Source organism: Acinetobacter tjernbergiae DSM 14971 = CIP 107465 (assembly GCF_000374425.1).
GTDB lineage: Bacteria > Pseudomonadota > Gammaproteobacteria > Pseudomonadales > Moraxellaceae > Acinetobacter > Acinetobacter tjernbergiae.
The window spans coordinates 1-57,671 of the sequence record NZ_KB894361.1 but is presented as its reverse complement, the minus strand read 5'-3'; the positions used below and the strand labels follow the sequence as shown (position 1 = coordinate 57,671).

Annotated in this window: 53 protein-coding genes and 1 pseudogene (1 of these 54 running past the window's edge); 26 read left to right on the top strand and 28 right to left on the bottom strand. The window is 38.6% G+C overall.

What is annotated here, in order from left to right:
• The 15 genes from C502_RS0108280 to wecB form a co-directional block, all read right to left on the bottom strand.
• Positions 1-671, bottom strand: the 5' portion of a protein-coding gene (locus C502_RS0108280) for a nucleotide sugar dehydrogenase (RefSeq protein WP_023274519.1). Its footprint begins 586 nt before the window's first position; 671 of the gene's 1,257 nt are visible here — the first part of the coding sequence; the start codon lies at positions 669-671; its stop codon lies beyond the left edge, outside the window.
• Between the two features lie 16 nt (positions 672-687).
• Positions 688-1,563 (bottom strand): UTP--glucose-1-phosphate uridylyltransferase GalU, encoded by an 876-nt coding sequence (galU, locus tag C502_RS0108275; protein WP_018678370.1) that lies wholly within the window; start codon positions 1,561-1,563, stop codon positions 688-690.
• Between the two features lie 12 nt (positions 1,564-1,575).
• Positions 1,576-3,450 (bottom strand): polysaccharide biosynthesis protein, encoded by a 1,875-nt coding sequence (locus C502_RS0108270; protein ID WP_018678369.1) that lies wholly within the window; start codon positions 3,448-3,450, stop codon positions 1,576-1,578.
• 111 nt (positions 3,451-3,561) lie between these two features.
• Positions 3,562-4,746, bottom strand: a complete 1,185-nt coding sequence (locus C502_RS0108265) for a DegT/DnrJ/EryC1/StrS family aminotransferase (RefSeq protein WP_018678368.1) — start codon at positions 4,744-4,746, stop codon at positions 3,562-3,564.
• A 34-nt stretch (positions 4,747-4,780) separates the two neighbouring features.
• Positions 4,781-5,431: an acetyltransferase gene (locus tag C502_RS0108260; RefSeq protein WP_018678367.1), complete on the bottom strand. Its 651-nt coding sequence runs from the start codon at positions 5,429-5,431 to the stop codon at positions 4,781-4,783.
• Positions 5,431-6,039 (bottom strand): sugar transferase, encoded by a 609-nt coding sequence (locus tag C502_RS0108255; protein ID WP_018678366.1) that lies wholly within the window; start codon positions 6,037-6,039, stop codon positions 5,431-5,433. Before C502_RS0108255 ends, C502_RS0108260 begins: the two co-directional genes overlap by 1 nt.
• A 2-nt stretch (positions 6,040-6,041) precedes the next feature.
• Positions 6,042-7,253: a glycosyltransferase family 4 protein gene (locus tag C502_RS0108250; protein WP_018678365.1), complete on the bottom strand. Its 1,212-nt coding sequence runs from the start codon at positions 7,251-7,253 to the stop codon at positions 6,042-6,044.
• Positions 7,250-9,061: a heparinase II/III domain-containing protein gene (locus C502_RS0108245; protein WP_018678364.1), complete on the bottom strand. Its 1,812-nt coding sequence runs from the start codon at positions 9,059-9,061 to the stop codon at positions 7,250-7,252. The genes C502_RS0108250 and C502_RS0108245 overlap by 4 nt, the downstream gene beginning before the upstream one ends.
• The gene (locus C502_RS0108240; protein ID WP_018678363.1) at positions 9,058-11,196 is read right to left on the bottom strand and encodes a bi-domain-containing oxidoreductase; all 2,139 of its coding nucleotides are present in this window, start codon (positions 11,194-11,196) and stop codon (positions 9,058-9,060) included. Before C502_RS0108240 ends, C502_RS0108245 begins: the two co-directional genes overlap by 4 nt.
• 1 nt (position 11,197) lies before the next feature.
• Positions 11,198-12,424 carry an O-antigen ligase family protein gene (locus tag C502_RS0108235; protein WP_023274520.1) on the bottom strand — a complete coding sequence of 409 codons (1,227 nt, stop codon included), beginning with the start codon at positions 12,422-12,424 and terminating at the stop codon, positions 11,198-11,200.
• Positions 12,425-12,434: 10 nt separating this feature from the next.
• Positions 12,435-13,526, bottom strand: a complete 1,092-nt coding sequence (locus C502_RS0108230; protein ID WP_228129326.1) for a glycosyltransferase — start codon at positions 13,524-13,526, stop codon at positions 12,435-12,437.
• Positions 13,527-13,537: 11 nt separating this feature from the next.
• Positions 13,538-14,737, bottom strand: a complete 1,200-nt coding sequence (locus tag C502_RS0108225; RefSeq protein ID WP_018678360.1) for a hypothetical protein — start codon at positions 14,735-14,737, stop codon at positions 13,538-13,540.
• A complete protein-coding gene (locus tag C502_RS0108220; RefSeq protein ID WP_018678359.1) occupies positions 14,727-15,290 on the bottom strand; it encodes an acyltransferase in 564 nt (187 codons plus the stop codon). Before C502_RS0108220 ends, C502_RS0108225 begins: the two co-directional genes overlap by 11 nt.
• Before the next feature lie 18 nt (positions 15,291-15,308).
• Entirely contained in the window at positions 15,309-16,562 is a 1,254-nt protein-coding gene (gene wecC, locus C502_RS0108215; protein WP_018678358.1) for a UDP-N-acetyl-D-mannosamine dehydrogenase, read from the bottom strand.
• Between the two features lie 40 nt (positions 16,563-16,602).
• Positions 16,603-17,727 carry a non-hydrolyzing UDP-N-acetylglucosamine 2-epimerase gene (wecB, locus tag C502_RS0108210; RefSeq protein WP_023274521.1) on the bottom strand — a complete coding sequence of 375 codons (1,125 nt, stop codon included), beginning with the start codon at positions 17,725-17,727 and terminating at the stop codon, positions 16,603-16,605.
• A 627-nt stretch (positions 17,728-18,354) separates the two neighbouring features.
• Between wecB and C502_RS0108205 the strand changes: the two genes are divergently transcribed.
• The 5 genes from C502_RS0108205 to C502_RS0108185 all read left to right on the top strand — a co-directional run bounded on the left by C502_RS0108205 (position 18,355) and on the right by C502_RS0108185 (position 23,715).
• Positions 18,355-19,455: a polysaccharide biosynthesis/export family protein gene (locus C502_RS0108205; RefSeq protein ID WP_018678356.1), complete on the top strand. Its 1,101-nt coding sequence runs from the start codon at positions 18,355-18,357 to the stop codon at positions 19,453-19,455.
• A gap of 5 nt (positions 19,456-19,460) precedes the next feature.
• Positions 19,461-19,889, top strand: coding sequence for a low molecular weight protein-tyrosine-phosphatase (locus tag C502_RS0108200; protein WP_023274522.1), 429 nt, complete (start codon positions 19,461-19,463; stop codon positions 19,887-19,889).
• 17 nt (positions 19,890-19,906) lie between these two features.
• Positions 19,907-22,099 carry a polysaccharide biosynthesis tyrosine autokinase gene (locus C502_RS0108195; RefSeq protein WP_018678354.1) on the top strand — a complete coding sequence of 731 codons (2,193 nt, stop codon included), beginning with the start codon at positions 19,907-19,909 and terminating at the stop codon, positions 22,097-22,099.
• 179 nt (positions 22,100-22,278) lie between these two features.
• Entirely contained in the window at positions 22,279-22,986 is a 708-nt protein-coding gene (locus tag C502_RS0108190) for an FKBP-type peptidyl-prolyl cis-trans isomerase (protein WP_018678353.1), read from the top strand.
• 45 nt (positions 22,987-23,031) lie between these two features.
• The gene (locus C502_RS0108185; protein ID WP_018678352.1) at positions 23,032-23,715 is read left to right on the top strand and encodes an FKBP-type peptidyl-prolyl cis-trans isomerase; all 684 of its coding nucleotides are present in this window, start codon (positions 23,032-23,034) and stop codon (positions 23,713-23,715) included.
• 45 nt (positions 23,716-23,760) lie between these two features.
• Here C502_RS0108185 and murJ read toward each other — a convergent pair whose 3' ends face one another.
• Both murJ and ampD read right to left on the bottom strand, forming a co-directional pair.
• Positions 23,761-25,311, bottom strand: a complete 1,551-nt coding sequence (gene murJ, locus C502_RS0108180; protein WP_171067622.1) for a murein biosynthesis integral membrane protein MurJ — start codon at positions 25,309-25,311, stop codon at positions 23,761-23,763.
• A gap of 61 nt (positions 25,312-25,372) precedes the next feature.
• Complete coding sequence (gene ampD, locus C502_RS0108175; RefSeq protein ID WP_018678350.1) at positions 25,373-25,951, bottom strand: 1,6-anhydro-N-acetylmuramyl-L-alanine amidase AmpD; 579 nt, start codon at positions 25,949-25,951, stop codon at positions 25,373-25,375.
• 145 nt (positions 25,952-26,096) lie between these two features.
• On the opposite strand from ampD, the gene nadC reads away from it, so the two are divergent.
• Positions 26,097-26,942: a carboxylating nicotinate-nucleotide diphosphorylase gene (gene nadC / locus C502_RS0108170; RefSeq protein ID WP_018678349.1), complete on the top strand. Its 846-nt coding sequence runs from the start codon at positions 26,097-26,099 to the stop codon at positions 26,940-26,942.
• Positions 26,943-26,947: 5 nt separating this feature from the next.
• Here nadC and C502_RS19270 read toward each other — a convergent pair whose 3' ends face one another.
• The 5 genes from C502_RS19270 to C502_RS0108145 form a co-directional block, all read right to left on the bottom strand.
• Positions 26,948-27,121 carry an ABZJ_00068 family colistin stress protein gene (locus tag C502_RS19270; RefSeq protein ID WP_018678348.1) on the bottom strand — a complete coding sequence of 58 codons (174 nt, stop codon included), beginning with the start codon at positions 27,119-27,121 and terminating at the stop codon, positions 26,948-26,950.
• A gap of 486 nt (positions 27,122-27,607) precedes the next feature.
• Positions 27,608-29,788: a phosphocholine-specific phospholipase C gene (locus C502_RS0108160; protein ID WP_018678347.1), complete on the bottom strand. Its 2,181-nt coding sequence runs from the start codon at positions 29,786-29,788 to the stop codon at positions 27,608-27,610.
• A 313-nt stretch (positions 29,789-30,101) separates the two neighbouring features.
• Positions 30,102-30,818, bottom strand: a complete 717-nt coding sequence (gene rph / locus C502_RS0108155; protein WP_018678346.1) for a ribonuclease PH — start codon at positions 30,816-30,818, stop codon at positions 30,102-30,104.
• Between the two features lie 124 nt (positions 30,819-30,942).
• Complete coding sequence (locus C502_RS0108150; protein WP_018678345.1) at positions 30,943-32,133, bottom strand: fatty acid desaturase family protein; 1,191 nt, start codon at positions 32,131-32,133, stop codon at positions 30,943-30,945.
• A 29-nt stretch (positions 32,134-32,162) separates the two neighbouring features.
• On the bottom strand, positions 32,163-33,203 hold the full coding sequence (locus C502_RS0108145; RefSeq protein WP_018678344.1) for a ferredoxin reductase: 1,041 nt from the start codon (positions 33,201-33,203) through the stop codon (positions 32,163-32,165).
• Between the two features lie 312 nt (positions 33,204-33,515).
• On the opposite strand from C502_RS0108145, the gene C502_RS0108140 reads away from it, so the two are divergent.
• From C502_RS0108140 to C502_RS0108130, 3 genes are all read left to right on the top strand, one after another.
• Positions 33,516-34,166 carry a TetR family transcriptional regulator gene (locus C502_RS0108140; RefSeq protein ID WP_018678343.1) on the top strand — a complete coding sequence of 217 codons (651 nt, stop codon included), beginning with the start codon at positions 33,516-33,518 and terminating at the stop codon, positions 34,164-34,166.
• A 107-nt stretch (positions 34,167-34,273) separates the two neighbouring features.
• Positions 34,274-34,900 carry a TetR/AcrR family transcriptional regulator gene (locus C502_RS0108135; RefSeq protein ID WP_018678342.1) on the top strand — a complete coding sequence of 209 codons (627 nt, stop codon included), beginning with the start codon at positions 34,274-34,276 and terminating at the stop codon, positions 34,898-34,900.
• 30 nt (positions 34,901-34,930) lie between these two features.
• Positions 34,931-35,911 carry a BtrH N-terminal domain-containing protein gene (locus tag C502_RS0108130; RefSeq protein ID WP_018678341.1) on the top strand — a complete coding sequence of 327 codons (981 nt, stop codon included), beginning with the start codon at positions 34,931-34,933 and terminating at the stop codon, positions 35,909-35,911.
• Positions 35,912-35,972: 61 nt separating this feature from the next.
• Here C502_RS0108130 and C502_RS0108125 read toward each other — a convergent pair whose 3' ends face one another.
• Entirely contained in the window at positions 35,973-36,593 is a 621-nt protein-coding gene (locus tag C502_RS0108125) for a thiol:disulfide interchange protein DsbA/DsbL (protein WP_018678340.1), read from the bottom strand.
• 177 nt (positions 36,594-36,770) lie between these two features.
• Between C502_RS0108125 and ubiG the strand changes: the two genes are divergently transcribed.
• The 12 genes from ubiG (at position 36,771) to C502_RS0108065 (ending at position 47,666) form a co-directional block, all read left to right on the top strand.
• Positions 36,771-37,484: a bifunctional 2-polyprenyl-6-hydroxyphenol methylase/3-demethylubiquinol 3-O-methyltransferase UbiG gene (gene ubiG / locus C502_RS0108120; RefSeq protein WP_018678339.1), complete on the top strand. Its 714-nt coding sequence runs from the start codon at positions 36,771-36,773 to the stop codon at positions 37,482-37,484.
• Positions 37,484-38,182 (top strand): HAD family hydrolase, encoded by a 699-nt coding sequence (locus C502_RS0108115; RefSeq protein WP_018678338.1) that lies wholly within the window; start codon positions 37,484-37,486, stop codon positions 38,180-38,182. The genes ubiG and C502_RS0108115 overlap by 1 nt, the downstream gene beginning before the upstream one ends.
• Positions 38,183-38,213: 31 nt before the next feature.
• Positions 38,214-38,960: a YciK family oxidoreductase gene (locus C502_RS0108110; RefSeq protein ID WP_018678337.1), complete on the top strand. Its 747-nt coding sequence runs from the start codon at positions 38,214-38,216 to the stop codon at positions 38,958-38,960.
• Between the two features lie 169 nt (positions 38,961-39,129).
• Positions 39,130-39,513, top strand: a complete 384-nt coding sequence (locus tag C502_RS0108105) for an RcnB family protein (protein WP_018678336.1) — start codon at positions 39,130-39,132, stop codon at positions 39,511-39,513.
• A 111-nt stretch (positions 39,514-39,624) separates the two neighbouring features.
• Positions 39,625-40,980, top strand: coding sequence for an amino-acid N-acetyltransferase (gene argA / locus C502_RS0108100; RefSeq protein WP_018678335.1), 1,356 nt, complete (start codon positions 39,625-39,627; stop codon positions 40,978-40,980).
• 311 nt (positions 40,981-41,291) lie between these two features.
• Entirely contained in the window at positions 41,292-42,284 is a 993-nt protein-coding gene (locus C502_RS0108095) for a sulfonate ABC transporter substrate-binding protein (protein ID WP_018678334.1), read from the top strand.
• 13 nt (positions 42,285-42,297) lie between these two features.
• A complete protein-coding gene (locus C502_RS0108090; RefSeq protein ID WP_018678333.1) occupies positions 42,298-43,284 on the top strand; it encodes an aliphatic sulfonate ABC transporter substrate-binding protein in 987 nt (328 codons plus the stop codon).
• A gap of 29 nt (positions 43,285-43,313) precedes the next feature.
• Positions 43,314-44,489: an FMNH2-dependent alkanesulfonate monooxygenase gene (gene ssuD / locus C502_RS0108085; RefSeq protein ID WP_018678332.1), complete on the top strand. Its 1,176-nt coding sequence runs from the start codon at positions 43,314-43,316 to the stop codon at positions 44,487-44,489.
• Positions 44,486-45,289, top strand: coding sequence for an aliphatic sulfonate ABC transporter permease SsuC (gene ssuC / locus C502_RS0108080; RefSeq protein WP_018678331.1), 804 nt, complete (start codon positions 44,486-44,488; stop codon positions 45,287-45,289). The genes ssuD and ssuC overlap by 4 nt, the downstream gene beginning before the upstream one ends.
• A gap of 12 nt (positions 45,290-45,301) precedes the next feature.
• Positions 45,302-46,102, top strand: a complete 801-nt coding sequence (locus C502_RS0108075; RefSeq protein ID WP_018678330.1) for an ATP-binding cassette domain-containing protein — start codon at positions 45,302-45,304, stop codon at positions 46,100-46,102.
• Positions 46,103-46,342: 240 nt separating this feature from the next.
• A complete protein-coding gene (locus C502_RS0108070) occupies positions 46,343-46,954 on the top strand; it encodes a TetR/AcrR family transcriptional regulator (protein ID WP_018678329.1) in 612 nt (203 codons plus the stop codon).
• 244 nt (positions 46,955-47,198) lie between these two features.
• A complete protein-coding gene (locus C502_RS0108065) occupies positions 47,199-47,666 on the top strand; it encodes an Imm30 family immunity protein (RefSeq protein ID WP_018678328.1) in 468 nt (155 codons plus the stop codon).
• Between the two features lie 105 nt (positions 47,667-47,771).
• On the opposite strand, the gene C502_RS0108060 is transcribed toward C502_RS0108065, so the two are convergent.
• Both C502_RS0108060 and C502_RS0108055 read right to left on the bottom strand, forming a co-directional pair.
• Positions 47,772-48,338, bottom strand: a complete 567-nt coding sequence (locus C502_RS0108060; protein WP_018678327.1) for a phosphorylase family protein — start codon at positions 48,336-48,338, stop codon at positions 47,772-47,774.
• A 364-nt stretch (positions 48,339-48,702) separates the two neighbouring features.
• A complete protein-coding gene (locus C502_RS0108055) occupies positions 48,703-49,836 on the bottom strand; it encodes a TDT family transporter (RefSeq protein ID WP_018678326.1) in 1,134 nt (377 codons plus the stop codon).
• Between the two features lie 205 nt (positions 49,837-50,041).
• On the opposite strand from C502_RS0108055, the gene ribF reads away from it, so the two are divergent.
• The 5 genes from ribF (at position 50,042) to C502_RS0108030 (ending at position 55,626) form a co-directional block, all read left to right on the top strand.
• The gene (gene ribF, locus C502_RS0108050; protein ID WP_018678325.1) at positions 50,042-51,043 is read left to right on the top strand and encodes a riboflavin biosynthesis protein RibF; all 1,002 of its coding nucleotides are present in this window, start codon (positions 50,042-50,044) and stop codon (positions 51,041-51,043) included.
• 60 nt (positions 51,044-51,103) lie between these two features.
• Positions 51,104-53,968, top strand: a complete 2,865-nt coding sequence (gene ileS, locus C502_RS0108045) for an isoleucine--tRNA ligase (protein WP_018678324.1) — start codon at positions 51,104-51,106, stop codon at positions 53,966-53,968.
• Positions 53,961-54,491 carry a signal peptidase II gene (gene lspA, locus C502_RS0108040; RefSeq protein ID WP_018678323.1) on the top strand — a complete coding sequence of 177 codons (531 nt, stop codon included), beginning with the start codon at positions 53,961-53,963 and terminating at the stop codon, positions 54,489-54,491. The genes ileS and lspA overlap by 8 nt, the downstream gene beginning before the upstream one ends.
• A 1-nt stretch (position 54,492) precedes the next feature.
• Positions 54,493-54,975, top strand: coding sequence for an FKBP-type peptidyl-prolyl cis-trans isomerase (locus C502_RS0108035; protein ID WP_018678322.1), 483 nt, complete (start codon positions 54,493-54,495; stop codon positions 54,973-54,975).
• 108 nt (positions 54,976-55,083) lie between these two features.
• Entirely contained in the window at positions 55,084-55,626 is a 543-nt protein-coding gene (locus C502_RS0108030; protein ID WP_018678321.1) for an NADPH-dependent FMN reductase, read from the top strand.
• A 212-nt stretch (positions 55,627-55,838) separates the two neighbouring features.
• Here the strand turns inward: C502_RS0108030 and C502_RS18195 are convergent.
• From C502_RS18195 to C502_RS0108010, 3 genes and pseudogenes are all read right to left on the bottom strand, one after another.
• A pseudogene (locus C502_RS18195) lies at positions 55,839-56,102 on the bottom strand (ankyrin repeat domain-containing protein).
• Between the two features lie 61 nt (positions 56,103-56,163).
• Positions 56,164-56,856 (bottom strand): tetratricopeptide repeat protein, encoded by a 693-nt coding sequence (locus C502_RS0108015; protein WP_018678318.1) that lies wholly within the window; start codon positions 56,854-56,856, stop codon positions 56,164-56,166.
• Positions 56,857-57,131: 275 nt separating this feature from the next.
• Positions 57,132-57,524 (bottom strand): putative signal transducing protein, encoded by a 393-nt coding sequence (locus tag C502_RS0108010; RefSeq protein WP_018678317.1) that lies wholly within the window; start codon positions 57,522-57,524, stop codon positions 57,132-57,134.
• Between the last annotated feature and the right edge of the window lie 147 nt (positions 57,525-57,671).

Here is a 57,671-nt window from a genome sequence, read left to right as displayed (position 1 = left end):
ATCCCCTGACGGACTGAAGCGATATCAATGCCTAACTTTTCAGCAACAACCGCCAGATCATTAATATAACTAATTCGTGTTGCCAACATGCCTGAAATACTGAGTTTGGTAAATTCAGCATCCAAAATAGGCATAAACAAGTATTGTTGTTCGAGCGGAAAGAAAGGTCTTAACAGTTCTTTTAGTTTGATCTGTGCTTCACGATGTGTACATCCAACAATCAACTGTTTCGCTTGGGTGAGGCTGTGTAACGCATTCCCTTCCTGAATGGTATCTGGTAAATAGACCCAATCATCTTCAGATAAAATCTGCTGTAATTTTTCGGTGCCGTGTAAACCAAAAGTAGAGGCATTGATCATCAATTTCGGATGAATAATTGGTTGTTGTTTTAAATCAAGTAAGAGCTGAAAAACTTGTGATTCTTGTGTTTGATTAAAACTAAAGAAATAAGCATCTGTATCTAGTGGAACACTTTGACTGTCACAATAATTAAGAAAACCACTTTTCAGTTGTTTACTTAATAAATGACTCACGTTTTCATCGTGGAAAGAATGATGTGATCCACTATCATCTGCAATATTCGAACACCAAAAAACAAAATGTCCTGATTCAGACAACAATGCAGACATCACGCCTGCATATAAAGTATTGCCGAATATTGCAACTTTCATAACCATTTACCCTAAATTATAGGGCCAATCCTTGAATCAGACCCTTAAAATCTTCACCCAATTTTGGATGTTCAATACCATAGTGTAAGACTGCTTTTAGATAGCCAAGCTTACTACCACAATCAAAAGTTTGCCCTTTCATCCGATAGGCTTCAACATTTTGTGATTGCTGCAATGTTGCAATCGCATCCGTCAGTTGAATTTCATTGCCAGCACCACGCGGGGTATTTTCTAATAACGTCATAATCTGAGCAGGTAAAATATAACGTCCTACCACAGATAAATTGGATGGCGCAGTACCTATTGCAGGTTTCTCAACAATTCCCTGCATGATAGCACTTTCCCCTTCATTCGGAGAAACAGCAACATCTACAATACCATATTGATCAACCAAATGATCAGGAACAGCCTCTACCATAATCTGAGCAGCTTGAGATTGCTCGAAACGTTGGATCATGAGAGCTAAATCATTTTGAGATGCACTATCTTTGACTAATACATCAGGTAATAACACCGCAAACGCTTCATCCCCCACAATATCTTTCGCACAAAGTACGGCGTGACCCAATCCTAACGGTTGTGGTTGGCGTACACTTACAACACTAATATGCTTAGGCAATATCTCTGTAATTTCTTTGAGTAAATCAAATTTCTTCTTTTGTTCTAAAGTGGTTTCAAGTTCGAAATTACGATCAAAATAATTTTCAATTGATGCTTTAGAGGAATGTGTTACTAAAATAATTTGTTCAATACCCGCCGCAACTGCTTCACGTACCACATATTCAATTGCAGGGCGATCCACAACAATGACCATTTCTTTAGGAATAGATTTACTTGCAGGTAGAAAACGTGTTCCTAAACCTGCAACAGGTAAAATTGCCTTTTTAATCATGTTACTCTCAACTTAGTTGACTCTAACTTCTGCACTACGTTTATAACCATCGACATAATGCTCTAACTGAGTTAAGGCCCAGTCCACATCATGGTCAACTGCTGTCATTTGATTAATTTTACTGAATACGACTTGCACTTCTTGTAGTGGGTAATGTTTCTCAAAAGATCGTAAAATACGTGTATGTTCAGTATATTCCGTATTATCTTGATCAATCAGTAGTTCTTCATAAAGTTTTTCGCCTGGGCGTAAACCACTGTAGGCAATCTCAATATCACCTTCTGATGATCCTGATTCTCGTACCTTTAAGCCACTTAACTTAATCATCTGGCGAGCTAAATCTTGAATACGTACCGGTTCACCCATATCCAATAAGAAAACATCACCACCAGAGCCCAATGCCCCAGCTTGAATCACCAACTGAGATGCCTCCGGAATTGTCATAAAATAACGGGTCACCTCAGGATGTGTAACGGTAATTGGACCACCAAGTGCAATTTGCTGTTTGAATAATGGAACGACTGAACCAGAAGAACCCAATACATTACCAAAACGTACGATACTAATTTGAGTATTTGGTTTTGTTTCAGCAACAGCTTGGCAATACAGTTCAGCCATACGCTTTGAAGCACCCATGACATTAGTTGGTCTAACCGCTTTATCTGTAGAAATCAAAACAAATGTTTCAACACCTTTCTTAACTGCCGCATTAAGACTATTCGCAGTTCCAATTGCATTATTTTTTAATCCTGCAATCGGATTGCATTCAACCAAAGGCACATGCTTATAAGCAGCGGCATGATACACAGTTTGTATATGGTATTGCTCAATAATACGCTCAAGCTTTTGCTGATCTTGTACCGTTCCTAAAATAGGCAAAATTTCACAGCTTGTAGTTTTTCTTAATTCCTTATCAATATCATAGAGCGCAAACTCTGTTAATTCATACAATACCAACATTTTTGGCTGATTTTTTATGATTTGTCGACATAATTCGGAGCCAATAGAACCTCCTGCTCCAGTCACCATCACAATTTTATCTTTTATATTTTTAGACAATAAATGTAAAACAGGTGGCACAGGATCACGTCCTAACAAATCCACAATATCAACATCACGAATATCTGAAATCTGTATTTCACCATCAACCAACTGAGTTAAGCCAGGTAATTCCGTAATCTTTAAATGAGCAGATTCAAACTGCTGAATAATCTCAGTTTTTCGAACGCGTCCTACTGAAGGAAGAGCTAACAAAATTTCATCAACTCGATCTTTTTTAAAGCGTTGCAGTGCTTTATCTACAGAATAAACTCGAAAACCACCAATCCTTTGTCCTTGTAATGAATTAAGATCATCAATAAAGAAAATGGGAACATGATCATCAGAACGATTCAATACCTCTACAATTTGCTGCCCAGCATCACCAGCACCATAAACAGCAATTCTCTTTCGACCAATTTCTGAATAATATGAAGCTTTAATCAAAAAGCGGATGCTTGCTCGGCTGACCCAGACCCAAGCAAACATCATAAACCCAAACATAAATGGGATAGACATTGGAATATATGCTTGTGTACTTACATTCAGAACATATAAAGCAATCATGGTCAGAAAAACGGCCAGCGCTAACTTAACAATGAAAACTTCATTAAATGTTCTAACAATAAAGTGATAAACCCCCGTCAATCCTAGGCTAAGGATCGCAATAAGGCTTACTAATGGAATACCATGATTGATTCCTGGTATCACTTGTGCGCCCAAATCGAACAAGCGAATGACATAACATAGCCACAAAATAATAGGAAAAACTAAAGCATCCAAAAAAACAAGGAAAAATTGTTTAAATAGTCTAGGCGCTGAGGCAAATTGATGAATAATCTTTTTCACAATGATCTTCTAATCATTCCACTTTGATGTTTATACTCATTTCTCATGCAGCTAGAAATGACCTTTAAATAATAGCAAGAGATGAAATATATCAATCTCTTGCTTTTGAATTTAATTTACAGAGTGACTTATTGCCTCTTTCACTTTTTGAATAGCATTAATCGTTTTTGTAATACTTTCTGAACTTAACGTTGGATGTACCAAGAACATAAGACTTGTCTCACCCAATTTTTGGGCATTTTTTAGTCTCTGTTTCGGACGCCAAGCTGTATTATCAAATGCATGCTCTAAATAAACTTCAGAACAAGAGCCACTATAACATGGTATTTCTTCAAGATTGATTTCTTGCATAATACGATCACGTGACCAATCTGAAGGTAAAGCATCTAATTTAACCTGCACATAACATTTATAATGTGCATGAACATAATCATCTGTCGTACGGTGAATGGTGAAATAAGGTGAATCTTCAAATGCTTTCAAGATTTTTTCTGCATTTTTAGTTCTTTTTTCTATCCAATCAGTCATTCGCGTTAATTGAATACGACCAATGACAGCTTGCATCTCCATCATCCGCCAATTCGTACCAAACGAGTCATGTAACCAACGAAAGCCTGCCGGATGTTGTTTATTATAAACACTATCAAAACTTTTACCGTGATCTTTATATGACCACATTTTTTTCCACAAATTCTCATCATTTGTGGTGACCATCCCACCTTCACCACCAGTGGTCATAATCTTATCTTGGCAGAATGACCAAGCTGCGATATGTCCAATTGAACCAGCTGATTTTCCTTTGTATTTTGCTCCATGTGCTTGTGCACAGTCTTCAATCACATACAATCCTTTTTCAGCAGCCAATTGCATAATTGGATCCATATCACACATCCAACCAGCCAAATGTACACAAATAATTGCTTTCGTATTTGGGGTAAGTACTGCTTCGATTGTATTTCTAGAAATATTTTGAGAATCCAACTCAACATCAGCAAAGATAGGGTTTGCTCCAGCCGTTACAATTGAGCTTGCTGAAGCTAAGAAAGTACGTGATGTTACAATCACATCATCTCCGATACCAATATCTAATGCTTTTAACGCAACATCAAGTGCAACCGTCCCATTGGTTAAAGCAACAGCATATTTTGTATCAGAAAAAGTGGCAAATTCTTTCTCAAATTCACGACATTCTTGCCCAGTCCAATAATTTACTTTATTTGAAAGCAATACTTTACTAATTGCATCTGCTTCTTGCTGTGTAAAGCTTGGCCATGGTTCAAACGCTGTATTTAACATAATTGGATTCTCTAATATCTAATTTAACTAAAATTTATTTCTTCTCTAAAATTCGTGCAGGATTTCCAATCACGGTTACTCCTGGAGGGACACTCTTTGTAACAACAGCTCCCATACCAACCACTGCACCTTTTCCAATAATCAGTGGTTTATCTGGTGTACCTTGTTTGATAATCGCACCAGTGCCAATATAAGCGTGATCTTCAATATGGATATTACCATTGCATTTTACACCAGGTGCAAAAGTTACGTAGTCGCCAATCACACAATCGTGTGCAACATAACTATAAATATTGGCATGGAAAAATTTCCCAATCTTAATATTTGAAGTCAAACAGGTAAATGGACAAAATAAGCTTCCCTCTCCAACTTCGACTTCATCCAAAATCGTTGTATTGCTTGCCTGAATGGCCAAATGTTGCACACCATCTTGATCTAAACGAATCGCTAGTTTTTCACGGACAATACTATTCGCAATAGCAATAGTAACTGCCTTATGTGAAGCTGAATTTTCGATAAAATCAGTGTAACTTAAAACAGAATAATCATTTAAAGTGGTTCCCGCTTGACCATCATCAATAAAAACAAATTGTTCTTTTTTTAACGTTGAAAATTGTTGACGTACCAAAGGCATAACTTCTTTGCCAAAACCACTTGCACCATAAACACCAATAAAGTTTGTCATTAATCTAGTTCCTTCTTATCCGTACCTGTAAATTTACTCATGGTCGCTTCGCCAGATTCATTAATATCATCTTTCGCAAGCACTTTTTTAACCGTCTTTAACATGATTTGGAAATCCAACCAAATCGATTGATTCTCAACATACCAAGTATCAAGCTTAAATTTTTCTTCCCAGCTAATCGCATTACGACCATTCACCTGTGCATGTCCTGTCATACCGGGACGTACATTCTGTCGTTTCGCTTGCTCAATATTGTATAAAGGAAGATATTCCATCAATAGTGGACGAGGACCAACAACACTCATATCACCTTTAATAACATTCCAAAGCTCAGGCATTTCATCCAAACTAGTCGAGCGCAACATTTTACCAAAAGTCGTTAAACGTTCACTATCTGGTAATAAGTTACCCTGCCCATCTACAGCATCTTTCATTGTCCTAAATTTAACCATCTCAAAAGGCTGACCATGTATGCCTGGTCTTACTTGACGAAAAAGAACAGGAGACCCTAAATTCTTTTTCACTTTGTAGGCAACAAAAATATAGAGAGGAGACAAAATTACTAATGCAATCGATGCGATCACAACATCAAGCAAACGTTTAAGCATATCTAAGCACCTGTTACCCAATCAGAAAATTTTTGAGATAGATCAAAACGATTAAATTGTTCTTGTGCAACTCGCTGACCATTTATACCCATCTGTTTAAGTTGCTCACGATTATCTGCAGCTTGTTCCAATGCATCTGCAAAAGCTTTTGCATCTTCTGGTGGAACTGCAAAGCCACATTGTTCTTTTATAATTAGCTCAGCTAACCAACCCGGATAATTGTTTAAAACTGGTAAACCAGCAGCAATATAATCAAAAAATTTATTCGGTGATGTTCCATAATAAAATGCTGGAATATTAGCTAAAATCTGCAAACCAATATCAGCACTTGCCATTAAACCAGCTAATTTATTTTTATTTACAGGCCCATGAAAAATAATATTATTTAATTTTAGCTCACTCGCTCGCTCTAGCAGTATCTTTTTTTGCATGCCATCACCGACCAGAACCAGTTTAATATCTATTCTTTGACGGTTTTTTAATTCAACTGCTGCATCTAACACAGCATTAAGACCATTAGCCAAACCATGTGTCCCAGTAAAAATTGCCATGAGGTCAGTTGGTTGTACTCCCTCAGGTCGCCATGGCTGATGTTCAGATGCAAAAATGTCTAAATCACAACCATTTGGAATAGAAGCTACTTTTTCAGGAGAAATCCCTCTTTTAATAATGCCGTCTACAATACCTGGAGACAAACCCACTAAACGATCAGCTGAGTGATAAGAAGTCCATTCAAGTACAGACATCATCCATAAAACAATTGGGTTTTTGATCACCCCCATTGCTTTGGGCAGTTCTGGCCATAGATCCCTGACTTCGAAAACAAATGGTTTACGTCGAAACCACTTGGCAAAAATACCTGGAATACCGGCTGTTAATGGTGTCGTTGTCGCAAATACAAGATCGTATTGTTCAGTGAATGCAACTTTGATCGATTTAAAAGCAAAACTTAAAAAAATTAAAATACGCTTGAGAAAAGAGAGCGCATTTGAATAAGGCAATTCAAATTCAATGATATCGATACCATCGACCATGCCACGGCGCATTCCTTTACTAAAAGGCTGGGTTAAACCCGTTTGACCTGCACCAAAAGATCCACACACCATCGTCACCTGATGGCCATTACGGATGAGTGATTGAGCCATAGCATAGGAACGGATTCCTGCTGACCCTTTAGGTGTCGAAAAATGCTGATGGAAATATAGAATTTTCATGTTAAATCTTTAATTACAGTAAAAATTGTAGTCGCTTGTGTAGCAATCACTTCTAAAACAGGCACTTTGCTCTTTTGATAATAGTACCTAGACTGCTCTCCTTCACACCAACGAAGCGTAATCGGCTGTTCAGACTCTAAAATAATCTCTACTTGGCCGTTGCTTATAACATTTTTCTCTAATATCCAGTGATCAGGCTGTAAACGCCAACGTAGGACTGCCTGTTGCTGAAAACCAAAGATATTATCTGCCACTTTGATTGCTTTATCTGTTAATGAAATTTTACGGTGGTGTGTACACCCCCAATGATCTTGATAACCACAACCAAATTCATCAGCGCTATATTTTAATTCTTTTGGCATTAGCCATGCGCCAAACAAAAAACGACTTAAACGTGGCATTTGTTGGTGTTGGTCAAACTCAACAGTATTGTGACTTGCAACGCCAGAAAAGTAATTTAGGTCTTCTACTGTGGAATTATAACTATAAGTTCCACCATCACATAGAAGATTTTGTCCTTTAAACCAAACATCCAGATGCAACGCATCACATTGGCTTGGACGAAATTTGAATTTCGGCAATTTGAGTGCAATAAAGAAATTATTATTTTGAGAACTAATCAAGCCGCTTTCATTAAAAAATTGATTTCGCGATGGCAGTTCGAAGTTTTCTTGCTTCAATTTTTGTATTTGAAAGAAAGCTAAACTCTCATCATATGAACCTGATTCTGGATAATAACTATGTTGATGGAATAAGGTACTCGCCAACTGAACTGTTGGTCTAAAATCGCGATAATCAGTGTGGCTTACAGGAATCAGTCGTGCACCATCATTGGCGCCTAAATTAGGGACATCCCCATCGGCTTGGGTGAATACATATAACCAGTCTGTCGCTTTCTGTAATTGACAATATAACTGCTCTGAAAAAGGCTTTAATACTAATTTTTGGCGGACGATTTCAGCTAAACAATAAGAATCCAGCATCACTCGATGGTAATTAATCGAATATTGGCTAAAACCACCATCTTGCATAATGAGCTTGTTTGCACGGTCCATCAACCATTTTTCACCCAATGCCTGCCATTGTTGATATTGAGGCTTAGGTTTCCAAAGATTTAGAACAGCTCCACCGATATATAATGCAGCTGCCTCAGATGTCCCATGATTATTATCCTGAGCAATTGCATAATCAATTGTCGGTTCAATACGCTTTAAATGCGCCTCGATAAATGAACAGACATTGTCATGAGGATGTTGCTGCTCTAAACCGATCAGCGCAGTAATGATATGCATGACACGGATGGATGCTTCCTGCCCACATTTCCAATTCGGCCCCAAATAAGCAGGGTTTTTCTGACACCAATCGTTCAACCATAAATCAAGTTGAAGCAATGCTTGCCCATCTCTCACTTGGCGCTCATGTAGCGCAAGGTCGATTAGCCAGTCAAAACGAGAAGCCTCCCATACTCCTTTAATATCACCCACATTCGCATCAAAATCAGGGATTTGATACCATGCTTTTTCTGTATTCTGAAACGTATGCTGAGTTAGAGGACTATAAAACCAATTGGGGAGCTGTCCAGCCACTGGATACTTGAGGTATCCAAAGGCTGTTAAAGTTGCGTTTACGGGTACATTCATTGGTTGATTGGCAACGCTCTGACTAAAGAAATGACCCGTTGGTAATTGTGCAGATAGCTTTTGTACAGGATTTAAACCTGTTTTTACGCCTACACGGTATTTAAACACCCTGAACAAATTAAACAGCCCTAATGCAAGCGCTGTTTGACTTTTTATGACTAAATTCATGTTTGTGCTCTTAAAATTGCAGCAACCTGAATAGTCACTCTAGCAACTTCAAAAATTTCATCGGCAGGAATTGGTGCTTCTTTTCCATCTCGAATACTATCGACAAAGACCGCAGCACAAGCATCTTGACCTTTATCTTGACGCCAGAGATTCATCTTGTTAAACCCAGGCCAGCCAAATGCTTTTAGCTTTCTGAAATTATCTAATTGTAATACTCGACCTGCTGTAAAGACTTCTACACGCTCTTTAGGGAAGCTTGAAGCGCCATTTGCCAAGTAGAAAATGGTGCCAAATGACCCATCTTCAAAACCAAGTGTAATTGAAGCCTTATCCTCTAAAATCTGTACCGCATCAGTTTCGCCCATACGTCGAGCCTGAATAGAGACAATTTTTGAACCTGCAAGGAAGCGCATCAAGTCGATAAAGTGGCATGCTTCACCAATAATACGTCCACCACCGACTGAGTTATCCTGAGTCCAATGATCTGCAGGAATTGCCCCTGCATTCATAGTCATAATAAAACTTTTCGGTTCTTTCACAGTATCCAGCAAAGTTTTCATTTTTTGCACTTGTGGTGAGAAACGACGGTTAAAACCCACCATTACACGTGCATATTGATTCTTCTGAATATTTTGATTATAGATAGTCTCAATTTTTTCAATTTCTTCTACAGTCAATGCCAATGGCTTCTCAACGAAAACATTCTTCCCTGCCGATAAAACTTTTTCAACAAAGTAAGCATGGCTATTATGGCGCGTTGCAATCGCGACTGTATTGATATCCTTATTATTCAACAAACTTTCAATGTCTGTAGACGCCTCAGCAAATCCTGTTTTTTCTCCATGAATGACACCATTAATTCCACCCGATGTTACGATGGTATGTAATTGGGAAGAAGCTTTTTTAAATGCAGGAATCAGTACACGTGATGCATAGTTACCAGCACCAATAAAACCAACAACAGCATTCTTTGGCTCAATAGAAATTGGGCGTAATACCACTTTTTTTTCTAACCGAGTTTCGACTGGAGAGTTATATTTAAGTAATAAACCCAAACCTGATTTGTCTTCTGTCAATGCATCATATGCTTTTGGTGCATCTTCAAATTCAAAACGTTGTGTAATTAATGGTTCTACATTTAAGGTGCCTGCAGCCATCATATCCAAAACAGCAACAAAGTTACGTTGTTCAGTCCAACGCACAAAACCAAGTGGATAGTCAGTACCTTTGTCTTCATATTCAGTATCGTAGCGACCTGGACCATATGAACAAGAAACTTGGAAACTTAATTCTTTTTCATAAAAATCAGCGCGGTTTAACTCTAAACCCGTTACACCAACTAGAATAATACGACCACGTTTTCGGCTCATACGTGCTGCTTGAATAACGGGATCACTGACCTTAGTTGAAGCGGTAATAATGACCCCATCCACACCAGTACCACGACTGAATGCCAGACCAACAGCAACAGGATCTTCACCTTTACCAGGATTACAGATCTCTGCACCAAATTGTTTTGCCAAATCTAATTTACTTTGATCAAAGTCAATAGCTAGAACACGGCAGCCATTTGCTCTTAACATCTGAATGGTAAGTAGACCAATGAGACCCGCACCTGTTACAACAAAGCTTTCACCCAAAGTCGGTTGAGCAAGACGAATACCTTGTAAGCCAATACTCGCGACGACAGCAAAAGAAGCAGATTCATCACTGACATTATTTGGAATTTTTGCACATAAGTTTTTAGGTACCTTCACCATATCAGCATGTGGCCCGTTTGACACCACCCGATCACCGACCTGAAAACCATCTACATTAACACCAACTTCATGCACCAGACCTACATTACAATACCCAAGTGCCAAAGGCTGCGCTAACTTAGACTTAACTGCATCGTAAGTTGTTAATAAACCATCTGTTTGTACTTTTTCAAGCACCATTTTTACTTTTTCTGGTTGTTGGCGTGCTTTGTCAATCAGTGATGCTTTACCAAAGCCAACCAGCATTCGCTCTGTACCTGCAGAAATCAGCGATACTGTCGTTGAAATCAATAAATGACCTTTTGAGCATTGAGGAACCGGTGCATCAGTAACGGTCGTACCACCATTTGCCATATCTTGAAGGATTTGTTTCATACTAATTTAGCTCACCCAAAAACACGAAATAATATAGAGATAAGAAAAATATATAAGCATTACCAAGTAATGAAAAACTGAAGTTAGGTTGACCAAAGTTTGTAATCATTATTCCTAGAGTTAACAAACTCACCGATATAACAACTACTTTTCTAAGTAAATTACCATTCCATCCAGATTTTGCAAAAACTAAGTAAAGATAAAATAAATACAGAAAATAACATGAGAAACCGACTAGACCCATCTTGTATAATATTTCAAGATACTGCTGATGTGGGGTGTCATAGCCACTTACATAATTAGAAAAAGGAAAAAATAAGTACCCAAATATCGGCTGATCATAAATCAACTTGATTGCTTCATTCCAAATCAAATCACGTCCAGAAACAGTAATATCTTTACCTGTAATCGTATCAACCTTATACATCCAAGGTTCGATAATTGGAAATAACATGTCGAAGAAAAAGGAAATACAAATTACCAAGAAAATCAGTAAACAAATATTTATAAAAATAAGTCGCTTTGATTTTAATGAGCTATAAATCATCACTGGTAACAAAACAATTAATGCAGTCACCCAACCAGACCTAGAAAAGGTAAAAAATATAATCCCTACAATTAACAACAATATAGGTATAACTAGCATTCTTTTTTTGGCAAATAACAGAATTAGAATAAAACAGATATAGAAAGAATAAAAAACGGCAATAGAATTTGGAAAACCGTATGTTTCAAATCCTAAAAACACACCACCCCAACGAGAGCTTGGAAACTGTGGATTAAAAAAAACATCAGATAAAAATAAAACAATAACCATCCACAGACTTACATAACCGGTATAAGTAATCAATGTATCAAGTGATGGGCGATATAATTTATATATTAAAAAAGCAGAAAAAACGAATAAAATATGTTTAGCAAAACGAATACTTGAAAGAAATGGTAATATATCACCTTCTTTTAAAATCGAACCAATTCCTCCTAAAAAAATAATAAAAGAAAATGCAAAGAAGCTGATTGATAACAATTTCCTTTCATTTCTTGATGCTAGAAATTTACCAACAAATAAAAAATAGATAAAACTAATAGCCAATAAAAGATCAGAGTAAGTTAAATCAATTGGCTTATCTCCGATATTACCTACAGGTAAAGAAAGCGGTAATAAAACCAAAATCATTGAAATGAGTACAACAAAGTTCCTACCAGAACTTACAGAAACTTTGTACATATTATCACCCTTACTGTGCATAAACTTGATTTAACAAGGCTATAACTGTTTCTCTACTCCATGGAGTAGCCTTATATTGTTCAAGCAATTGAGAACGTAATTGAGAGTTTTGCTCTAAAACTTGATTAGCACTCTGTTCAAAGCCTCTAACTAGATTACTTCTATCAATCGATAAACATGTAACGTACTCTAAGATTTCATCATATGCGGGTAAATTTGCTAAAATAGGATAACAGCCACATGCTATAGCTTCTAAAATAGATGAAGATAATTGATCCGAATTTGGAACAGAAATAGAGATGTCACTTGCTGAAAGATAGGCAGACATATCTTTGGGATCTAAAAAGCCTTCAACAAGAAAAATATTTGAACTATTTTCTAATTCATTTTTAACTAGTTGAGTATAAGAAGCCTGGTGATCACCAGCCATAAGTATTAAATACGTATTTGGTCGATCTTTAGAATATTTTTTAAAAGCTTGAACAACTTCAATCGTATTATATAAAGGCATGATTCTTCGATTATATATCCAAACAAGCGCATCGCTTGGTATATCAAGTTTAGCTCTAACCTTCTCTCTCTTATCATTTGAAAAACTAAAGTGCTGAGACACCCCCATGCCAAATGTTAAAATATTTTTAGAGTTGATATGAAATTTACTTACTAAAACTTGCTCCATTTGCTGTGAAGTTGTTGTTATTTTTTTTGCCTTACTCAATACTTTATTAATAAGTAATCTATATAAACTTGAACGCTTATCAGCACCAAATATTTCTGTACCGTAGGTCGTTACAATATAAGGCTTCCCACTTAATAGAGCACTTAAACCATAACCTGAAGTATTATGTGCATGCAATATAGATTTTCGCGTAAAAAATCTTAACCACAATCCCAAAAAGAAGTAGGCTAAAATCGCCCCCCCTCCTCCAAACCTTGTGAGAAAATTATATTTGACTGTCACTTTATCATCAGAGAAAAAAGTGTTTTTATGAATGCTATATATATGATACGGCATATTCATTTCATCTAAGAATTCAATCCAATGACGAACATGTGGACTACTAGCATTGGCGAGATAAATAACTGATGTCATTTTTTGCATAGTAACTTCCATTATTTTTCTCTACTTACATAGAAGAATAAAGTATTGCTAACAACATAAGCAATTAACAAAGAAAGTGATGAGCAAAGCACATTCATTGGTAATAAATTTTGAAATATTAATAGTGAGCCACCCCAAACTGAAGAAATGATCGCTAATAAAAAGAAATTACCTACAACTACACAATTTTGTATATAAAAAGCTTGTATTGATGAAAAGAAGACACATATTTGCATAATTAAAAACGTTAATATCAATTCAATATTAAAATTAAAATTATACAATTTAAATACAGGATAAAAAGCAAGCGAGCAAACAAACAACCACCCAAGAGCAATCAGCATATATACTTGCTTCATCTTCTTTTGATCTTGTAAATTATTGTCTTTTACCAATTTTGGTATAAAAACAGCACCCAGAACACTAGGTAAAAATGCACCAATTTGGAAAAACTGAAATGAAACTGAATATATTGCTGTACTTTCACTATTAAAATTCAAATTTACATACTTAACAGCAAAATACAGACTAAGCATGGTTACAAAGCCAAATGTTGCAACTCTAAGAAAATCAACTACTTTTCTTAATATTGAATACTCAGAAAATACAGTACTGAGACTTGAAACAATATTAATATGACCTTTTAGTGTTACAAAAAAAATCAACAAACTACTAAATAAAAAAGACAAACAATAATTAATAATTATTATTTTAGGACTATCAATAATCAGACTTAAAACAACAGATGAAATGAATGGAAAAAGATATATAAATATTGAAAAAAATCCTAATGCAAAATACTTTTGTTTATAAGACAAATAAGACTGTATAACAGAGTATAAAACAAAAGAAATAGTCACCGCGACAGTACAGATTAGATAATCTATTTTATCAAAACCTAATGTCAAAAATACATGGTCACCTAGCAAAATATAACTTGTTAGAACTATTAATGAAAACAACAATACTAGGCATGCTGTTCCCAAAGTACTTTGAATATGATTTATAGGATCAATATATGCTCCCGCTCTAACAATTTGAGGAGAGCTTCCCAACGATGCAATTGAACTCATAGCCGCAGCAAGCGTAATAATTAAGACAAAAGTTGCGAGAACACCATGATCAAACTGATATGAAAGATAGAAACTAAAAAATAGTTGCATAAGTTTGGATGATCCAACTCCCACAACCATCAATAACTTATCTTTCATTCTGTTGTTCCCAATTCATTATATTCGTAAGATATATTTGTTTATCTTCTGCATTAAATCTTTGAGTCAAAACTTTTGCAGGAACCCCCCCCACAATTTCGAATGCTTCAACATCTTTATTGACTAAACTTCCTGCTGCAACGATAGCACCCCGCTTAATTCGAACCCCTTTTAGAATGGTTACATTTGCCCCGACCCAAACATCATCTTCGATATGAACTGCGGAACTCCTACCCGCATTATCTTTAACAAAGAACATGGGTTTTTCTAGGTTTTTATACTCATGATCACCACCCAAAATTGTAACGCCAGGACCAAACATCACATAATTACCTATATTTATTTCTCCTGAAAACCATGCTTTGCCTCCGATAAAAATATGATTTCCCAGTTGAATATTCGCATATGTGAATATTGAATTTACAGGATTAAAAATCACATTCTTGCCAATTTTCTGAAACATCGCACCATAACAAAAGATAAGTAACTTTACCCACGCTTTTGATGAATAGAAATGCAGTGTAGCGATCATTTTCTTTAATAGCGTTATCATTGGCTTCTCTTTTAGTTTTTATTGTAAACCTTTCGTATCAATTACCAATCTTGCATCATAGTTCAGTTCCTTGAACTGTTTATGATCGACTAAAATCAAGTGAATATCAGCACTGTCTCTTTCATCTACAGAAATAAGGCGAATATTTTGTGGTATGTTGTGGGGAAGATTTTCAATATTAGGCTCAATCGCTAAAACATTAAGTCCTTGTTCTGCTAACCTTTTTGTAATTTCCAAAGCTGGGCTTTCACGCAAATCATCAATATCTGGTTTAAATGCAAGTCCATAGCAAGCAATTGTTACATCTCTGATTGTTTTATCTGGATGGGCTTGTAAAAAATCAGCAATTTTGATTTTAACTTGATCAATCACCCACTCAGGTTTTGCATCATTCACTTCACGTGCTGTTCGAATTAAACGTGCTTGCTCAGGCGTTTTAGCGACAATAAACCATGGATCAACAGCAATACAGTGGCCACCAACACCTGGCCCTGGCTGTAATATATTTACTCGAGGATGTCGATTCGCAAGTGAGACTAATTCCCAAACATTAATATCTAACTTATCACAAATCATTGAAAGCTCGTTTGCAAAAGCAATATTTACGTCTCTAAATGAGTTCTCCGTTAATTTACACATTTCTGCTGTACGGGCGTTTGTCTCAATGCAAGCACCTTTAACAAAAATACGATATAACGTGCTTGCCGCTTTTGAACAGCGAGGCGTCATTCCTCCAATAATACGGTCATTGCTGATAAGCTCTTGCAAGACTTTTCCAGGTAAAACTCGCTCAGGGCAGTGAGCAACCAAAATATCAGCTTGCTCGCCCATAGTTTGAGGGAACGTTAGATCTGGACGCGCTTCACTTAACCAAGCAGACATTTGCTCCGTTGCTTCGACGGGTGAGGTTGACTCTAAAATAACCAAATTCCCTTGTTTTAAAAAAGGTGCCAACGCTTTTGCCGCAGCTTCGATATACTTTAAGTCTGGTTGATAATCATCTTTGAATGGTGTGGGAACTGCCACAATATATGCATCGGCTTCAATTGGTGTTAGTTGAGCAGACAATTTATCTTGGGCGACAACATCTCTAACTAATGCATCCAAGTCAGGTTCAACAATATGTACTTTCCCCTGATTAATCATATCTACTGCATGTTGATTGACATCAACACCAGTAACTTTCACACCATGTGCAGCAAATGTTGCTGCCGTTGGTAGCCCAATATAACCTAACCCTATGACACATATATGCTTAAATGAATTGCTCATACTCTATACTTTTTAAATCAAAATAACGGAAATTCTTAAATCAATTTTCTTTCAAAAAATTAATAATCTGCTGACAAGCTGTCCCATCACCATACGGATTATGAGCCTCTGCCATCGTTGCATACACTGTTATATCCTCTAACAGTTCACTTACTGCATCTTCAATTGTATTTACATCAGTACCGACCAATCGGACAGTCCCCGCACTAACAGCTTCAGGTCGCTCAGTTGTATCTCGCATCACTAGAACTGGCTTGCCTAAAGAAGGAGCTTCTTCTTGAATTCCACCAGAATCCGTTAAAATAAGATAACTACGATTCATTAAATATACGAAAGGCAAATAGTCTTGTGGTGCAATAAGAAAAATATTCTCGATACCAGCCAATAATTCATTGACAGGCTGCTGTACATTTGGATTTAAATGGACTGGATAAACAATTTGAATATCTGGATATTTTTTTGCAAGATTTGCCAACGCCATGCAAATATTCAGAAAACCTTGCCCAAAATTTTCACGACGATGCCCTGTGACTAAAACAAGCTTCTTATTTAGGTCAAGAAATTTAAAATCGTCCTCAAAACCCAAAGCAAGATCATGATCGTGTTCAACTTTCAACTTCACCTGAAGCAAAGCATCAATCACTGTATTCCCTGTCACAATAATCTTGTTAGGATCTACATTTTCTTTAATTAGGTTTTCATAGGAAGACTGTGTCGGAGCAAAGTGGTAATCAGCTAGGACTCCAGTTAATTGGCGATTTGCCTCTTCGGGCCATGGAGAATACAAATCTCCAGTGCGTAATCCCGCTTCAACATGACCAATTTTAATTTTATGATAATAAGCAGCTAATGAAGCTGCAAAAGTTGTCGCTGTATCACCATGCACTAAAATTAAGTCAGGCAACCAAGCCGAAAAAACTTGGTCAAGTCCCTTAAGAACGCCTGAGGTTATATCAGATAGAGTTTGACCTGGTTTCATAAGATTCAGATCAAAATCTGGTTTTAAATCAAATAGCTCTAAAACCTGATCTAACATTTGACGATGTTGACCTGTCACACAAACTCTAGTTTCAAAGTCTTGGCTAAACTGTTGTAATTTTAAAGCCAAAGGTGCCATTTTTATCGCTTCTGGTCGTGTACCAAACACTAATAAAACCTTTTTCACCCAACCCACCCTTTTATTAATAACTTCTTGAATTGATTTAAACCCTAGAGTGCTTAATTTTCAAATTATGAAATGCTAGTGTACTGAATGACACTAAAATCATAATTTTTACTACCAGTGTTATCCTCAAGAAGACAAAAATTAATGATGTAAAAAGTAGAATATAGATACGTTCTCGCCATATTCATCTTTTTCCATCTCATTTTATCTGACGTATAGATAAATAACCCAACAGTATTGTTTAATAAAACTAAATAATATCAACATAGATAGTATACGTTATCTATCAATTTTTAGTCGAATTATTACAAACAACCCCTATAAAAACAATCAATTAAGCAAATATCAAAACACTATATGGTGCTTTATAGTAACGTACGAAATTGGGCGTACTATAGCAGATTTTTATTTTAACTCGCATCTCAATTGTATGATTGTTTTTAACAAACTTTATTTCTTGCTTACTCTTAGTTTTATGTAGCCCAGATAAACTAAACATACAAAGCATCAAGATTCAGCGATGCTTTTTTACAAATTTTCAGCTAGAATTAGCGAAATTCTAAGTCTAAAGACATGTTGTTTAATAACAGCAGATATTAATTAGATATAAATATTCAAGGGTCGAGTGTGAAGCATTATCAACTTTTTTCTATTCTTGCTATTAGTATTGGCGCTGCAAGTTGCGCTGTTACTTCTGGTCTGCAAACTTATGATATTCCAAGCGAAGGTGTATATACAACTGATCTCGGGACACAAGTTAATGTTATAAAAATTACAAGTGAAAATATAACTGCGCTACAACCTGCACAAATCAATTATCAACGAAATTACACATCTTTGTTTCAAAAAAAGCAATCCTCGTATCATTTGAGTTCAGGTGATGTGCTATCGATTCAACTATGGGCATACCCAGAAATCACCCCTCCTATAAATAGCGTGACCAACGATCAATCCGTGCAAGCAAATGGTTATCCAATTGATCAAAGTGGTTTTATTCACTTTCCATTAATTGGACGATACAAAGTCGCTGGAAAAACTTTACAACAAATTAATAGTGAGTTACGTAATCAATTATCTCATTATTTGAAAAATCCAGATGTAATTGTAAGGGTTCTTTCATATCAGGGGAATCGTTATTCGGTACAAGGAAGCGTTCTTAAAAGTGGGCAGTTCTTTCTATCTGATCAACCAATTAGTATTTATGCAGCATTAGGCATGGCGGGTGGAGTGAGTGATAAAGGAGACAGTACTTACATTCAACTAATCCGTAAGGGCATAACCTACGACCTCAATACGCTCGAGCTCGAAAAGTCTGGGTTCTCTTTACATAATTTATTAGTTCAACCTAATGATACGATTTATGTAAGCACCAAAGAAAATCAGAAAATTTACGTAATGGGAGAATCTGGTAAAAATCAGGCGTTACCAATGCGTGATCAAGGTATGACCTTAAGTGATGCATTAGGTGAAAGTTTGGGCATAAATCCTCTATCTGCCAGTGCTAGCCGTATATACGTTTTAAGAACAAATGCGGATAGTCACAGTACAGAACTTTATCATATGAACTTGATGAGTTTGGGTGATTTTGGTTTATCTAATAAGTTTAGATTACGAAGTAATGATATCGTGTATGTTGACTCTACTGGGCTTACTCGTTGGCAACGTGTCATCAATCAAGTTATACCTTTCTCAAATGCTTTATATAATGTTGATCGTTTAGGGCAATAAACTAGATGGATATAAAAAACATTTTAGTTGTCTGTGTTGGAAATATTTGCCGTAGTCCTATGGCTGAATACCTACTCAAACAACAATCATCTACTGTCCATATTGAATCTGCTGGCATTTCAGGTCTGATTGGTCATCCTGCTGATAAAAAAGCGCAATTGTGTATGCAACGCTTAGATATTGATATGAGCGCACACATTGCAAAGAAATTAAATGCAGAACTCCTTAAAAAAGCCGATATCGTTTTGGTCATGAGTAATAATCAGCAAAAACATATCGAACAAACTTGGCCTTTTGTAAAAGGCAAAGTCTTCCGTTTAGGGCATTGGCAAAATAAAAATGTTCCTGACCCATATCAACATGACCAAGCTTTTTTTGATGATACATGTCAGCTGATTCAACAGTGTGTTGTTGATTGGAAAACCTATATTTAACTTTTAGATTTAAGATTATGAGCCATAATACCAATACTGAAGATACAATTGACCTAAAAGAGCTATTTTTTGCTTTGATTGCTCAATGGAAATTAATTGCATTATTTAGCATTCTAAGTCTAGGTTGCGCATTTCTGTACCTTCGTACAACACCTGATACATATTCCGTTGATGCATTAGTTCAGGTAGAAGATAGTAAAGGTGCATCTGCTGCATTATTGGGTGATCTATCGCAAATGATGATAGATCAAAAATCACCTGCACAATCTGAAATTGAAATTTTAAAATCTCGTTTAGTTTTAGGTTCAGTTATTCAAGCACTGCACCTCAATTTGAACATAGTGAGTACGGAAGACACCTTCAGCCATCGTTTAGTCAACAAACAGAACTATGCAACAGAATACACACCAAAGGCAGTTATCTTTAAAGATGAAAGTAAAACTTTTGAAGTTCAAGCTTTTGAAGTTCCAAATAATTATCTTGATAAATCAATTTTATTGAGCTTCCATAATAATAAATTACGTTTAACCGATACCAGAACAGATGAAATCATTTTAACAGCCCCTTTAAATCAATTCAGTCAATTTACGAACCAACACGGCGTTTGGAAAATAGGAATTTTTTCTAAAGACCTGTTACAAACGAGTTATTTTATACAAAAAAAATCTCTCCCTGCTGCCGTTGAAGCTATTAGTTCAAATTACTCAGTGGCTGAAAGAGGTAAATTAACTGGAATTTTAGGTCTCAACTATCAAGGTCAAGATAAAGAACATATTACTAAAGTTCTGAATGCAATCTTGTCAGCATACAGTGCTCAGAACGTTGCTCGTCGTTCTGCCGAGACAGCCCAAACACTTAAATTCCTAGACGAACAATTACCTGAATTAAAGAAACAGTTGGATGATGCTGAACGAGAATTTAATAAATTTCGTCAGCAATATAATACCGTTGACGTGACGAAAGAATCAGAGTTGTACCTTACACAAAGTATTGCTTTAGAAACTAAGAAAATCGAGTTACAGCAGCAGCAAGCGGATATGGCAGCTAAATACACCGCTGAACACCCAACAATGCGCGAAATTAATGCTCAAATCACTACTATTAATAAGCAAATAGCTGAATTAAATAGCACGTTGAAACAATTGCCTGATTTACAAAGACAATATTTACAGCTTTATCGTGAAGTTGAAGTGAAGACTCAGCTATATACTGCTTTGTTGAACTCCTATCAGCAACTACGAATTGCTAAAGCTGGAGAAATTGGTAATGTCCGTATTGTTGATACAGCTGTAGAACCGATTAAACCAATCAAACCAAAGAAATTGCAGATACTTATGCTTGCACTTATCCTTGGTGGATTCTTGGGAACATTAATTGCTTTGCTTCGTAACTTATTGCGTACAGGTGTTAAAGATTCAACCCAAATTGAGGGTGAATTTGATTTGCCAGTTTATGCAACTGTTCCTCGTTCACCTATTCAAGAAACACGTATTAGTATCTTGAAGAAGAAGAAAACTATTCCTATTCTTGCGGTTAAGCATAGTGATGATATTGCTGTCGAAAGTTTAAGAAGTATTCGTACAGCTATTCATTTTGCGCTTGTCAATGCAAAGAATAATATTGTCATGATCGCAGGCCCATCGCCTGAAGTCGGTAAATCATTTATCTCAACGAATTTAGCAACAATTTTTGCTCAAAGTGATAAAAAGGTTCTGTTAATCGATGCAGATATGCGCCGTGGCTATATGCATAAATATTTTAATATAGATGTCAAGCCGGGTTTATCTGAATTACTCAGTAACCAAGCGGATATAAATCAAGTAATTCATCAAACTGAAGTATCTGGTTTAAGTGTTATTACTCGTGGTAAAAGTCCTGCTAATCCATCAGAAATGCTTAGCTCTGAACAGTTTAAATTGCTATTGGAACAATTAGAGCAGCAATATGATCATATCATTATTGATACACCACCGATCCTTGCGGTAACAGACGGGATTATTATTTCCCAATATGCAGGGGTAAATCTAATTGTTGCTCGATATGCTAAATCACAAATGAAAGAGCTTGAGCTCAGTTTGAATCGCTTTGAACAAGCTGGTGTAAAAGTGAATGGCTTTATCTTAAATGATATTCAACGTGCTGGTACTGGTTATGGCTATGGCTATGGCTACAATTATTCATATGCCTATAAAGCACATAAAGATGATTAATTTATAAACCAATTTTATCCAGTATTAAAAAACCAGATCTAATGATCTGGTTTTTTAATAGAAAACATAACTCATATAAAAAATACACGGATTTTTTAATTGGGTTATTCAATGCTTAAGCATAGACATGCTAAGATCATGGCCATATTTTTTATTAAAATCTCAATTTTGGACATCTCATGAGTAAAGCTTTACCTGTTATTGCAGCCGTTGTTTTAGGTGGTGCTGCACTTGTTCCGATCTATTATGCGACTCAACATCCAAATACTGAACTCGGGGCAAAAGCTGATAAGAATGCGGCACCTGTTGCAAAAATCAGTTATGCTTTAGGTTATGAAGTCGCAAAGCAGACACCACCTGAATTAGAAACCGCGGCATTCATTACAGGTTTTCGTGATGGACATGCTCAAAAACCTGCAGCATATACAGAAGAAGAATTACAAGCAGCTTATGTAGAATTCCAAAAAGAATTACAGCAGAAGCAACTAAATGCAACAAAGAAAGCTGAAACAACAAGTAACTCTTTCTTATCAGAAAATGCAAAAAAAGAAGGCGTTAAGACTACAGCTTCTGGATTACAGTATAAAATCATCAAAGAAGGTACTGGAAAGCAACCTACAGCAACTTCTGTTGTCAAAGTTCATTATAAAGGTCAATTAACGGATGGCAAAGTTTTTGACAGTTCTTATGATCGTGGTGAGCCAATTGAATTTCCACTTAATCAAGTCATTCCAGGTTGGACCGAAGGTTTACAATTAGTGAAAGAAGGTGGAAAAGCTATTCTATACATTCCAGCGAACTTAGCTTATGGCGAACAAGGTGTTCCAAACTCTATCCCACCCAATAGCACATTAATTTTTGATGTAGAATTAATCGCTGTAAAATAAATGATATAAGGAGAGCATATGCTCTCCTTTATTTTGGAAGAAATAATGAAAAAATTAAGCCTTATTTTAATTACCTCCGTGATTGGGACAGTGCATGCATCGCCCATTACCTTAAAAAGCCCAGAAAAAGACCAATTGGGCTATAGCTACGGTTATTTAATTGGCAAAAGCTATGCTGAAACTTTAAAAGATCTCAATATTGAAACTATTGCTCAAGGTCTACAAGAAGCTGTTGAAGGTAAAACACCCTCTTTAAAAGATGAGGAAATGATCAATTTATTGGGACAATATAAAAAACGCCTCGAAGCAAAACAACTCATAGAATTTCAAGAACTTGCTCAAAAAAATGAGCAAATTGGAAAAAATTTTTTAAGCGACAATGCAAAAAAAGCAGAGATCGTAACCACTAAATCAGGTTTACAATATCAGGTCATACAAGAAGGTCAGGGGAAATCTCCCAAAGCAACGTCAACAGTTAAAGTCAACTATGAGGGGCGCTTGTTAGACGACACTGTATTTGATAGTTCTATTGCTCGTAACCACCCTATTGAATTTAAACTGAATCAAGTAATTGCAGGTTGGACTGAAGGTGTTCAAACCATGAAGGTCGGTGGTAAGAGCCGCTTCTTTATTCCATCAGATTTAGCATATGGTAAGGTGGGTTCAGGTGATGTAATTGGTCCAAACAGTACGCTCATTTTTGATATTGAATTACTTGAAGTAAAATAAAAGAAACCCTCCATCAGGAGGGTTTCTTTTATTCAAGTTCTTATTTTAAGCTTTTAAATGTCGAGGACGGAAACCCATTACAAATAGCCCAACGACATAAGCAATAACACCGATTACACACAATCCCGTCACTTCTGCAATACGTAACCATTGTGAAATATCGCCTTGATACCAGGTTAAACCATACCAAAGCGCGGCAATCATGGTGATATTAGCAACTGTATATTGCAATCCCAGTTTTTTCCAATGTGCGCCAAAACGATAAATATTGCGTTTATGCAAATAGAAATACAGCATCCCCGCATTCACCAGTGCTGAACCTGATGATGCCATGGCCAAAGCCATATGCTCTGCATGCCAATCAATTAACTTAAACAAGCCAATAAAAACGACGTTTAAAATAGCATTGGCAGCGACAGCCATTAAACCTACACGAACAGGAGTTTTGGTATCTTGCTGGGCATAAAAACCAGGCGCAAACACTTTAATCAGCATAAATGAGATCACCCCTGCACTCATACATTGCAAGGCTAATGCGGTCATTCGTGTATCTTCTAAAGTAAACTCGCCACGTTGAAACAGAGCTTGAATAATCGGTGTCGACAGCATAAATAATGCAATACTCGAAGGAATACCAACAAGCATGATTATTTTAGCAGCCCAGTCAATCATGCCCTTAAACTTAGCTTGATCTTGTTCCGCATGACGCGCTGAAAGTGAAGGTAGAATCACAGTGCCAATCGCCACCCCGATTAAACCGAGTGGAAGTTCTGTCATACGTTCAGCACTATATAACCAAGATACCGAACCATCTTGCATGAATGATGCCCAAATCGTATTCAGCAATAAGTTGATCTGCGTGACTGATACACCAAATAAAGCAGGCAGCATCAGTTTTAAGATGCGATCAACACCTTCGTGCTTAAAATCAACTTTTGGGGGAATCAGTAAGTTCTTATTCCATAACTCAGGAATCTGAATCGCGAGCTGTAAAACACCTGCAACCACAACAGCCCATCCTAATGCCATAATCGGTTCAGCCATATACGGCGTTAGCCACCACGCCCCTGCAATCATTGCCACATTCAGCAATACAGGTGAAAAGGCTGGCGAAGCAAATGAACCATAACTATTTAAGATACTACTCGCAAAAGCCGTTAATGACATGAACATCAGATAAGGAATTGTGAGACGAAACATATCAACAGCGAGTTCAAATTTCTCTGAATCGTTATGGAAACCAGGTGCATAAATATAAATAATCGCGGGTGCTGCCACCATTGCCACAAAGGTGAGCAATGACATTGCTGTTAATAAGCAACCAAAGACCCGACTAATTAAAATCTGAACTTCGGCATGCGTACGACTGGTTTTATATTCGGTTAAAATTGGAATAAAGGCTTGAGAAAATGCGCCTTCAGCAAATAGCCGCCGAAAAAAGTTGGGAATACGGAACGCAACCACGAAGGTATCAAAATCTTTACCCGCACCAAATACATTCAGTAGCACAATATCACGCACCAATCCCAAAATCCGGGATAACATCGTCATTGCACTGACAATGACAGTCGATCGCCACAATGCCATCGCATTCACCTACGGCTTATCTTTAAAAAGCGTTATTGTAATGAAAGTCCAAATAGATTTCGTTGTGAAATCATAAATCCGACGAAGTTTTTTTAGAGAGTCGTTGGCGGAACAACTGCCAATCAAAATACAATCCTGGATCTGTTTTACGTTTTGGTGCAATATCTGAATGCCCTGCAATATGATTCTGGATTTTTGGGTAAGCTTGACGCAACGTTACCACAACATCAACGAGTGCCTGATATTGTTCAGCTTCAAAGGGCAAATCGTCGCTGCCTTCTAACTCGATCCCAATCGAATAATCATTACATTCTTGTTGAGCAAGATAGCTGGAACGCCCTGCATGCCAAGAACGGTCATTAAAATTTACAAACTGAATCACTTCTCCAGTTCTCAGAATCAAGAGATGAGCTGAGACCTGCATGCCTTCAATGGTTTGGAAATAAGGGTGTATAGACCAATCCAATTTATTTTGAAAAAATTGCTGAATATAACCGCCGCCAAACTGTGAGGGTGGTAAGCTAATGTTGTGAATAACAATCAGTTGAATATCTGTATCAGCAGGGCGTGCATTAAAATTAGGTGATGCAATCTGGGTCGCACCCGCTAATATTCCATCTTGCACTTGAGCAAATTTAGCTTGTTGCATTATGACTCGAATCAGCAATTTAAGATTTATCTTGCCCATTCTGACATGCTTTATCACGAATAATCGAGATGAAATACTTATTTTTTATGAGGAGGGTGTTAATATATTGCACAAGTTTTTTAGTCAAAAATACACTGGAACGGGTATGAGTATTCCTCAATCTTTGCTTGAACAATCTATTCAAATCAATATTCAACAAGCATTACAAGAAGACATTGGGGACGGCGATATTACTGCGATGCTCACACCAGAAGACGAGCAAGCAACGGCAACCATTATTAGTCGCGAAGACATGGTCTTAGCGGGTCAACCGTGGGTCAATGCCTTGATTCAAGCTTTTGACAGCTCGGTTCAAGTGACATGGTTAAAACAAGAAGGTGAGCATGTTGCCGCGAATGAAGCCTTTTTAAAACTTGCGGGTTCAGCACGTAGCCTTCTTACGGTAGAACGTCCTGCTTTAAATTTCATCCAAACACTTTCGGCTGTTGCGACTAAAACTGCGAGCTATGTCAAACAACTCGATGGTTTAAATACCAAACTGCTGGATACGCGTAAAACCTTACCCGGTTTACGTATCGCGCAAAAATATGCGGTGGCTATTGGTGGGGGACAAAACCACCGTTTAGGTCTATTTGATGCTTTCTTAATTAAAGAAAACCATATCATGGCAGCTGGTAGTATTGCTCAAGCAATTACTAAAGCACATGACATTGCACCAGGTAAACCTGTCGAAGTGGAAGTTGAAACTTGGGACGAGTTAAACCAAGCACTTGAAGCTGGTGCAGATATCGTAATGTTAGATAATTTTAGCCAACAACAAATGATTGATGCCGTCAAGCATGTTGCGGGTCGTTGTAAATTAGAAGCTTCTGGTAATATCACCATTGAAAACTTGCGTGAAGTTGCAACAACTGGCGTCGACTATATTTCAATGGGCGTACTCACTAAAGATGTTCGTGCTGTAGACTTATCAATGCGTTTTAATGCTTAAATATTCTAAGCATCGTTATCCTGTTGCTCAGTTTGTATTATATCCGAGGTCGAAATACTTGTTGTTTCGACCTTCTTTGTCCACGCTGACTTAGCTTCAGCTGAATCTGCTGGTCGTGGATCTGCTGCCATCAACACAAAAGTCACTGCAGTTAATAAAACTAGAAAAACTTGTACCATATTCCCCTTCCTTATTTATTCTTAATTTTTCTAGTCTACCAACGCAAAATGAGAAAAATTGGAATGCTATGTTACAGCATGCAAATGCTCTGTGAGCTATTGTTGAGAATGATATGCTTAACTCTATTCCGATCAGTGTAAACGTAAAGTACTAAATAGCGCAGATTAGAATAAATCATCTGCTTAGGCATCGTATTGGAAGCTTTATTTCATTAAATTTTTAAGATCATTCGATTTATTTTTATTGATTTCGTCTTTGAAATTGTTTTGAAGGACTGATCTGTACGATCGACTACAGAGTTATACGTTGTTATCAGTTTGGATAACTGAGTGAATTTTGATCGCACTGAGGTATTTTTGGCTGGTTTTTTCACTCTAATAGCACTAATTTTACTCTGTATCCATTTATTTTTACTGCGATAATTTTAACCCATTAAAAAGCAGCTAAAGATTGCTCTTGAGCTGCTTTTACATCATATCTAAATCCTACAATCCTATAGCACCCATATATGGATCAGAAATTGAGTCTTCGTTGATCTCAATGCGACCCGCAAAACGACGGCTAAAACTTGGTTCATTTTGAATCGTCACTGTAAAGTCATACCAACCACCAAATTCAGACATATCCCAGCTTAACTCTTTTTCTATTGTCGTCGTGTCGATCTGCCATACTTTATTCGGTAGGTAAGCATTCGCTTTGATAACCAATTTTGCTGTTTGGGTTCCATCATTGCGCACTTTCAAGAACAATTTTGGATCACATTCTTCCATACACACACGGATTTCTGGCAAAGCTTCAAACTGAGTTGCTTGAGCAACATTACCCGTAAAGCTGCGATGAAAGCCATTCGGTCCCAAAACCCATAAATCATATTGGTTTTCTTTGGTCTTCCAAACATCATCAAGTTGTTTTCCTGCTTCCACCATATAACGGCGTGGAATAGCATCTAGATTCAACTTATCATAAACATGAAAGACAGCAGCATGTGTACCTGTGTTAGAAAACATCAGTTTTACGGTTTTCTTTGCAGCATCGACTTTGGCACTGGTATGCAAAATATAGGGTAATGCACGTGATGGTCGGATACCAATCTCTTGCAATGGATAAGACTGGTTCAAAGGACGAATGACTTGTGCCATCCCTTCCTGTGCTTTACGAATTGCATCGGCTTCGGATTTGCTCTTTTTACCTGATAAATTATCTAGAGGTAACAGATTAGGTGTTTTAAAGTTGAATGCTGAAGTTAAATCACCACACACCGCACGACGATATGGGCTAATATTCGGTTCTTGCACACCAAAGCATTGCTCTAAGAAACGAATCACCGAAGAGTGATCAAACACTTGTGAATTTACCCATCCACCACGGCTCCACGGTGAAATAATGTACATCGGCACACGAATACCCGGCCCATAAACACCAACACCATTACTTACTTTAGGATCGGTAAAATTTGGCTGACCCACAGAAGCTTTAGCATGTGTAGCATACTCATACGACATTTGTTCTTTTGTTAACGTTGATTTACCACACACCTCACCAGACACATCAATTGATGGCGCACTTGGAGACGGAACATGGTCAAAGAAACCATCATTCTCATCAAAGTTAATCAAGAAAACTGTTTGGCTCCACAGTTCTGGTCGTTCAGTTAAAGCATTTAATACTTCTTGAATATACCACGCACCTTGTACTGGGCTTGAAGGCCCGGGATGTTCACTATAGGTGGCAGGTGCGACCAACCAACTCACTTGCGGTAATTGTCCTTTAGCAATGTCTTCTTTAAATGTCCCCAAGAACCCACCATCGGGCATCGTGTTGGCAATGCCTTTATATAAGGGCTGTGTTATATCAATCGCAGGATCATAAGCAGGACAATCTGAATTATTATTCACTGGTTTACCAGACAACTCGTTGGCACGGCGGTACTGTTTAAAACCTGCTAATGGGTTATCGGTAAAGTTATCAGGCATGTTTTGATAAACTTTCCAAGTAACGCCTGCTTGCTGTAAACGTTCTGGATAGGTTGTCCAATCATAGCCAACGGTTGATGGGCCAATATCATCTAAATCATTCACAACACTCGCAACATTTGCACCAGTTGGGCCATTGGTACCCGTCCATATAAACATCCGATTTGAGTTTGTCCCTGTATGCATTGCACAGTGATATGCATCACACAGGGTAAATGCATTGGCTAAGGCAAACTGAAAATCAACTTCTTGTTGTTTATAATATCCCATGGACTGAGGCTGCTTATATTGTACCCAATTGCCCATACGCCCGTGATCCCAAGCGAACTGACCATCTGTCCATGAATGAGGCGTACCACTGACACGCTGTGCATTGCCACGGCTGCTGTCTAGATGATAAGGATAAACTTTGTTCTTGTTCGCATCATATTGTTCCCACACCTTGCGCCCCTGAGTTAAAGGAATCGTAAAACGATCACCAAAACCGCGTACCCCTTTTAACGTCCCAAAATAATTATCGAAAGAGCGGTTTTCTTGAGTCAAAATCACCACATGTTTCACATCTTTAATGGTACCCGTTTCAACTTTGGCATCAATTGCAAGTGCTTTTTGAATGCTCATTGGAAAACTAGTAAGTGCAGCAGTTCCAAACAATGCTTTGGTTGAATTTAATAAAAAATCACGACGATTCATTTTGTAATTTCCTTATTGTTATTCTTAGGGTGCACAATGAATTTTGCAGTTCGATGTTGGTGGCTTTGGATTTGGCGTTGGATTATTGTTATCGCCATTATCACTATCATTACATGCACTGAGTAAGAAGCAACTGCTGGTTAGCAGCGCTAAAAGTAAGTTTCGCATTTTACTATCCGTTAAATATTCGTGCAGATAGTCAATACGATATAAATGACAATTCAATGATGGTTTGATCGCAATTCAATGACAAAAAATAGATAAAAAAAAGGCGGTCTAAACATACCAGACCGCCCGCACTATCAACTGGAAATTACCAACCGAGTGCCTGCTGTTGTTTCTGAATCAACTCTGCGATTCCTTTTTCTGCAAGCTCTAACATGGCATTAGACTGTTGACGAGTAAACGGTTTCTCTTCTGCCGTTCCTTGAATTTCAATAAACTCACCCGCCTGCGTCATCACCACGTTTAAATCCGTTTGGCAATTTGAATCTTCTTCGTAGCATAAATCGAGTAGGACTTCATCTTGATACATCCCGACTGAGATCGCTGCCACGAGACCTTTTAAAGGGTCTTGTTTAATTTTTTTGTTGCTCAGCAATACATTCATTGCATCAACTAAAGCCACCGCTGCGCCGGTAATGGCTGCTGTACGCGTACCACCATCAGCTTGAATCACATCACAGTCAATCGTAATCGTGTTCTCACCTAGTTTTTTCAAATCCACCATGGCACGTAAGCTACGACCAATCAAACGTTGGATTTCCTGTGTCCGGCCCGACTGTTTACCACGCGCTGCTTCACGGTCACTACGGGTGTGGGTTGAGCGCGGTAACATGCCGTATTCAGCAGTGACCCAGCCCTGTCCTTTTCCTTTTAAAAACCGTGGAACCGAATTATCAATACTTGCCGTACACAATACTTTGGTATGACCAAACTCAACCAGAACTGAACCTTCTGCGTAACGGGTATAGTTACGGGTGATTTTTACCTCACGTAACTGGTCTAATGCTCTTTGGTCAATACGCATAACGATTCCTTAAAACGATGGCACAAATATGATTGCGCCATAGTATAGCTCAATTACACGTACTTTCCCTTTTACTTATTGGTGATGAGCATCGCTTGATAGCTCAAACGACGCTCTATCTTGATTAAGCAGCTTTACCAAACAGACCTTTCACCGCCTCAATAAAGGTACGCTTGGTTTCCGTCAAACGATCAACCACATTGTCAGGCAAAGAATGAATCGCCAAACGTTTATATACACTCACAATTTGAGATCCAAACGGCGCTGTATTGTACTGTTGACCAAACTCTGCACAGACTTCACGTACTTTAGGTGCCATTTCTTGATAGCGGTTGGCAGGTACATCAGGGAACAAGTGATGTTCGATTTGATGACTCAAGTTACCACTCAAGAAGTGCATGATTTTACCGCCAGTAAAGTTTGCTGAACCACGAATCTGACGTAAGTACCACTCTGCTTTGGTTTCATTATCGATGTTGTCAGTGATAATTTCAGAGTCTTCTGTGAAATGACCACAATAAATCACGGTCGATGCCCAGTAGTTACGGATAAGATTGGCAACAAAGTTACCCGCTAATACTGGCAAGAACATTGGACCAGCGATCAATGGGAACAGCACATAGTCTTTACCAAACTGACGTAGCATCTTTTTACGTAGATTTTTAGATTCTACATACACTTCTTTCCAAGTTTTGGTGCCATCAAACAAAACTTTTTCCATCTCTAGACGTTGCAAAGCCAGTAGCCATTCAAAACCCGTTGATAATACAAAACCTGTTGGTACGTTGAATAAAAAGCGGGGTTCCCACTTTTGCTCACGACTCATGCGCATCACGCCATAACCGCTAATGTCATGATCCATGCCAACCACATTGGTATAGGTATGGTGCTTATAGTTATGGGTATATTTCCAGTCCTCACCAGTACACACGGTATCCCAATCATAGGTTGCACCGTTCAAGGTTGGATCGTTTAACCAGTCAAACTGACCGTGCATCACATTGTGACCGAGTTCCATATTTTCAACAATTTTGGAAACGCCCAACATTGCTGTACCCAACAACCATACAGGTGGAATCCAGCCGCCAAACATCAGCATCGCACGAGAAGCGATCTCGGTATAACGTACAAAGTTACGTACTTTATAGATATAATCAGAATCTTCTTTGCCAATTTTAGCCATGGTTTCAGTGCGGATGGCATCAATCTTACGGCCAAACTCTTGTACTTCTTCTGGTGTTAATGCACGGCTTGAGTTACCGCCAAATTTGATTGGAGGAATCGTTTTAGTCGGATTTACTGTCATCATGTTCATAATATTATTCTCTATCTGGTCAATATGAATTAAAGGTCAATCTCAACGGGACTCACAGCTTCACTCACACACAACTTGATTTGCACATTGTTTTGGTTATCGATTTCACCTGTAAGTTGATTTTTTACTGCACCACTGAGCTTGGTACAAACACAGGTATTACAAATCCCCATACGGCAACCAAAAGAGGGTTTCAAACCCGCAGCTTCAGCACTGGCCAACAGGTTGCCACGGCCTTCAAACTCTTGCATACTGCGACGGAAATTGACTGGTTGGATTTGAGCATCCACATCCATCGTCACTGGCAAGAAGCTTTCTTGCGTTAAACGGTCTAACCAACCACGTTTCATCCAAATTTGACGTGTCGCTTTCATCAAACCTGGAGCAGCACACACATAGGTTTGACGTTGAACAGCATCGGCACACAAACGGTCTAAAGTTTCTTCATCAAAATAAGCAGGTTGTTCAGCACTATCGACAATAATCTGTAGGTTAAAGTGCGCATATTCTGCTGCCAGTGTTTCCAATTCAGTACGGAACGCTGGATCACGTGAATAATAAATCAACGTCACAGGTTGATTTGAACGTGCTAATGCCTGTTTCGCAATCGGAATAATCGGCGTAATACCACTACCCGCAGATACCAAAAGAATCGGTTGTTTACCTTCTTCGGTATCAAAGTCTTTTAGCGTAAATTCGCCCATCGCCTGAGTAATTTCAATCACATCACCAGCACGTGCACTGTTAGCTAAATAGTTAGATACACGACCTTGTTTTTTGATACCTAACACCAATTTGTCGTGACTTGGTGAACTCACCAAGCTATACGCTCGTTGATGCTGCACACCATCTATACGAACCGTCACCATCACAAATTGACCTGGTTGATAGGTTGTAAATTTATTGTTACTGCTTAAAGTGACCTTGATCATTTCATCTGCAATAGGCTCAATCGCTTCGATTTTTGCCATGATGCGGCGCAAAGTCCACATCGGGTTAACCTTTGCAAGAATAAAATCAACAAAATCTTCTCTGACCCAATGTGGCTGATAACTTAACTTTGCGTTCATACGTTCCTCGTTTTGTATCTGGCTATTTATTTTGAGTGAACAAATGTTCGTGTAGTGAACATATGTACACTATATTTATTTGTGTTCACTGAGTCAACACTTGTTCACCAATTTTTTGAATATTTTTTATTCATTTTTATAAACAATTAAAAATATTGATAAAATAGTTGCTATTTACATTGATTCTGCTCAAACAAAACCCTCAGATTTTTCGACCGATTGAAAATGTGTCTGATTTAGCAATGGATTAGGACTAAAAAAATCATGTTTTTTTTGCTAGACTCTAGCGTATGGTTTTAATGGATCTTATTCATGTCGATTAGAGATGAACGAAAACAACAGAGTCGTCAGGCTTTACTTGATGCAGCGCTCCACCTCAGTACTTCTGGACGTTCATTTAGTAGTATTAGTTTGCGTGAAGTTGCACGTGAAGTTGGTTTAGTCCCAACGGCATTTTATCGTCATTTCCAAGATATGGAGGCATTAGGACAAGAACTGGTTGACCAAGTGTCTTTGCATTTAAAAAGCTTGATTCATCAATTGGGGCAAAGCTATTTAAAACATAGCGGATCTGCTAAAACACGGACAAGCATTGAACTGTTTGTACAAGCTGTCAATCACAGCCCTCAGCAATGGCAATTTATGATTGCAGAACGTTGGGGCGGCTCCGAAACCGTTCGTATCGCGATTGCACGTGAGATTGAATTTTTGATTGAAGATCTTGCAATTGATTTGTGTAAACTCGATACCTTTAAACACATTCAAGAAGCCAAAGATTTACAAGTGTTATCAACGATCCTGATCAATATGTCATTTACATGGGCAATGACGTGGATCAACTTACCGAAACAATTTCCAATTGATCGCTTATTAGAACAACAGAATTTATTTATTGACAATGCAGCGACTCAAGTCCGCTTACTGTTCCGAGGTATCTCGAACTGGGAACCACAAAACGCCTGATCCTATCAAAGCTAAAGTTTGATATATAAAAGCATTGCTTAGCGTTATGATTCATAACACACTAATGCAAATGCCGTTTAGAACACTATGAGGAGCCTATAAGCATCATGAATCCTGATCGTCATACTCAGTTCTTAATTCGTAAAGAAAAAATTTTGCAGGTTGCGGAAAAACTTTTATTAGAAAACAACCAAGAAATGACCTTAGATGAACTGGTTGCCGAACTAGATATTGCTAAAGGTACCTTATACAAACATTTCCGCAGTAAGAATGAATTGCTGTTGGAACTTATTATTCAAAATGAAAAAGAAATTTTAAAAATTTCAGAAAAATATAACAGTGACGTCAAAGAATATGCACCTCGTTATATGCTTTATCATTTAACGTCACCGAGTCGCACGATTTTACTGCATCAGTTAGAAGAGCATCTGACGATGACTGAGTCGAAGCTCAAACATTTGTTCGATGAGCTTTATGCAATCCGCCAGCAGCGCATCGTGGCTCTCAAAGATATGACTGAAAAATATTTGAAATCACAGAACTATGATATGTCGATTCGTGATTATCTGTCTTATATTTGGTCTCTGACTTACGGCGCAGCGTTGCTATTGAATTCAAGCTATTACCAGCGTTCAATTGGTTCTCGTGAGAAACTGATCAACCTCTATGTCAATCAGGCTTTATCTTTGCCTACACAAAAAGTCGAAATCGATTTGGATGAGTTTTTGAAATAAATACTTTTGTCCTAAGGTGCAATAGTCACAATGGAAATAGAAAATTTAAAACCATTTGATGGACAGCATTGTGAAACGACTGCAACAGGGACTCTACTCAGGCAACTTGGTATTGAACTTTCTGAACCGATGTTATTTGGTTTAGGTGAGGGACTGGGTTTTATCTTCTGGAATATGAAATCAATGAATTTTCCATTTATTGGTGGACGTATAAAAACAGACTATTTAACCCCAAATATTGCAAAAAATTTAAATCTTGAATTGACTGTAAAAGAAACTGCATCAACACAAAAAGCGTGGAATAACATAAAACAACTCATCGATCGTGGACAAATTGTTGCTCTGAAACTGGGCTGTTTTTATTTAGAATATTTTTCAAAACCGATTCATTTTGCAGGGCATTACGTTGCAATTTATGGGTATGACCATCATGATGCCTTTCTAGTCGATACCATCCAACAAGGCGGAAAAGTCAAAACCAGTTTGCAAAGTTTAGCCTTAGCACGGGCAGAAAAAGGGCCGATGTCCTCTAAAAATTTGTACTACACACTGAGTAAAACAGATAAAAGCTTCGATTTAAAAACAGCAATTATGCAGGCCATCAAAAACAATGCCACTGATTATCTCAATCCACTCATTACAAATATGAGTTACCAAGGTATTTTAAAAACAAGTACAGAAATTATGAAATGGTTTCATGTTAGTAAAGACATCGAGAATGATTTTAGAACATCGGCAATGATGATGGAAAAAGCAGGAACAGGCGGCGCATTATTTAGAAATTTATACCGAGACTTTTTAAAAGAAAGTTATGAACTAGTCAAAATCGAACAAATCAAAATAGGATATGAAGCATTTGTGGAAATCGCAGAACTTTGGACAGCGATTTCTCAATTATTTGAGAAAGTGAGCCAAACCAAAGATGTTAACTATATTCAGCAAGCATCCGAGATTTTAAAGAAAATATCAGACAAAGAAAAAAAGACCATGCAAATATTGGCAACAATATAACAGAATGAATAAAAAACCCCATCATCATGACGGGGCATTTTCAGAACAAAAAATGAAGCTATTATTTGCCCTTACGTTCTTTTTCTAATAGATAATCAACAACTTGTGTCACCTTACCATCTTCACCTTGCACCACATACTTACCGTTTACCACAATTGCAGGTACGCCCGTAAGTTGATATTGCTGTGCCAATTTATTTGACTCAGCCACTTTTGCAGTGATTGGGAAAGAGTTAAACATACTGTTAAATTTCTGCTCAGGCACGCCATAACGCGCAAAGAATTTCGCTTGTGATGCTTGGTCAAAAATTTGTTGTCCACCATCATGAATCGCATGGAACAACGGAATATGAGTTTTCTTACGCACGCCAAGTGCTTCAGAAACGTAGTAACCACGAGCGCCTTGTTCCCATACTTTATTCATGGCTGCTGGCGTACGAAGGAAATATACATCGCTTGGAATATTCTTTAACCACGTTTGCATATGTGGTTCAAGTTTAAAGCAGTGTGGACAACCATACCAAAAAAATTCACGGACTTCGATTTTGCCTGCTGGCGCTGCTGTCTTACCTGGATTGGCAACCACGGTATAGTCTTTACCCGCTACAAAATCCGCAGCCATTGCATTCATTGAAAATGCCATGACCACTGCACTTAAACCACCTAATACTAACTTTTTCATTGAGTTTGCTTTTCCTCTAAGCATTTTTCGTAAGTTTATATGCTAAATATAAATCAAACACGACTAATTCGTTTTGCTTCTGTGAAGTTTTTTATGGGATTTATCGCTTTTTTTTCTAGAATCGCTACACTACCAACAGATTAAACCAAAATAATCATCCTAATACAGAGGTAAGTCATGTCGCAATTGAATGTTGACCCACAAGAAATCGCAAAATTTGAAGCATTGGCTGCCAAATGGTGGGATCAACATTCTGAGTTCCGCCCGCTTCATCAAATCAATCCCTTACGTTTAAACTGGATTGACGAACGTGTTGGTGGTTTGGCCGGCAAGAAAGTGCTAGATGTTGGCTGTGGCGGCGGTATTTTGGCTGAAAGCATGGCGCGTCGTGGTGCTGATGTTTTAGGTATTGATATGGGCGAAGCACCGCTTGCTGTCGGTCGCTTACATGCACAGCAGGACAATGTACAAAATATTGAATATCGTCAGATTCCAGTTGAACAACTCGCACAAGAACAAGCAGGTCAATACGATGTCGTGACTTGTATGGAAATGATGGAACACGTTCCCGATCCAGCATCTATCGTCAAAGCCTGCCAAACATTGGTTAAACCCGGTGGGCATGTATTCTTTTCGACCATTAACCGCAATCCAAAATCCTATTTATTCGCGATTATTGGCGCTGAATATGTCCTACGTTTACTGCCAAAAGGCACGCATGATTATCATAAATTCATCCGCCCTTCAGAAATGGCACACGATATTCGTAACGCAGGCTTGAGTCTAAAAGAAATGACGGGCTTACATTACAACCCAATCACTAAACACTATTGGTTAGCACCAAATGTAGATGTGAATTATATGGTACATACCACAAATACAGGTGCTTAATGAAAGCTGTTTTATTTGATCTTGATGGTACGTTGATCGACACTGCTGCTGATTTTATTCGCATCATTCAACAAATGTGCCGTGATGAACAGCGCCCTATCGTTGATGCAGCGACTATTCGCACTCAGGTTTCTGAAGGCGCACGGGCGATGGTGAAATTGGTGTATCCTGAATTGGATGTCACTGACCCTATCTTTTTAGCCCATCGTCAGCGTTTTTTAGATGTCTATGGTGACAATATTGTAGTGGATACTGACTTATTTGTTGGGATGTATCCTCTACTTGAAGAACTTGAAGCCAATCAAATTCCTTGGGGAATTGTGACCAATAAACCCCGCAGTTTAAGTGAATCATTATTGGCTGAATTGAATCTCAGCGAACGCTGTGCAGTTTTGGTTTGTCCTGAAGATGTCAGTCAAACAAAACCAGACCCTGAACCGATGTATTTAGCGGCTAAGCAACTCGGTATCGATGCAGAAGAAATTATTTATGTGGGTGATCATCCACGTGATATTGATGCAGGTCGAAATGCAGAGATGTATACCATTTTGGCAGCTTACGGGTATTTACCAATAGAATCTCGTGATGATCTGAACGCTTGGCAAGCAGATGCAATTATTCAAACTGTCCCTGAGTTACACCAACTGTTAAAACAGAAAATCTCTGCATTGTCAGAAAATCAGGGTATGATGAGCTAAATATTTAATATAACAACTAGGAGGCATAATAATGAAATATTCAGAATATCAACCGCGTCCTGATCTACTCAAAGATCGTATTATTCTGATCACGGGTGCTGGTGATGGGATTGGACGTGCTGCTGCTATTAATTATGCCCTTCACGGCGCAACGGTTGTTCTACATGGACGCACTCTCAATAAACTCGAAGTCATTTACGATGAGATTGAGGGTTTAGGTGCGCCACAACCTGCAATTTTACCCTTACAGCTTTCTACGGCATCCAGTCATGACTATGAGCTTCTTGTCGATACGCTTGAGCAACAATTTGGTCGTTTAGATGGCATTTTACACAATGCAGGTATGCTAGGTGATCGTGTCGAATTAGCGCATTACCCTGTTGATGTTTGGGATGATGTCATGTCCGTAAATTTACGTGCGCCTTTTGCATTAACTCAAGCCTTACTACCCTTGCTCAATAAATCTGAACATGCCTCTGTGGTGTTTACCAGTTCAAGTGTTGGTCGTGAAGCACGGGCTTTATGGGGTGCATACTCTGTTTCTAAAATCGCCACTGAAGCCATGAGTAAAATTTTTGCGGCAGAGAATACCTATCCAAACATTCGTTTTAACTGCCTTAATCCAGGGGGTACACGTACCGCAATGCGTGCTAAAGCCTACCCAGAGGAAGACCCAAAAGTGCTGCCAACACCAGATAGCATTATGCCTGCTTACCTTTATCTAATGGGTGATGATAGTTTAGATATGAATGGGCAAAGTATTGATGCACAAGACTAATTCATTCATTTTAAATCACCTTAAATACTGCCATAAAAGGTATTTTTCAGAGAGATTGCTCAAGGATCTTCATCTTTTTAATGGAAAAATGAATTGATCTTCACAGTTTCTCTGCATTTTTAAGGTACAGTTTTCACATGAGAGACATCCGAAGTCCCTAAGGTGCATCATGAAAAAAAATTTCATTATCTTGGTTTTAGGTTCGACCGCCCTACTCAGTAGCATGGGCAGTTTTGCAGGTCCACATTTTGGTGGTGATGACGATTCGCGTGGTGGTGGTTGGCAAGGTCGTAACTTTGATCGCCCAGACGATGAGAATCGTGTGCGTGAACGTCGCATGCGTGAAGAACGTGGTGTCGAACGTTTAAAGCAGCATCGTTGGCAAGCTGGTTATGTGATGCCACAACATTACCGTGGTAATGGCTACAAAGTAGATTATAAAGATAATAATCTACCTAAACCTGAGCGTAATGAGCAGTGGTACAAAATCAATAATGACTATATTTTAATCAATTCAGATGATAATAGCATTATTCGAATTATGAGTTTCTAAGTCCTTTCTGAAGCTATAACGGAATAAAGTTGAACGGTTGTTTTAGGAATAGATTTATCTTTTAATTTTTTTAGTTAAAATCAGATGAATTGATGTAAATCTGAGATCAACATGGCGAACCAAATCACTGAAACTTCACATAGCACAACGCAAGATTATGTGCATTGGTTTCGCCATTCTGCACCATATATCAATGCACACCGCCATAAAACCTTTGTCCTAATGTTTGGTGGCGAAGCCGTTTTACACGAGAACTTTCAACATATCATTCATGATATTGCTCTGTTACATTCTTTAGGGATTCGCTTGATCTTGGTGCATGGCGCACGTCCGCAAATCAATCAGAATCTACAAGAAAGCCAAATTGAAACCCCTTTTCACCAAAGTCGTCGTGTAACGACACGAGAATCACTGCGTAGTGTCATGAATGCGGTTGGGTCAATTCGTTTAGAAATTGAAGCACTCCTGTCAATGGGCTTAGCAAACTCACCCATGTATGGTGCGCGGATTGATGTCGTTTCGGGCAATTTTGTGACTGCCAAGCCTTATGGAATCCATGATGGGGTTGATTTTCAGCTGACTGGCGAAGTGCGTTCAATTGATACTGATGCGATTCAACGTCATTTGGATAATCATAATATCGTTTTATTAGGGCCTACAGGTTATTCAACTACAGGTGAGGTGTTTAACTTATTGGCTGAAGAAGTTGCCACCAAAACTGCGACTGCATTAAAAGCCGATAAGTTGATTTTCTTGGGTGAAAAACAAGGCTTAATGAATGAGCAACAACAGTTATTGCGTGAACTAAGCTCGTATCAACTGGAACCGTATATTCAACAATACCAAACACAATATCCAGAATTTGCCTTACACCTTAAACAAGCGCAACAAGCCTCATTATCTGGCGTTCACCGTGTTCACCTGATTTCTTATGCCTATGATGGTGCTTTGATTGAGGAGCTATTTACACGCGATGGTATTGGCACCCTGATCACTGATGCGCATTATGAAGAAGTGCGCATTGCCAATATTCATGATGTGGGTGGTTTAATCAATCTACTGCGTCCACTCGAACAGGAAGGCATTCTGGTCTATCGTTCACGTGAACGCCTTGAAAGTGAAATTGAACAGTTTGCAGTGATTGAACGTGATGGTATGATCTTAGCCTGTGCAGCACTCTATCCACTTCCTGCTGAAGTTGGCGAAATTCAATCCGCTGAGATCGCCTGTGTTGCTGTAGATGCAAGTTACCGTAAATCTAATCGTGGTAGCCAAATTTTGCAGTTTTTGGAAAGCAAGGCCAAGCAACAAGGTATTCAACAACTGTTTGTACTCACCACGCGAACTGCACACTGGTTTCTAGAGCATGGTTTTAGCCCTGTCAGTGTCGATGATTTACCAAACGCACGCCAAGCACTTTACAATTATCAGCGCAATTCTCTAGTCTTTAAGAAAGTTTTGCTCTAATGACATCGGATCTGAAGATATCTTTATTTCTGATAAAGATATCCTTCCACTCTATTCTTCTTACTGCTCTGTCGCCTCTTTAAAAAATTCTCGCAATTTGCATTTTTAAAAACAAATTTATAAAACAATAGCTTAATCCAAACACTAAAGACCATACTTATTTCCCCCCATGAATAAGATTATTCATTTTTTTATTTTGCACTTTTTAGCATAAGCAAAGCCCGATTATTTATTTTTTATGTATTACAAAAAGTTTTAGCTTAGTTGCTCATCTTATTTCGAATTTATGATTTTCGGGGAGCACAACCAACATGGCTATTTCTATCAATCGCTCATGGGCAAAATACACCATTATTGTAGCAAGTCTTGCAAGCATGATGGGCGTTGCAGGTTGTGCAAAAAAAGCAGAGCAGCAAGAGCAAACAAAACAAGACACCACAACATTAAGCATCGGCTTTCAAAAATATGGCATCTTGCCGATTGTTAAAGCAAAAGGTGAATTAGAAAAAAATCTTGCTGCTCAAGGTGTTCATGTCAAATGGGTTGAATTTCCAGCCGGCCCCCAACTTTTAGAAGGCTTAAATGTAGGTAGTGTCGTCTTTGGTGAGGCTGGTGAAGCACCTCCGATCTTTGCTCAAGCCGCAAACCCTAACTTGGTCTACGTCGCAAATCAGCCATCTGCACCAACAGCAGAAGCCTTGATTGTCCAGAAGGACTCACCAATACAATCCATTCAAGACCTGAAAGGTAAACGTATCGCACTGAATAAAGGCTCAAACGTTCATTATCTTTTATTGAAATTACTAGAAGCCAACAATCTGACTTTAAATGATATTCAGCCTGTTTATTTACCACCGTCAGATGCACGCGCAGCCTTTGAAAAAGGCGCTGTCGATGCATGGGTGATTTGGGATCCATTCTTTGCCGCAGCTGAACATCAAATTCAAGCACGTGTGATTGCGGATGGTGAGCATTTAGTCAGTAATCATCAATTTTATTTAGCTGATCGTAAATTTGCTGAAGGGCATCCTGAGGTTTTAAAAACACTGGTGACCACACTGAATCAAACCACAGATTGGGTCAAGACGCATCCTGATGATGCTGCAAAATTACTCGAAAAACCAACTGCACTCGAACTCGGTATTTTAAAAACCTCAATTTCTCGCATGGGTTTTGGCGTTCAACCAATTTCTGAAAAAGTTGCAAAAGAACAGCAATATGTTGCTGATGCATTCTATGCTCAAAAACTCATTCCAAAGCAACTCGTAATTCAAGATGCGATCTTGAAGAACGACGTTAAATAGTTTTGGAGAAAATATGATATTCGTTTCTAAGTTGTCTGCAATAGGTCTAACGATTGGCGCATGTGTACTGGGTGGGTGCCAAAAGTCTGAATCTCAGTCAGTGGATAGCGCCAGTACGACAAAACCCGCAGCGGTTACGACTCTCTCGATTGGCTTCCAAAAAGCATCGCTTAATTTGTTAGTTGCTAAACAACAAAAACTTTTTGAGCAAGCGTTTCCCAATTCAAAAATTGAATGGCGTGAATTTCCAGCTGGACCGCAAATGTTAGAAGCTCTGGCCGTGGGTGCTGTTGATTTTGGTTATGTCGGTAACACGCCACCAATATTCGCCCAAGCTGCTGCAAAACCGTTAAGTTATGTCGCCTATGAAGTCGTTGCGCCGACTGCACAAGCCGTTTTGGTTCATGCTCAGGGAAATATTAAGACGCTACAAGGCTTAAAAGGAAAGCGAATTGCGGTGCAAAAAGGGTCAAGTGCCCATGAATTATTAGCCAAGACGCTACAAAAGGCTGGTTTAACTTGGCAAGACATTCAGCCAATTTGGTTGCCTCCAGCAGATGCACGCGCTGCTTTTGATAAGCAGGCTGTTGATGCTTGGGTAATTTGGGAACCCTACTTAGGTACAGCAGAACTACAAGGACATACCAAAACCTTGGTGGATGGAACTGCTTTTCCCACCACATATTCTTTTTATATCGGCAATCCTGACTTTATCCAGAAACATCCAGATTCTGCACAAAAACTGGTGAATAGCGTCAACACCGCAGACCAATGGATTGTGCAACATCAGGATCAAGCTTTACAGATTTATGCACAAAGTACAGGACTGAGTACACCAATCGCCCAACGTGTTTTAGCCAAACGCCCAAAGCCATCACCTGTACGCACTATTAACGCCGAGGTTGTGAAAAATCAGCAACAAATCGCGGATTTATTTACACAGGAACAGCTTATCCCAACAAAAATTGATATCCAACAAAGTGTTTGGACAACCAAATAAACGTTTTCATTTTTATAAGGAACATCGACATGAATATCTTCTGGTTTATTCCCACTCACGGTGATAGTCGTTACTTAGGCACCAGCAAGGGCGCACGTCAAGTCGATCATGCTTATATGAAACAGATTGCTGTTGCTGTCGACAACCTTGGTTATGATGGTGTACTGATCCCAACAGGTCGTTCTTGTGAAGATCCATGGATCACGGCGGCAAGCCTGATTGATGCCACCAAACAACTCAAATTCTTGGTGGCACTACGTCCAGGTATCACCACACCAGCGCTTGCTGCCCGTATGGCAGCCACTTTTGACCGCCTCTCCAATGGTCGTGTTTTATTGAACCTTGTGACAGGTGGTGATGAACAAGAACTTAAAGGAGATGGATTATATGAAGACCATCGTACTCGTTATCAGACTGCATCTGAATATGTCAAAATTTGGCGTGAAATTCTGACCCGTTCTCATACAGATGAATCTTTTACGTTTCATGGCGAGCGACTCAGTGTCGATGATGCCAAACTCCTTTATCCTCCTGTTCAAAAACCTTATCCACCACTTTGGTTTGGTGGATCATCCGCAGACGCGACTGAACTTGCAGCCGAACAAGTCGATACTTATTTAACTTGGGGTGAACCGCCTGCGGCAGTAAAAGAAAAAATAGACCATTTAAAGACAAAAGCCGCAGCCAAAGGACGCACCCTGAATTATGGTATTCGCTTGCATGTCATTGTTCGTGAGACCAATAAGCAGGCTTGGGCTGCTGCCGATGAACTGATTCAATATTTAGATGATGCCACCATTGCCGCAGCGCAGAAGAAATTCGCAGAAATGGACTCTGTCGGTCAGCAACGTATGGCCGCTTTGCACGGCGGACGCAAAGATCAATTAGAAATCTCACCGAATTTATGGGCAGGCATTGGTTTAGTGCGTGGCGGTGCAGGCACTGCTTTAGTAGGTGATCCTGAAACCGTTGCTGCACGTATCCAAGAATATGCAGATTTGGGAATTGATACCTTTATTTTCTCAGGCTATCCACATTTAGAAGAATCCATCCGCTTTGCTGAATTAGTGTTTCCATTATTGCCACTGAAAACACGCGAAAAACTGGCACAGCCACATTTAACAGGACCTTTTGGGGAGATCATTGCCAATAACTATGTACCCGAAGTCAAAGATTCAAAAAGTTTGGCTAAGGAGACAGCATGAGCGCAAAAGTCTTTTTGGATGATGTTTCACGTGGAACAAGGCATTTTGGAAAAAGTCTGCTTCCTTGGCTTGTTCCCATTTTACTGCTCATGATTTGGCAAATTGCATCAAGTTCAGGTTTATTACAAAGTCGCGTGTTACCTGCTCCAACGGCTGTGGTCAGTGCTTTTTGGCATTTACTGATCAGTGGCGAACTTTGGCATCATGTCAAAGTCAGTGCAGGTCGTGCCTTACTTGGCTTATTGGTGGGCGGCGGTTTAGGACTGGTTCTAGGACTACTGAATGGTTCATCACGGATTGCTTCCACCTTATTAGATACCACACTGCAAATGATCCGCAATATTCCTGCATTAGCGCTCATTCCACTGGTGATTTTATGGTTTGGGATTGATGAAACTGCCAAACTATTTTTGGTCGCTGTAGGCGTATTTTTCCCAATTTATATCAATACTTATCATGGTATCCGTTCTGTCGATCCACAACTGATTGAAATGGGCAAAAGCTATGGGCTAAACCGCTGGCAGCTCTATAAAGAGATTATTTTGCCAAGTGCAATGCCCTCTATTTTAGTGGGACTTCGCTTTGCTTTAGGTTTGGTTTGGGTACTGCTCATCGTGGCAGAAACGATTTCCGCTCAAGCTGGAATCGGTTATATGACCATGAATGCACGTGAGTTTTTACAAACGGATATCGTTTTGGTCGGCATCTTGCTCTACGCCATACTCGGAAAACTGGCTGATGTATTAGCACGAGGCTTGGAGCGTTATTTATTGCGTTGGCATGCAGGTTATCAAAAATAAAAGGATATACAGATGAGTAATTTAAATTTTTACAACAATGGTTTGATCCAACCTGTTATTGATGCTGAAAAACCAAATTCAGCAATCAATACCCATGGTGCCAATATTCTGATTGAACAGCTATATAAATTTTATGGTGACGTCAAAGTTCTTGAAGACTTAGATTTGAATATTCAAGCAGGTGAATTTGTGGCAATCGTGGGTCGCAGTGGTTGTGGCAAAAGCACCCTCCTCCGCCTGATTGCCCAACTTGAAAAAGCCAGTTATGGTGAAATTAAATTCCAGTCTGTACGAAATTTTCGTGAAGGCATTGGCAATGATGATATTCGCGTTATGTTCCAAGATCCACGCTTACTCCCTTGGAAAAATATTTTACAAAATGTGCAATTAGGTTTGCCAAAAGCCCAACACCCTCTTGCTGAAAGCTTACTCGAAAAAGTGGGCTTAAAGGATAAAGCGACACAATGGCCAACCCAACTTTCGGGGGGACAACGCCAACGTGCAGCCCTAGCACGTGCTTTATCACATTCGCCACGAATCTTATTGCTTGATGAACCTTTAGGTGCGCTAGATGCATTGACGCGTTTAGAAATGCAAAGCCTCATCGAACGTCTGTGGACAGAGCAAGGCTTCACTGCGCTGTTGGTCACTCATGATGTCAGTGAGGCAGTGCAATTGGCGGATCGAATTATTTTGCTAGATCAAGGACATATTGCACATAATTTTCAGGTCAATCTGCCACGACCACGTAAAAAAAGTATTGCATTTGCACAACTCGAACAACAAGTACTAGATGCGGTTTTGGCAACTTAAACCGCATCTGCCCTCACAATCTGCACCATAAAAAAGCAAAAATGCATTTCTGATCTACGGGGGTAGAGCAAATTATTTACAAAATATGTATGAGCAATTTTAGATTTCAATAATTATCAAATACATCGCAACGATTCAACCGAACGCAAAAGATTTTTCGATAAAAAAACTGTGTGATAGTGCACAAATCTGACTATTTATCTTACAATGTCAAGGACATTTTTTGAATCAAGCTCACAGATGGAACAGAAAAAAAGTACACAAAAGCGCAATCAACTGCTGAATGCTGCCCTCGATGTTTTTTCCGTCTATGGATTCAGTGGTGCTAGTCTCGATGAGATTGCACAACTCGCAAATATGCATAAATCCAATATTTTCTATTATTATGAAAATAAAGAGTCGCTTTATGTTGAAGTACTCACAACTGTACTGCAAAAATGGCTCGCACCTTTACAAATCTTAGAAGTAGAGCTTGAACCGACTGAAGCTCTGACGAACTACTTGATTCAAAAACTTGAAAGCTCGCGCGATCAACCGAAGGCTTCTCGTTTGTTTGCCTTAGAGATTATTCAAGGTGCGCCACATATCCTGCCTATTTTAAAAGGGCCGTTAAAAAAGCTTTTTAAACGCAAAACTAAAGTGATTCAAACTTGGCAAGAGCAAGGTAAATTATCAGCAGAAATTGACCCTGAATTGTTAATTATTAATATTTGGGCAATTACGCAAAACTATGCGGATTTCGCAACCCAAATGGAAATGGTTACGGGCAAAACCTTGCGTAACCGTAGTATGTATCAACGTACTATCGAACACACTGTTCATTTGATGCTCTACGGCGTATTACCACGCTAAATTTTCTTTCGTTAAAAGCCTTACTTTTAGCGATTGAAATACATTAAAAAAGCGACTTTGTGAGTCGCTTTTTTAATGTTAAATGGATGACGAAAAAACTGTTCTTGTGCGCTAAGATCGTGATACTTATGAAGCATGTAAGGCGTATTATGTTAATTTTAGGTACGTTAAAGAATGACTATGGAATAGCATCCTATTTTTATAGATCTTTTTCGTACGATTGAATATTTAGGAATTTATAATTATGACGACTCATACACTTGAACAAGCAATAAACAACCTAACTAAAGAAATTCAAATGAATCATTTTAGTAATGTAAAAGATATTGATAATAAGCTTGCTGAAATCATGGCTTTTAACAACTATTTAGTTATTCGTCCACTTGCTCGATTACTTGAAGATAATGCTCAAAATGACGAAGCTATATTTTCAATTATACATAGTATCGAATCATTTGATGATGATGTTTATATACATGAAATCATTAATGAATTTCCATATTTAGTATCTAAGTCACCTTATTGGACTACTATTTTACTTATAAGAATATTAAATAGTGATATCGCAAGAAAATGTATAATTGAAAAAGTTTCTTTAACTACCCCAGCAATAAAAAATTCAATTTTATTTCTTTTACAGCGCATTAATGAGGAAAAACCTAAATGCTCTGAGAAAATAATTCCGTTAATGAGAGCAGTAAATACTATTTAATATAATAGGTTTCATACGGAATTAACATAAAAAATATTTTAATTTCAACAACATAATGGCAATCCAAAGTTTACCCATACACACTACAGCGTTAGACCTTTGCCTTTAAAAATGCGCTTGATACAACGCCAATAGTTTTTGCGCCCCAACCAATAGATTCTCTTCCCAATCTAAATGAGCCGTGTCATTCGCACCATCGCTAATATATTTGACTGAAATCAAACGCACTCCGAGCTTTTGACACACTTTGGCTAAAGCATAAGCCTCCATATCAACAAGGTTACAACTTACTTTGGGTATACCTGTTTCAAAAGAGTCACCTGTACCACAAGTCCCTTTTGGTAGATGATCAAAATGTGGTTGTGCATGAATATCCGCAGGAATTTCATCATCCATTGGCGTAACACCAACAGCGAATCCCAAAGGTGAAACATCCATATCACGCTGCACAAAGGTAGTGACTTCAACCAGACTATGCGCATCAAAATGTGAACTGCCTGCACTGCCTAAATTAATCAAAGTCTTACAATCTGTTTTTTGAATTACCTCAAAAGCTTTGAATGCCGCATTAATCTTGCCAATTCCACTGTAATGAACGTCAATTCCTGCTTGTTCAAACAAACCTTTAGATTCATTCGGCAAAGCCATAATCAGAGCAACATCAGCATTCATAAAGGACTCTTTTCAATCAAAATAAACAAACATAGCCTGAATTTAACAGAAAACATGATACTCGGAAATGTCGTCCGCAACTGTTCGAGACAGGGCTCCATTTATAAGGAGTTGTTTCTGCGACTCTTTCAACTAGTAGTTGATGGTAGTCAACGAGTTTTGCGGTGAGCAGCAAAGCTGCGCAAGATGGTTGCTCTTGCGCAGCTTTGCTGCTCATGCCGAAACAAAAGTAAGTCGAACCGAAGGTTTATCCTGAAATTGGATGAGAACAAATAAGATTCCATCAAGATAATTGTTTTTAAAAAACTAAAGATATAAACCGAACTCAGGTTACATAAAAGGTGTGCTAAAGCACACCTCGATATTATTGCATCTTCTGCTGCAAGTTGATCAAACAAGGAGCGAAAAATAATTGACCACTATACGCCCCTGCCAGTGTTTTTTTCATCACCAATGCCCACAAACCAACAAGAAGAACACTTAAAGCGACAGCAATATACTGTAAGAAATCGACATGTAACTGATGTGCTAAGTTAAAGATCGCCAAGATAAAGACACCAAATGGAAAGGTTAATCCCCACCAACCCAAGTTAAATGGAATACCTGTTCGTGCATGGCGCAGTGTGGTTAAAATCGCAATTCCAAACCACCATAAGCCAAAACCTAATAGCACTAGACTAGCGACAATACCTAAAGCTGGGAGCAACATTGCTAAGCCATCAAAACCCATCGCTTGCATAATACGTGGTGCTTGTTCACCCAACAATAATAACGCCAACGCACCTGTTCCAATCGGCCCTAAACAAAGCCAGCTTGAAATCGCAACTTCTTTCTCAGGCAATTGGTGTAAAGCCAAACGCAGCATCAAGATGGTCAAGATCGCAAAAGCGGGTAATACAGAAATACCCCACAAGACATAGCCTGTGATCAAAATATACAGCGCATGTTGATCAGCCGCCAAATGCTGTAACAAAAGCCCTGCTGAACTCGCAGCAACCTCACACGCCACAATCGGTAACAACCAAACTGCCGTCATGCGATGTAAGTGATGATCTTGGCAGCTAAACATACAGAATGGCACCACCCACGCAATCACTACTGCAAGAACAACATCGATATACCAAAGGTAAGTGGCAATCTGAATGGCAATATCACCATATAAATGTGTTCCAAAACTGAGGAAACCATTGGCAATGGTGGCTAAGCCCATTGGGATTGCACCCAAAAATAAACTCATATTAGGATGAGTAAAAATCTGCTTGGCTTCTGTCGGAAACAAAATCCAACGTAAAGCATAAAGTACACTGAACACGGTAAATAACAGGATATTGAACTGCCATAGTTTAGTCGCAAGCATAAATAAGACCGATGAAGCGAAAGGCAGCTGTGCTAAAATCATCGCTACCACACCTGTGCCCATGGTTGCAGTAAACCAGTTTGGGGTAAAATGGCGAATCACATCTCTCGTTTGTTCTAGCTGATAAAACGGCTTTTTCATCTCTTTCTCAATATCAAGCGACTATGTGACCATCTTAGAGCAACATTTAAATAAGAAAAATTGATTTATATTTATTTAATGAATAAATAAAATTGATATAAAACTTTAAATATTGAAATTTTTCTGTGTAAAAACACAACAACAAGACGAAACGCTGAGAATATGGCAATATATAGCCTTTGCAAAATCACTGTATTTAACGCCCATGAAGTTGCTTCGTCTCAACGCATTATCGCCAGATTTTCAGTTACCTCCAACAGCGGTAACGATTGGCAATTTTGATGGTGTCCATTTAGGACATCAAGCGATGATTGCCCAACTCAAAACATTGGCTACACGCCAAGGCTTAAAAACCTTAGTGATGATTTTTGAGCCACAACCGCTTGAATTTTTTAAGGGTTATGAAGCTCCTCCACGCATTAGCTCGCTCAGAGAAAAAGTAGAATATTTAACCGAGCTGGGTGTGGACTACATTGCTATTGCAAAGTTTGATCAATATTTTAGAAGTTTGAATGCGACAGAATTTGCAGACCTACTTAAATTAAAACTCAATGCACAAAATTTGGTACTGGGTGATGACTTCCATTTTGGCAAAGATCGGCAAGGCAACAGTGAATTCTTACGCAATTACGGTTTTGATGTCACCAATTTAAATACCGTCGCTTTAAATGATGAACGTGTCAGTTCAACGCGTATTCGTCAGGTTTTACAAGCAGGTGATCTGGCTTTAGCGGCTAAATTATTGGGTCGTCCTTATAGCATCACGGGTCGGGTGCAATATGGTGATCAAATTGGTCGTACCCTTGATTTTCCAACCATTAATGTGCGTTTGAACCGCCATAAACCCTGCTTAAACGGGATTTATGCAGTGGATGTGATGTGTGAAAATGCATCACTCACAGCAAAAATAAAACATACAGATCCTGCCCTCAACGGTATCGCAGGATATCAAAGCGACAGTTTGTTTGGTGCAGGTCATGTGGGGACACGTCCAGCCATTAAACAAGATCACCCAGAATGGCGATTAGAAGTACATTTCCCTGATGTTTCTGCTAATCTGTATGGCTTATTGATGCGGGTCACTTTTCTTCACTATTTACATGGTGAGCTGAATTACCCTTCGCTTGAAGCACTCAAAGCTGGAATCGATGATGATGTGCAAAAATTACGAGACTATCGTAATCACACAACTAAATTTCCTTTTTAAACTTAAATTTCATTTGTAATACATGTCAGTTTAGACTGATAAAACTGGAAGAAAACTTGCATGAGCGATAAGCAAACTCCTGAAAATGCAGTGGATTATAAAGCCACACTCAATTTGCCAGATACTGAATTTGCCATGAAAGCAAATTTGGCTGTGCGTGAAGCCAAATGGTTAGAAGAGTGGTATGCCGACAACATTTATCAGCAGATTCGTGCATCGCGTATTGGCAAGAAAAAATATGTGCTTCATGACGGCCCTCCTTATGCCAATGGTCAAATCCATTTGGGTCATGCGGTGAATAAAGTCTTAAAAGATATCATTATCAAAAGCCGTGTCATGGATGGTTTTGATGCACCATACGTACCGGGTTGGGATTGTCACGGTTTACCCATCGAACTGAAAGTCGAAGAAAAAGTCGGTAAAGTTGGCGTAAAAGTAGATGCCTCTACTTTCCGTAAAGCGTGTCGCGAATATGCATACACACAAGTTGAATTACAAAAGAAAGACTTCGTGCGCATGGGCGTGTTTGGTGATTGGGATAATCCATACCTCACCATGAACTTCAAACAAGAAGCAGACATTGTTCGTTCACTTGGTGCAATTGCCAAAGCAGGTCATATCGAACCCGGCTTAAAACCTGTGAACTGGTGTTTAGACTGTGGTTCTGCACTCGCAGAAGCAGAAGTTGAATACGAAGATAAAAAATCTGATGCGATTGATGTCGGTTTTAGTATAGTGGACATCGATGACTTTGCAAAAAGAACTGGATATCCAGGCATTAAAAGTAATGATGATATTCAGATAGTTATTTGGACTACTACCCCTTGGACACTTCCTGCAAACCAAGCTGTTGCACTCCATCCAGATATAGAATATGGGTTGATTGAACTTGTTATCAAAGATACCCGTAAATATTTACTCGTTGCTTCAGATCTCTTTTTCGACATTATTGAAAGGTATCAAAAATTTAATCCTTCGATTATTGAAATAAATGCTACATACCCAACCTTTATGGGTAAAGACTTAGAAGGTCTATTATTACAACATCCATTAATCTCGGATCGCCAAGTGCCTGTGATCTTAGGCGAACATGTTATCGCAACCAGTGGTACAGGTGCCGTACATACCGCTCCTGGGCATGGTGTAGACGACTATAAAGTGGGCTTACTGTATAACTTAAAAGTTGAAAATCCAGTCGGTGGTAATGGCGTATATTTACCAACTGCACCGATTTTTGCAGGCGAGCACATTTACAAAGCCAATCCAAAAATTATCGAAGCTTTGGGTGCAGTCGGACGTCTGTGGGCGCATCAGCCAATTAAACATAGCTATCCTCATTGCTGGCGTCATAAAACCCCAATTATCTTCCGTGCGACACCTCAATGGTTTATCAGCATGGATGCTAAAGGTTTACGTCAGACAGCCTTGAATGCGATTGAAAATGACATCGAGTTTGTCCCAGATTGGGGTAAAAATCGTATTCAATCGATGATTGAAGGTCGTCCAGATTGGTGTATTTCTCGTCAACGGACTTGGGGTGTGCCAATCCCATTCTTTGTACACAAAGACACCAATGCTTTGCACCCACGTACTCCTGAATTGATCGAAGAAGTGGCTCAACTGATCGAGCAAGAAGGGATTGATGGTTGGTATAACCGTGATGCCAGCGACTTCATTGGTGCGGATGCTGAACAATATAATGCAGTACGCGACACCTTAGACGTTTGGTTTGACTCAGGTACGACACATTACGCAGTATTACGTGAACGTGAAGAATTACAAGATCCAGCAGACTTATATCTTGAAGGTTCAGACCAACATCGTGGCTGGTTCCAATCGTCGTTGCTCACCTCAATTGCGATCAATCAACGTGCGCCATATAAAGGCTTACTTACTCACGGTTTCGTAGTGGATGAGAAAGGTCGTAAGATGTCTAAGTCATTAGGCAACATCATCACCCCACAAGACATTATTAAAGATATGGGTGCTGATGGCTTACGCTTCTGGATCGCATCTGCTGACTATCGTTACGAAATGACCGCAGGTAAAGAAATCTTTAGCCGTGCATCAGATGGTTATCGTCGTATCCGTAATACCTTACGTTTCTTGTTAGCGAACTTGAATGGCTTCAAACCATCGACAGATGCGTTGCCAGTCGACCAACTGATTGCATTGGATCAATACATCTTGCAACGTGCGGCTGAAGTGCAGAAGACCATTCAGCAAGCCTATGAAGAGATGAACTTCCATATTGTGACCAATGCATTGACGAGCTTCTGTATCAATGACTTAGGTGGTTTCTATCTCGACATCATCAAAGATCGTCAGTACACCACCAAAGCAGATTCACAAGCACGTCATTCTGCACAAACTGCGCTGTATCATATCGTGCAAGCTTTTGTTCGTTGGATGTCTCCTATCCTGAGCTTCACCGCACAAGAAGCTTGGCCATTGATTCCAGAACAAACTGGAAAATATGTATTTACCGCTGAATGGTATGACATCCCAACTGCATCAACAGCAAACTTACTGTCTGAAGCAGATTGGCAAACATTGATTAGCGTAAAATCAGCAGTAAACAAACAGATTGAAGCAGCACGTAACGCTAAACTCATCGGCAGTAACTTATCTGCAAAAGTTGAACTTTGGGCAGATGAAGCATTACAAACCGTGTTAAACCAATTGGCTGATGAATTACGTTTTGTCTTGATTACGTCTCAAGTCATCGTTCACCCTTATGCTGAACAAGGTGAAAATACTGACCTCGCGGGCTTACGTGTCCAAGTGTCAGCAGCAGATGGTGAAAAATGTGTACGTTGCTGGCATGTGCTGCCTGATGTAAATACACACGTTGGTCATACTGGATTATGCGCTCGTTGTATCGTCAACGTCACTGGCAGTGGCGAAGTGAGAAAGTATGCCTAATACACAAGCAAAAAAAGGCTTGTTTCAATTCTATCCACACAACTTACTCTGGCTTGGACTTTCTGTCCTTGCCATTGTGTTGGATCAATGGACCAAATGGATTGCAAGTTCACATTTAAATTATGCTGATCCCGTTCCTGTTCTGCCTTTTTTAAATTGGACTTTACTCCATAATCATGGGGCAGCCTTTAGCTTTTTATCTGATGCAGGTGGTTGGCAACGTTATCTATTCACCTCTTTAGCAGGTGTGGTATCCATCATTTTCATTTTTTGGCTGATGCGTATGCCAAAGAAAATGATCATATTACCGATGGCAATTGCGTTGATTTTAGGCGGTGCAATTGGCAATCTGATTGACCGTGTCAGCTTAGGCTATGTGGTCGACTTCATTCATGTGTACTATCAAAACAACCATTTCCCTGCCTTCAATCTTGCGGATAGTGCCATTACCTTAGGCACGATTCTGCTACTGATTGATACCTTCTTCCTTGAGAAGAAACGTAACCAAAACACGGATGCTTAAGATGACTGAAATTATCCAACCCAACGAAGAAATTCGTATTCAAGATGGCTCAAAAGTCGACTTACATTTTTCCGTTTCAATTGAAAATGGTGTTGAGATTGACAATACACGTAATCGTGAAGAACCTGTCAGCCTCATCATTGGTGATGGTAACCTATTACCTGGCTTTGAAAAGGCATTGTTTGGTTTACGTGCAGGCGACCGTCGTACTGTGCATTTACCACCTGAAGATGCATTTGGTCCTTGGAATGCTGAAAATATTCAAATTTTCGATACTGTTAAATTTGAGCAGCGTCCAATTGTAGATCATATGATTGAATTTGAAGATAAAGCCAAAGCTACGTTATTTGGGGTTGTCAGATCAGTGAATGATGACTCTACGGAAATTGATTTTAACCATCCCCTTGCAGGCAAAAATATTACCTTTGAAGTGGAAATCTTTAGAGTCACCCCTGCTGGTCAGCAAGGCATCAAATTGATGTAATACAGAAGTCCTCAAATGAGGGCTTTTTTTAACGCTAAAGAAAAGTATAAGATCATTTAAAGACATTCACTTTTTAAAATCAAAGCAATAACACATAGGAATTGAAGTATGCTCATTTATATTATTGTTGGTAGTGTTCGCGAAGGTCGTACAGCGATCAAAGTCGCCAATTGGGTACAACAAGCAACAACTGAACTCGCATTGTCAGATATTCAAACTGAAGTTGTTGATCTTAAAGAATGGGACTTACCACTCTTTGCAGGTGCTCACCCGCCTGCAACAGGCATCTATGATCAGCCGAAACAACAACAATGGGCAGATAAAATTGCCCAAGCACAGGCTTTTATCTTTATTAGCCCCGAATATAATCATGGCTACAGCCCCGCACTCAAAAATGCCTTGGACTATGTCGGTAAAGAATGGCAAGGTAAAGCTGCGGCTTTTATCGGCTACGGTTCAACCAATGGCTCACGCTCAATGAGTCAAATCCGCCAAGTAACCTCGAGCTTAGGTCTTGTTGATCCCAATGCGGTGATTGAAATTCGAGATATCTTTAAACGCAATAAAGATGAGAACTTTGAAGCCAATGAATTTGAAGTAAAAGGATTAGCAGTACTCATTGCTAAACTACAAAAATATAATATCAGTTAGTTGTAAGCCTCGGCGTACATTGATCAGGTAGATTCACGTCTATCCCCTACTCTGTTTGATCGCTAATATATGAATCATACAGAGACAGGAAGTCTCATTGAAAGCACATTGGATGTGATGTCGTTGATAGGATATCGGCGACAATAAACAAAATATGGAGCAGCCCCGTCAGGATGATGGGGCTGCTTTTTATCTATTATTTTATTGGTGATTTAAAGACTGCTTAGATATTCAAGCCCTTCGCTATGTTCTGCCATTTCAGCAAGCTGCAGCGTAGTATATTTTCCTTTATAAGCGACATCTGCCCCTTTACTCATTCACCACTGCACTGCTACTAAATAATCATTCTCAGCAGCTGCCTGTAGCGCACTATAGCCTTCATCATTAGTCTGGTTCAGATCATTACCCTCTGCCAATCATTGCTCGACTTGTTCCACGTCACCCAAAGATGCCCAATAGAATAAGCTCAGGAACATCTAATTATCACCTTCCGGAAGCGAAGAAAAAGAGTTGAGTTGCATAATAGATACCTAATTTTTATTTAAGATAAACTTTTTTATATTGATCGGCTAGTTCCTTAGCCTTCTTCATTTCTTGAATATTAAAAATTTGGGTAAAGTTCTCTAAGTTTTTAATCGCCTGTTCATTTCCTGTTTCCGCTGACACACTAATCCATGCATAAGCTTTATAATAATCTTGCTCAGCACCTAAGCCCTGAGCAAATAGTAAACCATACTCATTTTGAGAAAAAGAATAACCTGCTTTTGCAGATTTTTCATACCAAAACGCAGCTTTTATATAGTCCTTTTGAACAAAGTTCCCTGTTCGAAATGCATTACCTAAATTAAATTGAGATTGTAAATCTCCTGCATTTGCAGCCTTTTCAGTATACTCAAAACCCATCTTAGGATCTTTTTTTATTCCAATACCTTCAAAATACATAATTGAAAGATTCGCTAAAGAAGGAGCATATCCTTTTTGGGCAGATTGATTAAATAAATTAAAAGCTTTCTCTACATCCTTTGGGACACCTAACCCTTGGAAGTATAAACTTGCTAAATAGTGTATTGCTTCGGTATTTCCAGTTTTTGAGGATTTTTCAAAACTTACAAAAGCAACCTTATAATTCTGTTGATAATAAGCATTTAAACCAGTTTGCAAGTCATGACTTGCAAACACTATATTTGAAATTCCTAAACTAATAACCACTACAAACAAGCTTTTTTTCATGCCAATTAAATATCACTATATAAATGTAAAAAAGATATTAGTATATTCGAAGTGAGTTTTATCTCACTAACCCTATTATTTTTGTACATATATCTCATTTAATAATGAAGATCCAACTGTTAGATACCATCCTTTTCTAACATTTACTGAATTAGATTAAGGAATCTACATTTTGTTCTGCCTGCCCTCTTATCATTGGCTAATCAAAATAAATAACATGCATACAGCAAATTAATACCACATATTTTTTGCAATTTTGATTATTTATTAAGAGGCTAACTCCAAAAATGTTGGCATTGCTGACATTTAGTTCCATTCTTATAAAAAAATAAAGGAAAGCCAAGCAATAAGAAAACTAAATAAGCAGGTCGTTTCCCTTCCGTATGAGGTTGTATATCACTACTACCACAATTTGGGCATCTTTCATTTAAACCAAACTCTTGCTCTAGTTCATGACTAAAATCCTGTGCAAGCAAAACTTTTGCTTCACTAGCATAAATTTCAGGTACTAATAATCGAACACCACCTAAGGCATTAGAATAGAGCCAATCCGTATTAATGGTATGTTCATTTTCAATACGAGCAGGAATTTCAGCTGCTTCCAATTGTGTTTTAGCAATTTGTGCTTCGTATGGGAAAGAGAAGCTTTGTACAACAATCCAAACCATATTAGAAAACTCCAAACTTAAGCAACTAGTATATGAAACTTAGCTGCAATAAAAAACACCCCCTAACCGCTAGGTTAGGGGGTGTTAGAGTTTAAAAGCTGGCGATGACTTACTCTCACATGGCAAACGCCACACTACCATCAGCGC

Bases quoted from the DNA above. Each gene is read 5' to 3' on its own strand.
- C502_RS0108135 (WP_018678342.1), top strand. From the start codon at position 34,274: ATGAATCCTGATCGTCATACTCAGTTCTTAATTCGTAAAGAAAAAATT.
- C502_RS0108125 (WP_018678340.1), bottom strand. From the start codon at position 36,593: ATGAAAAAGTTAGTATTAGGTGGTTTAAGTGCAGTGGTCATGGCATTT.
- C502_RS0108115 (WP_018678338.1), top strand. From the start codon at position 37,484: ATGAAAGCTGTTTTATTTGATCTTGATGGTACGTTGATCGACACTGCT.
- C502_RS0108065 (WP_018678328.1), top strand. From the start codon at position 47,199: ATGACGACTCATACACTTGAACAAGCAATAAACAACCTAACTAAAGAA.
- argA (WP_018678335.1), top strand. From the start codon at position 39,625: ATGGCGAACCAAATCACTGAAACTTCACATAGCACAACGCAAGATTAT.
- ubiG (WP_018678339.1), top strand. From the start codon at position 36,771: ATGTCGCAATTGAATGTTGACCCACAAGAAATCGCAAAATTTGAAGCA.
- C502_RS0108130 (WP_018678341.1), top strand. From the start codon at position 34,931: ATGGAAATAGAAAATTTAAAACCATTTGATGGACAGCATTGTGAAACG.
- wecC (WP_018678358.1), bottom strand. From the start codon at position 16,562: ATGAGCAATTCATTTAAGCATATATGTGTCATAGGGTTAGGTTATATT.
- C502_RS0108145 (WP_018678344.1), bottom strand. From the start codon at position 33,203: ATGAACGCAAAGTTAAGTTATCAGCCACATTGGGTCAGAGAAGATTTT.
- C502_RS0108105 (WP_018678336.1), top strand. From the start codon at position 39,130: ATGAAAAAAAATTTCATTATCTTGGTTTTAGGTTCGACCGCCCTACTC.
- ssuC (WP_018678331.1), top strand. From the start codon at position 44,486: ATGAGCGCAAAAGTCTTTTTGGATGATGTTTCACGTGGAACAAGGCAT.
- C502_RS0108140 (WP_018678343.1), top strand. From the start codon at position 33,516: ATGTCGATTAGAGATGAACGAAAACAACAGAGTCGTCAGGCTTTACTT.
- C502_RS0108225 (WP_018678360.1), bottom strand. From the start codon at position 14,737: ATGAAAGATAAGTTATTGATGGTTGTGGGAGTTGGATCATCCAAACTT.
- ileS (WP_018678324.1), top strand. From the start codon at position 51,104: ATGAGCGATAAGCAAACTCCTGAAAATGCAGTGGATTATAAAGCCACA.
- C502_RS0108250 (WP_018678365.1), bottom strand. From the start codon at position 7,253: ATGAAAATTCTATATTTCCATCAGCATTTTTCGACACCTAAAGGGTCA.
- nadC (WP_018678349.1), top strand. From the start codon at position 26,097: ATGAGTATTCCTCAATCTTTGCTTGAACAATCTATTCAAATCAATATT.
- C502_RS0108060 (WP_018678327.1), bottom strand. From the start codon at position 48,338: ATGAATGCTGATGTTGCTCTGATTATGGCTTTGCCGAATGAATCTAAA.
- C502_RS0108230 (WP_228129326.1), bottom strand. From the start codon at position 13,526: ATGCAAAAAATGACATCAGTTATTTATCTCGCCAATGCTAGTAGTCCA.
- C502_RS0108200 (WP_023274522.1), top strand. From the start codon at position 19,461: ATGGATATAAAAAACATTTTAGTTGTCTGTGTTGGAAATATTTGCCGT.
- C502_RS0108055 (WP_018678326.1), bottom strand. From the start codon at position 49,836: ATGAAAAAGCCGTTTTATCAGCTAGAACAAACGAGAGATGTGATTCGC.
- C502_RS0108090 (WP_018678333.1), top strand. From the start codon at position 42,298: ATGATATTCGTTTCTAAGTTGTCTGCAATAGGTCTAACGATTGGCGCA.
- C502_RS0108240 (WP_018678363.1), bottom strand. From the start codon at position 11,196: ATGAAACAAATCCTTCAAGATATGGCAAATGGTGGTACGACCGTTACT.
- ssuD (WP_018678332.1), top strand. From the start codon at position 43,314: ATGAATATCTTCTGGTTTATTCCCACTCACGGTGATAGTCGTTACTTA.
- C502_RS0108255 (WP_018678366.1), bottom strand. From the start codon at position 6,039: ATGCTTAAACGTTTGCTTGATGTTGTGATCGCATCGATTGCATTAGTA.
- C502_RS0108265 (WP_018678368.1), bottom strand. From the start codon at position 4,746: ATGTTAAATACAGCGTTTGAACCATGGCCAAGCTTTACACAGCAAGAA.
- C502_RS0108070 (WP_018678329.1), top strand. From the start codon at position 46,343: ATGGAACAGAAAAAAAGTACACAAAAGCGCAATCAACTGCTGAATGCT.
- C502_RS0108030 (WP_018678321.1), top strand. From the start codon at position 55,084: ATGCTCATTTATATTATTGTTGGTAGTGTTCGCGAAGGTCGTACAGCG.
- C502_RS19270 (WP_018678348.1), bottom strand. From the start codon at position 27,121: ATGGTACAAGTTTTTCTAGTTTTATTAACTGCAGTGACTTTTGTGTTG.
- C502_RS0108015 (WP_018678318.1), bottom strand. From the start codon at position 56,856: ATGAAAAAAAGCTTGTTTGTAGTGGTTATTAGTTTAGGAATTTCAAAT.
- C502_RS0108150 (WP_018678345.1), bottom strand. From the start codon at position 32,133: ATGAACATGATGACAGTAAATCCGACTAAAACGATTCCTCCAATCAAA.
- C502_RS0108195 (WP_018678354.1), top strand. From the start codon at position 19,907: ATGAGCCATAATACCAATACTGAAGATACAATTGACCTAAAAGAGCTA.
- C502_RS0108110 (WP_018678337.1), top strand. From the start codon at position 38,214: ATGAAATATTCAGAATATCAACCGCGTCCTGATCTACTCAAAGATCGT.
- C502_RS0108075 (WP_018678330.1), top strand. From the start codon at position 45,302: ATGAGTAATTTAAATTTTTACAACAATGGTTTGATCCAACCTGTTATT.
- C502_RS0108190 (WP_018678353.1), top strand. From the start codon at position 22,279: ATGAGTAAAGCTTTACCTGTTATTGCAGCCGTTGTTTTAGGTGGTGCT.
- C502_RS0108035 (WP_018678322.1), top strand. From the start codon at position 54,493: ATGACTGAAATTATCCAACCCAACGAAGAAATTCGTATTCAAGATGGC.
- C502_RS0108095 (WP_018678334.1), top strand. From the start codon at position 41,292: ATGGCTATTTCTATCAATCGCTCATGGGCAAAATACACCATTATTGTA.
- C502_RS0108245 (WP_018678364.1), bottom strand. From the start codon at position 9,061: ATGAATTTAGTCATAAAAAGTCAAACAGCGCTTGCATTAGGGCTGTTT.
- galU (WP_018678370.1), bottom strand. From the start codon at position 1,563: ATGATTAAAAAGGCAATTTTACCTGTTGCAGGTTTAGGAACACGTTTT.
- C502_RS0108160 (WP_018678347.1), bottom strand. From the start codon at position 29,788: ATGAATCGTCGTGATTTTTTATTAAATTCAACCAAAGCATTGTTTGGA.
- C502_RS0108220 (WP_018678359.1), bottom strand. From the start codon at position 15,290: ATGATAACGCTATTAAAGAAAATGATCGCTACACTGCATTTCTATTCA.
- C502_RS0108010 (WP_018678317.1), bottom strand. From the start codon at position 57,524: ATGGTTTGGATTGTTGTACAAAGCTTCTCTTTCCCATACGAAGCACAA.
- C502_RS0108260 (WP_018678367.1), bottom strand. From the start codon at position 5,431: ATGACAAACTTTATTGGTGTTTATGGTGCAAGTGGTTTTGGCAAAGAA.
- C502_RS0108235 (WP_023274520.1), bottom strand. From the start codon at position 12,424: ATGTACAAAGTTTCTGTAAGTTCTGGTAGGAACTTTGTTGTACTCATT.
- lspA (WP_018678323.1), top strand. From the start codon at position 53,961: ATGCCTAATACACAAGCAAAAAAAGGCTTGTTTCAATTCTATCCACAC.
- ribF (WP_018678325.1), top strand. From the start codon at position 50,042: ATGAAGTTGCTTCGTCTCAACGCATTATCGCCAGATTTTCAGTTACCT.
- rph (WP_018678346.1), bottom strand. From the start codon at position 30,818: ATGCGTATTGACCAAAGAGCATTAGACCAGTTACGTGAGGTAAAAATC.
- ampD (WP_018678350.1), bottom strand. From the start codon at position 25,951: ATGCAACAAGCTAAATTTGCTCAAGTGCAAGATGGAATATTAGCGGGT.
- C502_RS0108185 (WP_018678352.1), top strand. From the start codon at position 23,032: ATGAAAAAATTAAGCCTTATTTTAATTACCTCCGTGATTGGGACAGTG.